The following is a 55719-nucleotide window of genomic DNA, read 5'->3' as shown; positions in this document are numbered from 1 at the left end:
CTTCTGGTCGAGAAGGCCGATATCGCCGTTGCTCCCGGCATCGGCTTCGGCGAGATGGGCGATGATTACGTCCGTCTCGCGCTCGTGGAAAACGAGCATCGAATTCGTCAGGCAGCGCGCAATCTGAAGCGTTTCCTGTCGACCGCAGACGAAACGATGCACAACGTCGTTTCGCTCAACGCCCACAGATAAGGGCAAACCCAGGGCGGCCGGGTCTCGGCCGCCACCATCACCAGCAATCAGGAACATACCCATGGCAGATTCATTGAGAATCGGCATAGCGGGGCTCGGCACTGTCGGCGCTTCGCTCGTGCGCATCCTCCAGCAGAGAAGCAACGAACTTGCGATTACCTGCGGACGCGCAATTGAGATTATTGCGGTAAGCGCGCGTGATCGTTCGCGTGACCGCGGCATTGATCTCACGGGTATTACCTGGTTCGACACGCCGGAACAGATGGCGAGCGAAGCCGACATCGATGTGTTTGTCGAACTGGTTGGCGGTGCTTCCGGACAGGCCGAAAATGCGGTGCGGGCAGCGCTGTCGCGCGGTCTCCATGTGGTGACAGCCAACAAGGCGCTGCTGGCCAAGCATGGTGTCGAACTGGCGACCATTGCCGAAGACAAGGGCGCGCTTCTGAACTTCGAGGCGGCGGTCGCTGGCGGCATTCCCGTCATCAAGGCCCTGCGTGAATCGCTGACCGGCAATCACGTGACGCGCATCTACGGCATCATGAACGGCACCTGCAACTACATCCTCACAAAGATGGAGAAAGAAGGCCTGTCCTTCGAGGCCTGTCTGAAGGAAGCGCAGCGGCTGGGATATGCAGAGGCTGATCCCGCCTTCGATATCGAAGGTAGCGACACCGCGCACAAGCTTTCCATTTTGACCACGCTTGCCTTCGGCAACAAGATCGCTGCCGACGACATTTATCTCGAAGGCATCACCAATATTTCGATCGAGGACATCCAGGCGGCTGCCGATCTAGGCTATCGCATCAAGCTTCTCGGCGTGGCGCAGGTCACCGAATCCGGTATCGAGCAGCGCGTCCATCCGACCATGGTGCCGCTTGATTCCGTCATAGCGCAGGTCGATGGCGTCACCAACGCCGTGGCGATCGAATCCGACATTCTCGGTGAATTGCTGATGGTCGGACCCGGCGCCGGCGGCAACGCCACGGCATCCGCCGTGCTCGGCGATATCGCCGATATCGCCAAGAGCCGTCCCGGTGCACAGCGTGTGCCGGTACTCGGCCGTCCGGCGAAATCGCTGACGGACTATCGCCGCGCCAAGATGAAGAGCCACGAGGGCGGTTACTTCATCCGCCTCACGGTGAAGGATCAGGCCGGCGTGTTCGCCTCCATCGCCAGCCGCATGGCTGACAATAACATCTCGCTGGAATCCATCGTGCAGCGCCAGCGCGTGCACGTGGAAGGCGCGCCGCAGACAATCATCCTTGTTACGCACGCGACAATGGAAGATGCGATCCGCAAGGCGGTAAAAGCGATCAAGAACGAGAAATATCTCGTCAGCGAGCCCCAGGTCATCCGCATTGAGCGGACCTGAAGCGCGACGCTACTGTCGTGAGATCAAAAACCGCGTTTCCATCCGGAAACGCGGTTTTCTGTTGCTTGGGGGACCGGCGCCTTCCTGCGGTCTGGCGGCCGCAAAATTTGAGGGGACGGTGCGTGAAGCGCTGGAAAGCAGGGCGATTCGGCCTTATGGTTAATCGTGTTCACCAAGCGAGGGAGGCGTGGCCGTGACATCGATCATCCTGTTCAAGGACAACAAGCGCCAGGGCGCTCCGGCGAGCCATCACCGGGCGCGGCCGCATAATGCCAATGACAATATTCGCAGCATGGAATTCGATATGGCCGAATATGAGCGTAACTGGTGTTCGCTCGCGGTATTTTCGCTGCTGCTGCTTGTCGCGGCCGTCTCGATTGTCAGCCCTTTTTTCTCGATTTTCTCGACGTGATTTCGTCAAGGCGCGTTTTTGCTTGAAAAACGCAGCATCGCCATTTAGCCCGTTCTAACCATTAGAGCGCCTGTTGGCGCGAATGACAGGACGAATGGACAGGATGGTAATGATGGAGCCGGCCGATACCGTGGCCCGCGCATTTTTAAGCGTGGAGCGGTCGGCAACAGAACAGCGGTGGGTGTCTCGGCTGGATCAGGCCGGGCAGAATCGTGCGCTGGCCATGTCCCAGGTCCACGGTATTCCGGAACTGATCGCCCGGGTGCTCGCCGGGCGCGGTGTGGGGGTGGATGATGCCCTGGCGTTCCTTGATCCCACCATTCGCTCCCTGATGCCCGACCCGCATGTGCTGACCGATTGCGAGAAGGCCGCCGAGCGGCTTGTGCGCGCCATTGAAGCGGGTGAGAAGGTGGCGATCTTCGGTGATTACGATGTCGACGGCGCTGCTTCTTCCGCGTTGATGTACCGGTTTCTTGCACATTTCGGGCTGACGCCCGAGATCTACATTCCCGACCGAATTTTCGAGGGTTACGGGCCTAACCCGGCGGCGATGCAGCAGCTGGCCGCCAATGGCGCGACGCTGATCGTGACGGTGGACTGCGGATCCACCAGCCATGAATCGCTCAAGGCGGCAAAAGAGGCACGAACGGACGTTGTGGTCATAGACCACCATCAGGTGGGTACGGAACTGCCGCCGGCGGTGGCGCTGGTCAATCCCAACCGGGAGGACGATCTGTCGGGGCAGGGGCATCTCTGTGCCGCTGGCGTGGTGTTCCTCGTGCTCGTCGCCACGCTTCGCGTTCTCAAGGACAGGCGGCACCGCCAGGCCTTCACGCTCGATCTGCTGTCATTGCTCGACATCGTTGCGCTTGCGACGGTCTGCGATGTGGTTCCCCTGAAAGGGCTGAACCGCGCCTATGTGGTGAAGGGCCTGATTGCCGCACGCCACATGAAAAATGCCGGCCTTGCCGCGCTGTTCAAGAAGGCGGGGCTGGGCGGGCCTGTGACACCCTATCATTTCGGTTTCCTGATCGGGCCCCGCATCAACGCCGGGGGGCGTATTGGCGACGCTGCGCTTGGCAGCCGATTGTTGACGATCGATGATTCCTCGCAGGCCGAGGTGATTGCCGAGCGGCTGGACGAGCTGAACCGCGAGCGACAGGCGATGGAAGCGGCGATGCTTGCGGAGGCCGAAGCGGAGGCCCTGTTCGAATATGGCGACGGCTCGGGTGCCGGTGTTATCGTCACCGCGCGTGAAAACTGGCACCCCGGCATTGTCGGCTTGTTGGCCTCGCGCCTGAAGGATCGCTTCCGCCGCCCGGCTTTTGCCATTGCCTTCGATCCCTCCGGCAAGGGCACCGGCTCCGGCCGTTCGATCGCCGGCTTCGACATGGGGCGGATGGTGCGCGCTGCCGTGGAGGCCGGCCTGCTGGTCAAGGGCGGCGGTCACGCCATGGCGGCAGGCCTCACGGTTGAGCGCGCCAATCTCGGCAAGCTCAGGACCTTTTTCGAAGAAGCCGCGGCAAAGACCGTAAACGAGCTGGTAGAGAGCAGCGTATTGAAGATTGATGGCGCCATCGGCGCTTCGGGGGCTACGTTGCAGCTTGTCGACCAGCTGGAACAGGCCGGTCCCTATGGTTCCGGTCATTCTCAGCCGATCTTTGCCGTTCCGGCGCATCGCCTGCGTGATGTGCGGCTGGTGGGCACATCCCACGTCAAGATCACGCTGGAGGCCATGGATGGCTCACGGCTGGACGGAATCGCGTTCCGCGCCGTCGAGGCGCCCCTGGGACAGATGCTCATGAATGCCCGCGGACGGAATATTCACGTCGCGGGTACTGTTGGCGCCGATCTCTGGCAGGGGCAAAGGCGGGTTCAACTGCGTGTTCTGGACGCCGCTTTCGCGCCCTGAAAGGGGCCACCAATCTATCTCGACTGTCACCGGCCAACGGTTGTCGCTGACCTATGCACTACAACGGGATATCTTTACGCGATGCGTGAAGATTTTCGTTTATGCTGCTGATTTTAAGGAAGAAGCAAGTGGCACGCCCTAGGGGAGTCGAACCCCTCTTTTCAGAATGAAAATCTGACGTCCTAACCGATAGACGAAGGGCGCGTGCGCTTGTGGTGTGGCGCCCTTATAGTCAGGCTCCGGTTGCTCCGCAAGCGGAAAAACTGATTTTTTTCGCTTTGCGGCGAGTTTTTTTGGCAGGGCGGAACGGGCTGTGGAAAACCCGGTCGGACCGGCCCAAATCCTTGAATTATCGCTCCAATCTCGCGCGGCACGGGACGCGACGAAGCGGTGCAAGTGGGCAAAGCCCAGCATCGTGGCCGTTGAGCTGGCAACGCTCTGCCGAAGCTCGGGACTTCCTGATGATCTGGGAGAGGGGAAAGGCAAGCCGGGTGAATTGCGCGGCGGCATTTCGTCCGGCTTGCCTTCCATCGGGGGGACAGGCATCTAACGTGCCGACGGCAAATCGGTTCCGCAGCAATGATGAGATGCTGGAATTATTGCGATTTTATCGAATGATTTCGTCGTGTGGGAGGTAACCATCAAAGCAAGTGGCACGCCCTAGGGGAGTCGAACCCCTCTTTTCAGAATGAAAATCTGACGTCCTAACCGATAGACGAAGGGCGCGTGCGCTTGTGGTGTGGCGCCCTTATAGTCAGGCTCCGGTTGCTCCGCAAGCGGAAAAACGCATGATTTGACAAAAAAATGACACGGGTGGCCAGAAGCCCTGAAAAACAAGGATTCTTGTTTCGTAACAAAAGGTTAAAGCGTGCTTGGTCCCGCGGTTTTGCGCTTCTAACGGAAGAGAATGATGTGGGGGAACGCGTTGGTGGGCAGTGATTCACTCAAGTGGCTCCGGGACGTGAGAAGCGCAGCGTCATGAAAAGCCAAAGATCACGCTAGATCTGGAGCTGGGTTGTCGTCATAAAAAAACGGGGCCCAAGGGCCCCGTCCGATGATGCTTGTTCTCAATGCAGGATCTGGCTGAGGAACAGGCGGGTACGCTCGTGCTGCGGATTGTCGAAGAATTCGGCGGGCGAGTTCTGTTCGACGATCTGGCCCTGGTCCATGAAGATAACGCGGTTTGCGACCTGACGCGCAAAGCCCATTTCGTGGGTCACGCACAGCATGGTCATGCCGTCTTCTGCGAGGCTGACCATGGTATCAAGCACTTCCTTGACCATTTCCGGGTCGAGCGCCGAGGTCGGCTCATCGAAGAGCATGATCTTGGGCTTCATGCAGAGCGAGCGGGCAATCGCCACACGCTGCTGCTGACCGCCGGAAAGCTGGCCCGGATATTTATGCGCCTGCTCGGGAATCTTCACGCGCTTCAGATAGTGCATCGCCACTTCTTCGGCTTCCTTCTTGGGCATCTTGCGAACCCAGATCGGCGCCAGCGTGCAGTTTTCGAGGATCGTCAGATGCGGGAAGAGGTTGAAGTGCTGGAACACCATGCCAACTTCGCGGCGCACCTCGTCGATCTTCTTGAGGTCGTTGGTAAGCTCGATGCCATCAACGACGATGCTGCCCGACTGGTGCTCTTCCAGACGGTTGATGCAGCGGATCATGGTCGATTTGCCCGACCCGGAAGGACCGGCGATGACAATGCGCTCGCCCTTCATGACCTTCAGGTTGATATCACGCAGCACATGGAAATCGCCGTACCATTTGTTCATGCCGGTGATTTCGATTGCGACGTCCGTCGCCGAGACGGTCAGTTTTTTTGCCTGGGTTTCTGCCATTTTGAGCGTCCCTTATCGTTTATGCCCGGTGTCGAGGTGCCGTTCCATGAACAGCGAATATCGCGACATGCCGAAGCAGAATATCCAGAATACGAAGCCTGCGAAAATATAGCCAGTCATGGCGGTGACGGGCGTGGCCCAGTTCGCATCCGATTGGTTGAGTGTGACAATACCGAGCAGGTCGAACATGCCGATGATCGAGACCAGCGACGTGTCCTTGAAAAGCCCGATGAAGGTGTTGACGATGCCCGGAATGACGAGCTTCAGCGCCTGCGGCAGCACGATCAGCCTCGTCTTCTGCCAGTAATTCAGGCCGAGCGAGTCCGCACCTTCATATTGTCCCTTCGGAATGGCCTGCAGGCCGCCGCGGATCACTTCCGCCATATAGGCGGAGGAGAACAGCGACACGCCGACCAGCGCACGCAGGAACTTGTCGAAAGTCCAGCCGTCGGGCAGGAACAGCGGCAGCATGATGCTGGCGAAGAACAGGACGGTGATCAGCGGGATGCCTCTGATGACCTCGATGAAGAGGACGCAGAGCATCTTGATGACCGGCAGGTTCGAGCGTCTGCCGAGAGCCAGAAGAATGCCGAAGGGCAGCGACACCGTTATCCCGAAGAAGGACAGGATGAGCGTGACCATCAGGCCGCCCCAGAGCTGCGTTTCCACCTTCGGCAGGCCGAAGACGCCGCCGATGAGCAGGAAGAACGCAATGAAGGGCAGGATGATGAAGAGCGCCAGCGCATTGAGACGCTTGAACGGCGCCTTGGGTATGAGCATCGGGACCAACAGGATCGCGAACGTCACCATCACGAGGATGGGACGCCAGCGCTCGTCAATGGGGTAACGGCCGAAGACGAATTGTCCGAGCTTGGCCGAGACAAAGGCCCAGCAGGCGCCGGACTGTCCGTCCGGAAGCGCGCCGCCCTGTGAAGCGGTGAGACACGCAATACGGTCGCTGCCGGTCCAAACCGCGTCGATAAACAGCCACTCGATGATCGGCGGCACGATATAGACGAGAAGGGCAATAGCAAGGACGGTGAGCACCGTATCCTTGGGCGTGGCGAAGAGCTTGGTACGCAGCCAGTGGGTTACGCCCACCGCGCTCGATGGCGCGGGGCGGGCTTCCTCAATGGTCTGGCGCACGAAGGCGTGGTTGCTGATCGTCATCGTCATCTCTCCACCAGAGCCATTTTCGCGTTGAACCAGTTCATGACGACGGCCGTGAGCAGGGACAGCGAGAGATAGATGACCAGCCAGATGGCAACGACTTCAACCGCCTGACCCGTCTGGTTCAGGATCGTACCGCCAACGGAGACGATGTCGGCAAAGCCGACGGCGACCGCAAGCGACGAGTTCTTGGTGAGGTTGAGGAACTGACTTGTCAGCGGCGGAATGATGATGCGCATGGCCTGCGGCACGACGATGAGACGTGTCGTGGTGCTGGAGCGAAGCCCAAGCGCGTCGGCAGCTTCCGTCTGCCCCTTCGCCACGGCCTTGATGCCGCCGCGAACGATCTCGGCGATGAAGGAGGCAGTGTAGAAGGACAGCGCCAGGAACAGCGACATGAATTCAGGCGCGACGACGGCGCCGCCCGAGAGGTTGAAGCGTCCGGCGATGGGGTAATCGAATGTCAGCGGCGCGCCGATTGCGAGGAACGTGGCGAGCGGCAATCCGATGACGAGCAGCGTTATCGTTATTCCGGTGCGGAATTGCTGTCCGGTTTTTTCCTGTCTGGCTTTCGCCCAGCGGTAAACAAGCACGCTGACGACGACGGCGACAAGAAAGGCCAGCGGCACGAGCCAGATTCCGTCCCCCCAGAGCGGTTTCGGAAAGAAGAAGCCACGATTGTTAAGGTAGGTGCCGAGCGGCAGCTCGAGCGATTCGCGTGCCTGCGGCAGGACCGAGATGACGCCCTTGTACCAGAAGAAGATCACGAGCAGCGGCGGGATGTTGCGGAAGATCTCCACATAGGCCTGCGCGAGCTTCGAGATCAGCCAGTTGTTGGACAACCGGGCGATACCGACGATGAAGCCGATGATCGAGGCGGCGATGATGCCAAAAAACGCAACCTGGATCGTGTTGAGAATGCCGACGAGCAGCGCCCGGCCATAGGTCGCGTCGCTGGTATAAGCGATCAGCGACTGGCCGATGTCGAAGCCGGCGCGTCCGTTGAGGAACCCGAAGCCGGATGAAATGTTTGAACGTTGAAGATTGGTGATCGTATTCGTCACGATGACCCAGACGAAGGCGGCCAGGATGACGACCGTCAGGACCTGGTAAAAAATGCCGCGTATGCGTGGATCGTAGATAAGTGACGACGCGCTTTGCGCGCGCGATCGTTGCGAACTGACCGCGTTGCCTGCCATAGGCACCTTTCCCTTTTATATGCTCTTTGCGAGCTTATTTATATAATTTGAAGCGGAGGCCGGGTGTTGCCCAGCCTCCTTATGATCTAGCCGATGATGGGGCCGATCAACGGACCGGCGGTGCGTATTGCAGGCCGCCCTTGGTCCAGAGCGCGTTCTGGCCGCGCTCGATCTTCAGCGGCGAGCCGGCGCCGACGTTGCGGTCGAAGACTTCGCCGTAGTTGCCCACCAGCTTGATGATGTTGTAGGCCCAGTCATTGGTCACGCCGAGATCGGTACCGATCTTGGTGCCTTCTTCCGTGCCGAGCAGGCGCTTCACGTCCGGATTTGCGCTGTTCTTCTGCTCGTCGACGTTCTTGGAGGTGATGCCAAGTTCTTCGGCATTGACCATGGCGTAATGAACCCAGCTGACGATGTCGAACCACTGGTCGTCACCCTGGCGAACGGCCGGACCAAGCGGCTCCTTGGAGATGACTTCAGGCAGAACGATGTTTTCTTCCGGGTTCTTCAGCTTCAGGCGGATCGCGTAAAGGCCCGACTGGTCAGTGGTGTAGACGTCGCAACGGCCGGCATCATAAGCAGAGGTCGCGTCGGCTTCCTTTTCGAAAACCACCGGGTTGTACTGCAGATTGTTGGTCTTGAAGTAGTCGGCGAGGTTGAGCTCCGTGGTCGTGCCGGTCTGTACGCAGACGGCGGCGCCGGAAAGCTCGAGAGCGGACTTCACGTTGAGGCTCTTCTTGGCGATGAAGCCCTGGCCGTCGTAGTAGTTGACGGTACGGAAGTTGAAGCCCAGCGACGTGTCGCGGCTGATCGTCCAGGTGGTGTTACGGGTCAGAACGTCGACTTCACCGGACTGGAGAGCCGGGAATCGGTCCTTGCTCGAAAGTGCGACGAACTTGGCCTTCGAAGGATCGCCGAAAACCGCTGTGGCAATACCACGGCAATAGTCCACGTCGATACCGGACCACTCGCCCTTGTCATCGGGATTGGAGAATCCCGGAATGCCGGCGCTGACGCCGCAGGTGACGAAACCCTTGCCCTTCACATCCTGAAGCGTCGCAGCCGAAGCGACCGAGGCTCCTCCCAAAACTGCTGCGCCGATGGCGGCCGACAGAATTGCCTTTTTCATTTTTCCCAACCTTTGTTTGTTATCGTCACTTGGAAGAGGACCGGCATGTTTGTTCTGCCCCAGCTCCCCCTTCAGCGAGATCTTTTCGATCCGCTTTTTCTATCACAATCGCAATTGGCAGCGGGGTCAAGACGTGCGGGCAATAATTGTGCCTATAAAACGGAATTTTCCAAAATTTGGTCGTGAAGTGTGCAAAGGGTGAAAATATAAGCATATTTTTGCGGAAATTTGCACTTGCACAGTATTTGTATACTTGTTGTATTCTGGCTGGCGATGGATCAATCCCGTCGGTTGTTGCGTCCCGGCGGGACTTGACCTTGCGGTTCGCTCTCAGCATTGTCGCACGCGTCAATGTTCCTTCGAAAGCTGATCTGAAATGACCAAGACAAATGACCTGCTTTCCGCCGCAGGTGTGAATACGCGCCTCACCCATGGCGGCAATGATCCCGCGGACTGTTTCGGTTTCGTCAATCCGCCAATCGTGCGCGGCTCGACGGTGCTTTTTCCCGACGCGGAGACGCTTTCGACCGAAAACCAGAAATATACCTATGGCACCCACGGCACGCCGACGACCGATGCGCTCTGCAATCTCGTCAATGAGCTGGAAGGGTCTGCCGGAACCATACTCGTGCCTTCGGGCCTTGCGGCCATCACGGTCCCGTTCCTTGCCTATCTCGGCGCTGGCGACCACGCGCTGATCGTCGATTCCGTTTATTTTCCGACACGTCGCTTCTGCAATACGATGCTGAAGAAGCTGGGTGTCGAAGTGGAATATTACGATCCGGCCATCGGGGAGGGCATAGAGGCTCTCATCCGGCCGAACACGAAGCTGGTGCATCTGGAAGCGCCGGGTTCCAACACCTTCGAAATTCAGGATGTCAGGCTGATCACCGATATCGCTCATCGGCATGATTGTGTTGTGACGATGGACAATACCTGGGCGACGCCGCTTTATTTCAAACCTTTGGATTTTGGCGTCGATGTTTCCATCCACGCTGCCACCAAATATCCCTCGGGCCATTCGGATGTGCTGATGGGCTTCGTCTCGGCCAATGAAAAGCACTGGAAGGCGCTTTATCAGGCCAATACCAATCTCGGAATCTGCGTCACTTCGGACGATGCCTATCAGATCCTGCGCGGCATGCGCACGATGGGAATCAGGCTGGCGCACCATCAGAAAAGCGCGCTCGACATCGCCACATGGCTGGAGAGCCGGGACGACGTCGTGCGCGTGCTGCATCCAGCGCTGCCGAGCTTTGCAGGGCACGATCTCTGGAAGCGCGATTTCAAGGGTGCAAGCGGCGTCTTCTCCTTCGTACTGAAGGCGGAAGAAGGCAGATACAAGCAGACGGCGGCCGCGTTCCTGAATGCGCTGACCTTTTTCGGGCTCGGTTACTCCTGGGGCGGCTACGAATCGCTTGCCGTTTCGGTCTCGCTTGTCGACAGGACCATCGCCAAGGGTCCCTCGGAGGGACCGGTCATCCGCCTGCAGATCGGGCTTGAGGATGTCGCCGATCTCAAGAAGGACCTCGAGGCCGGCTTTGCAGCCGCGGCCGCGGTTTGATCTCAGCCCTTGGCGCGATAGCCGTAGAGCCAGTCGAAGTCCTTCACGAAGGCGTCGGTGGGACGCGTGGAAAACACGAAGTCCCGCGCGATACGCACCGGGCCTGTGGCGTGATAGGCAAAACGATTGAGAGAGGCCCGCTTGCGGGCCTTTTCTATGCGCGGCAGGCGCAGCGCCTCGAAGGCGGCAAGAGCCTGCGGCGCGGGCAGGGTGGCTGCAGCATCGCTGCCCACCATGGTTCCCGCGAGTTCAAACGCATCCTCGATCGCCATGGCTGCCCCCTGGGCGGCGAACGGCATCATGGCATGCGCTGCGTCGCCGATCAGCACCGTGTCCCGGCCATTGTGCCAGCGGCCGGGGCCGGCCTGATAAAGCGGCCAGAAGGTCGGGTTTTCGGACGAATCGAGCAACCGGACGATGTCAGGGCTGAAGCCGCGAAACTGTTCAAGAAGCAGGGCTTTCTGCCGCCCGCTCGATTCCGCCCGCCACGTCGCGCCGGGATCGGCGCCAAGCGCGATGGCGACGATGTTGAAACCGCCGACTTCTTTCAGCGGATAGGCGACGATATGGCCACCCGAGCCGAGATAGGCCGTGACGGCGCTTTTGTTGATGGCCGACGGCACGGCATTGGCGGCAACGGTGAAGCGCCAGGCGACATTGCCGGAGAAGGTGGCGGTGGGAGCGGCAGGAACGGCAAAGCGGGCCGCCGACCAGACACCGTCCGCGCCGACAATCAGATCATGGTCGCGGAATGTGGTTGCGGCAATCACATCGGCCGTCGCGTTTTCGATGCGTTTGCCGAGATGCAACCGGCATAGCGGATTATCTGTCACCGTCTGGAGAAGTGCGCTTTGCAGGGTGGAGCGGTGCAGCACGCCATAGGGTGCGCCCCAGCGTGTACGCGCCACCGCGCCCACAGGCAGAGAGAGCAGCGTTGCGAGCGATTTTCCGGAGGCGAGTTCGACACTGACGGGCTCGGTCCAGCGCGCCTCGATGGCAGGCAGCACGCCAAGCGTGGCGAGAATGCGGGCGGCATTGGGCGAAATCTGCAGGCCGGCGCCCACTTCCGTCAGTTCGCCGGCCTGTTCGATGATGTCGCAGTCTATACCGTGCCGGGCAAAAGAAAGGGCAGCGGTGAGACCGGCAATGCCGGCACCGATAATGGCTACGGATTTTATGGGCATGGTGCGCCCCGATCAGGAAAAGTGGAGGTCAGGCAGCCTTCACGTGGAAAACGCAGCCCGGAGGATTGGTCTGCTCGGCCTTCAGCGACGGGTTGTAGCGATAAAGGGTGGAGCAGTAGGAACAGACCTTCTCATTGTCGTCGCCCATATCGATGAAGATATGCGGATGATCGTAAGGAACGGAAGCGCCGGTGCACATGAATTCCTTGACGCCGATCTCGATCATGCGGTGTCCGCCATCGTTCTGGAAGTGGGGAATGGTATGCCCGGCCATGTTCGTCTCCAAATGCAATATCGTTGTAGAGCCGCAATCCGTCTTCGCATGCCGGCTCGTCGTTGCGGATATGTAGCCTCAAACGCATTGCATCTCCATAAAAATCGTCAGCAAAACATGTTCAACATTGCTAATTCCTGCCATATGGTCCGGCAAAAAGGATGTCCTTGATGAATCTCAACACGCCGCAGTTTTCCGATTTTTTCCATGACGGCCTTCGCCTCGCTTATTTTGACGAAGGCGATCCGGCGGGAGACCCGGTTTTGCTGATCCATGGCTTTGCATCCAGCGCCAACGTCAACTGGGTCCATCCTGGCTGGCTGAAGACGCTGGGAGATGCCGGCTACCGGGTGATCGCCATCGATAATCGCGGCCATGGCGCAAGCGACAAGCCGCATGATACGGAGGCCTATTATCCGTCCGTCATGGCCGAAGATGCGGTGGCGCTGCTCAACCATCTCGGCATCGCAGAGACGCATGTGATGGGTTACTCCATGGGTGCGCGCATTTCCGCCTTCCTGGCCATGGCGCATCCCGAGCGCGTGCGTTCTCTGGTCTTCGGCGGGCTCGGTATCGGCATGGTCGAAGGTGTGGGCGACTGGGACCCGATCGCAGAGGCGCTTCTCGCGCCTTCGCTCGATGTCGTGACCCATGAGCGCGGCCGCATGTTCCGAGCCTTTGCCGATCAGACGAAAAGCGACCGCTTGGCGCTTGCCGCCTGCATCGAGACATCGCGGGTTCTCGTCACGCGCGACCAGGCGGCAAAGATAGATGCGCCGACGCTGATCGCGGTCGGAACGAAGGACGATATTGCTGGCTCCGGTGAAGAGCTCGCTGCCATCATGCCGCACGCGCGGGCGATCGACATTCCCGGCCGCGACCACATGCTGGCCGTCGGCGACCGCGTGTTCAAGGCGGCGGTGCTGGATTTCTACCGTTCGTCCTGAGTTGACGCATTTTCGAGGAAAAACGGGGCAAGCTTTCCGCGCAGAAGCGCGGCAAAGCGCAGTTCGGCAAGAAACGGTTTTTCAAGCTGCATGAAGAAAAACTGAAGCCGTGCCGCCTTTAAAGTCGTCATTCGAATCCCATTTCTAATGCACGCCTTTTTCTGTATAAAGAACGACCACTGCAAACGAGGAGACCGTTCATGGTCGCACGTACCGAGGCCCGTCAGCCTGAACAGCTGGCGATCGTCGACCCGATCTGGGGCAGCCTGCTGCATGAAGCGCGCAGCGCCGCCGCACAGGATCCGCTGCTTTCAGCCTTTCTTTATTCGACGATCCTCAACCACCGGTCTCTCGAAGAATGTGTGATCTACCGTATCTGCGAACTTCTCGACCATCCGGACATACAGGCCGTGCTGTTGCGTCAGACCTTCCAGGATATGCTGGATGACTGGCCGGAATGGGGAAGCGTTCTCCGCGTCGACATCCAGGCCGTTTACGATCGCGATCCGGCCTGCACGCGCTTCATGGAACCGCTGCTTTATTTCAAGGGTTTCCAGGCCATCCAGACCCATCGGCTTGCCCACTGGCTGCTGCAGAAAGGCCGCAAGGATTTCGCGCTTTATCTGCAGAGCCGGTCTTCGAGCATTTTCCAAACCGATATCAACCCCGCAGCACGCATCGGCAAGGGCATCTTCCTGGACCACGCCACCGGGCTGGTGGTCGGCGAGACGGCAGTCATCGGCGATAACGTCTCCATCCTGCATGGCGTCACCCTCGGCGGTACCGGCAAGGAAGGGGCGGACCGCCACCCGAAGATCGCCAACGGTGTGATGATCGGCGCGGGGGCGAAAATCCTCGGCAATATCGAAATCGGCAGCTGCTCGCGCATCGCCGCAGGATCTGTGGTGCTGAAGCCGGTTCCGCCGAAGACCACGGTTGCCGGAGTGCCGGCGCGGGTGGTGGGAGAAGCAGGGTGTTCTGAACCCTCGCGCCTAATGGACCAGCTCATCGGAGCCGATATCTGAGCGGCACTGTCGCGTTGACAGGTGGCCGGGTTTTTTGCCGTCGTCCGTGTGGAAGACACGGATGACCTGCCGCTTTCACTTTACTTTGGCCTTTGTCCCATGCCAAAAGCGGGCCAACGCGAACCGCACAGGAGAATAGTGGTGAAAGCCGACGAAATCAAAAAACTCGACGCCTACTTCAAGCGTACCTTCAACCCGACGATGGTGGTCAAGGCGCGTCCGCGCAAGGACGATTCCGCCGAAGTGTATCTTGGCGAAGAGTTTCTCGGCGTCGTTTACATCGATGACGAAGACGGCGACCGTTCCTACAATTTCTCGATGGCGATCCTCGACGTCGACCTGTGATCGTCACCGTTCGGTGACCCAGGGGGCCTCCATTCATCGCCCGCGGTGGTTCACGCCGCGGGCGATTTGTTTTTCCGTTGCACGATCCGCATCGTCAGGCGACTTTCCGGCCGCAATGTTACCCGCATCAGCGGTGCCGCAGTTGCCGTTGACCTGTTTTCCAGGTGAAGGCCTTGCAGAAGAACGGCCAGGATCGCGACGGCTTCCATCATCGCAAAAGCATTGCCGATGCAGATGCGGGGTCCCGCCCCGAACGGCATATAGGCATAGCGGTGGCGCGCCTTCGTCTTTTCCGGTTCGAAGCGCGACGGATCGAAGCGCTCGGGCTCGTCCCACAAGGCGGCGTGGCGGTGCACGGCATAGATGGGCACGTAAAGAACGGTGCCCGCCAAAATATCATGCCCGCCGAGCCTGAAGTCTTCAAGCGCCGTGCGTGTAATGACCGGAGCCGGCGGGTAAAGCCGCATCGCTTCCGAGAACACCTGTCGGGTATAGGTCAGGCCGGCGATATGTTCCGCCGCGACCGGTTCACCGGCGGTGACGGTGTCGATTTCCTCGAGAATTTTTCTCTCCGTTTCACGGTTCTTCGACAGAAGGTGAAACGTCCATGCGAGACCGAGCGCCGTCGTTTCGTGGCCGGCGGTGATGAATGTCAGGAGATTGTCGACGATTTCCGTGTCGGTCATCATGCGTCCGGTTTCAGGATCCCTGGCCTCCAGCAGCATCGAGACGAGGTCGTTCCTTTCGGATGGATTTTTCCGCCGTCCGGCAATCACCTTCGCAAGGCTTTCGCGCAGATAACCGACGGCGATCCGGGCCTTGCGCCGGCCGGGATGAGGTAGCCATTCCGGCGCCCCCAGCATGGTGAGCGCGAAGGTCCAGCCTGTCGGTTTCAGATAATCGGTAATACTCTGTTCGACCCGCGCAACATCAATTCCGTATCCACCGGACATCATCGTTTCGACGATGATGTCGAACGTGGTTCGCATCATTTCGTGGCCCACGTCGATGTCACCAATGGAAGGAGAGCGCCAGCGCGCTTCCGTGCGTTGTGCCGTCTCGATCATGACCGGAAGCAGATCCAACAGCTTTTCGTGGCGGAAAGCGCCTGCGACGGATTGCCGTTGCCATTTCCAATGGTCCCCGTCGGCGGTCAGAAGTCCCTGACCGAGGGCCGGGCCGAGGACGCGCCGCACATCTTCACCCTTGCCAAGCAGATGGGCGTTCTTGACCAGAGCCTCGTGGATCAAAACCGGGTCGGCGAGATGCACGCGCATCGTATCGCCAAGGCGAGTGAAAACCGCAGGTTCATGAAAGATTTCCGGCGGCAACGCCTTCAACGGATTGCGGATAATGGAGAGAGCGAGACGCGCGGTGGCGAGCTTCGATACGGTTTGTGTCCCGATCGCCTCGGGCGAGGGGTTGCGAAGGCCGGTGTCGGTCATCTGCGGGTCCTTTATGCGCGTTGAACAATGGCAACATGCTGTTAAGGTGTTTACCTTATACCGGTAATTTAAGGTGTACGCCTTAATTTTCAATGGTGGGGTGAAATTTCTATGATGAACGGCGCGAAACGGCCGGGGCGATCCCTGACACGTGAAAAAATTCTAGATGTTACACTCGGTCTCTTCAACGAACGTGGCCCGGACCGTGTGACAACGGCCGAAATCGCCGGCGATGTGAAAATCAACGAGGGCAATCTCTATTATCATTTCCGCACCAAGGAATCGCTGGTCCTTGCCCTGTTCGCCCGCTTCGAAAACGATGCGCTGGCGCTCGTCGCGACTGTTGACGGAGCGGACGAGGCGGCTGCGGCGACTTATGCCGGCTTTTTGCGGCAGTGGTTCTCTCTCGTCTGGAACTACCGCTTCCTTTTTCGCGATCTTGTCGGTCTGGTGGCGTTGGCACCGGGGCTGGTGGAGCCCGTCCGAACCATAAGCGCCGCCATGCGTCTGGCGGTCGGCCACATCGTCACGCGGATGCAGAATGCGGAGCTGGTGGACATTCCCGAACCGGAGCGCGAGGCGGTTTTGACGAATTTGTGGATCGTCTCGACCTATTGGGCGTCCTATCTTAATCTGCAGGAAGGTGTCAGCGAATTCGGGTCGCAGCAACTGGAGTGGGGGCTGCGGCAGGTATCCAGTCTGTTCAGGCCTTATCTTTCTTCCGAGGCAATGGCCGAGCTGGAGGCACTGGGAGAAGGCGAGAAATAGTGTCTCCGACAGGGCACATTTGCGCCAATGGAAAACCGCCCGTTTATAGCGGGCGGTTTCATTACACCGGTTTTCCGGTGCAGGCGTCAGGCCGCCTTGAGCAGGTCGCCATGCGGATCGAGCACGAACTTGGTGGCTGCGCCCTGGTCGAAGCTCTCATAGCCCTGTACGGCATCGTCGAGCGCAATGATCCTGGCGTTGACGATGTCGGCAATCGGCAGGCGGTCGTGCAGGATCGCCTGCATGAGCTGGCGGTTATATTTCAGCACCGGTGTCTGGCCGGTGTGGAAGGATTGCGCCTTCGCCCAACCGAGGCCGAAACGCAGTGACAGGCTGCCCTGTTTGGCAGCATCATCCACCGCGCCCGGATCTTCGGTGACATAAAGGCCGGGAATGCCGATCGAGCCGGCGGCGCGGGTGATTTCCATCATCTGGTTGAGAACGATCGCCGGCTGTTCGCCGCCTGCGTGGCCGCGCGCTTCAAAGCCGACCGCGTCGATGGCGCTGTCCACCTCGTTGGTGCCGACAATCTCGGCGATCATGTCGCCCAGCCGGTCGCCCTTCGAGAGATCGACGGGTTCGAAGCCGACTTTCGCAGCGTGGGCAAGACGATCCTTGTTGAAATCGCCGATCATGACGACCGCAGCACCCAGAATGCGGGCGGAGGCGGCAGCCGCGAGGCCGACCGGGCCGGCACCGGCGACGTAAACAGTGGAGCCGACGCCGACACCGGCCTTTACTGCGCCGTGGAAGCCGGTTGGCAGAATGTCGGAGAGCATGGTGAGGTCGCGGATCTTCGACATCGCCTTGTCACGATCCGGGAATTTCAGCAGGTTGAAATCGGCATAGGGGATGGTGACATATTTCGCCTGACCACCGATCCAGCCGCCCATGTCGACGTAGCCATAAGCGCCGCCGGCGCGGGACGGGTTCACCGTGAGGCACACGCCGGTATCCTGCGACTTGCAGCAGCGGCAGCGGCCGCAGGCGACGTTGAACGGCACGGAGACGATGTCGCCGATTTCGAGCATCTCGACATCGACGCCTTTTTCAATGACTTCGCCGGTGATTTCATGACCGAGAACGAGGCCTGGCATCGCCGTGGTGCGGCCGCGCACCATGTGCTGGTCGGAGCCGCAGATATTGGTGGAAATCACCTTGAGAATGACACCGTGCTCGATGCGGCGGCCATCCGGCGCCTCAAGCTTCGGGTCGTCGATGTCGCGGACTTCGACCTGACCCGGCCGCATGTAGACGACGCCTCTGTTCCTGCTCATATCCATCTCCTCCATGGTTGAACACCGTACCTGTCCGCTCCTCCGCGGGCAGATGACTTCATGGGTGCAGCAAACCATGAGAGGGGAGATGTGGCGTTCGGGAATACGACACGCGGTGTGGTCGTAACGACACCGCGTTTCGCCCGATGTCACGGTGGTGTTATCTGTCGAGCGGTTTCCTGAGGCGGCCGGCGGCGTCCTGAATATATTGCCAGGCGACACGGCCTGAGCGGCCGCCGCGGGTGGTTGCCCATTCCAACGCCTCGTGATGCAGTGTCTCGCGGTCGAGACCCAGATCGAAATGCGTGGCATAGCTGTCGATCATCGTCAGATAATCTTCCTGACCGCATTTGTGGAAACCGAGCCAGAGGCCGAAGCGATCGGAGAGCGACACCTTTTCCTCAACCGCTTCGGATGGGTTGATGGCAGTGGACTGCTCGTTTTCCATCATGTGACGCGGCAGAAGATGGCGACGGTTGGAGGTCGCATAAAACAGCACATTGTCAGGACGTCCCTCGATGCCGCCGTCGAGCGCTGCCTTCAGCGATTTATAGGCGGTGTCGTCATGGTCGAAGGAGAGGTCGTCGCAGAAAACGATGACGCGCTGGCCCGAGGCCTTGAGGATGTCGAGCAGGGCGGGCAGGGTGTGGATGTCCTCGCGGTGCACTTCCACCAGCTTGAGCGAAACACCGCTTGCCGCACGCACATCTTCGTGAACGGCCTTCACCAGCGAAGACTTGCCCATGCCGCGCGCACCCCACAGCAGCACGTTGTTGGCGGCGAAACCTTCCGCGAAACGCAGCGTGTTTTCGTGGAGAATGTCGCGGACATGATCGACGCCGCGGATGAGTTTCAACGCGATGCGGTTGGGGCGGGCAACAGGCTGCAGGAAAGAGTTCAGCGGCGCCCAGACAAAACAATCCGCCGCATTCCAGTCGTTTACGGCGGGCGCCGGTCCCGCCAGCCGTTCGACGGCATCGGTGAGCCGGCGCAGTTCTGAAAGAAGCAGGGAGGCCGTTTCTTCTCGAATCATGGTGTTTCTTCCGCTTGTCTGATGTTCAAAACTCTGTTTTGCGCCCGGCCTAGCATGGTGTTTGGCGCCCATAAAGGTTAAGAGGTCCGGAATCGGTACGGCGAGGGCCCTGCATCTGTTGCAATCCCGGCGTTCCCCACTATATTCCGGCGGCTTGAAAGCTGGGGCGGCATACGAGGTCGTGCCGTAATCGTTGAGGAGTTTTATATGTTCATTAGTCAAGCTTTTGCCCAGGATGCAGCGGGCGGCACGTCGGCGCTGGGTTCCGGCCTTGAAATGCTTTTCCTGTTTGCGCCGCTCATGGTGGTCTGGTATTTTTTCCTCATCCGTCCGCAGCGCGCACAGATGAAGAAGCGCCAGGAAACGCTGACCAATATTCGCCGCGGTGATCAGGTCGTTCTCGGCGGCGGCATCGTCGGCAAGGTGACCAAGGTCATCGATGACAGTGAACTCGAAGTCGAAATCGCCGAAGGCGTGAAAATCCGCGCTGCCCGTGCTTACATTGCCGAAGTGCGCGTGAAGGGCGAAGTGGTCAAGACGGAAGCAGCTTCCTGATCCTGCCGGACAACCGAATGCCCGATTGCGAATTTTGACGGGTTGCGCAGAGCGCGACCCCAACCCTGACCGAGATCGAAATGCTTCATTTTTCCCGTTGGAAAACAGTCTTCATCTGGCTGCTTGTGCTGGCAAGCGTCGTCATCGCCTCTCCCAATCTGTTTACGGACAAACAGCTGGAGGGCATGCCCGCCTGGTACAAGGACAACAAGGTAACGCTCGGTCTCGACCTTCAGGGCGGTTCCCACATCATGCTCAAGATCGAGCGTTCCGACATCGTCAAGGAACGGCTCGAAACCATCGTGGGCGATGTGCGAACGCAGCTTCGCGATGCCAACATCCGTTATTCGGGCTTGACCGGCAACGGCCAGCAGATTCAGGTCCGCATCAGCGATCCGGCGCAGCTGGAAGCCGCCAAGAACGCACTTCGCGACCTGACGCAGCCGGTATCCGCCGGTACGCTGGTCGGCGGCTCCATTACCGAAGTGACGATGAATGATGGTGGCGACAATCTGCTGCGTCTCAATCTCACGGATGAGGGCATCGATTACCGCCTGTCATCAGCCGTTTCGCAGTCCATCGAAGTCGTGCGCCGCCGCGTTGACGAAGTCGGTACGACCGAGCCGCTCATCCAGCGTCAGGGTTCCGACCGCATCATCGTGCAGGTGCCTGGTCTTCAGGATCCGCAGCGCCTGAAGTCACTTCTCAACCAGACGGCAAAGCTCTCCTTCCGCATGGTTGACACCACCATGCCGGTGCAGGAAGCCATGAACGGCCGTCCGCCAGCGACGTCCGAGGTTCTCTATTCGCAGGATGATCCGCCGGTTCCCTATCTCGTGGAGCGCCGTGCGCTCGTTTCCGGCGACAATCTCGTCGACGCGCAGGCAAGCTTCAACCAGCAGACCAATGAACCCGTCGTCACCTTCCGCTTCGACAGCCGCGGCGCGCAGCGGTTTGCGCAGGCGACGCAGCAGAATGTCGGCAAGCCTTTCGCCATCGTGCTCGATAACCAGGTCATTTCCGCGCCTGTCATCCGTGAGCCGATCATTGGCGGTTCGGGCCAGATTTCAGGTAATTTCTCGGTGCAGGGCGCGAACGACCTTGCTGTGCTGCTGCGCGCCGGTGCGCTGCCGGCGACGCTGACGGTGGTTGAAGAGCGTACCGTCGGTCCGAGCCTCGGTAACGACTCCATTACCGCCGGTCTGACGGCAAGCGCCATTGGCGCCGTGGGCGTCCTCATCTTCATGTTCGTGTTCTATGGCTTCTTCGGCCTGCTGGCGAATATCGCTCTTGTGGTCAACGTCATCATGCTGCTGGCCGTCCTCAGCGTGATCGGATCGACGCTGACGCTACCGGGTATCGCCGGTATCGTCCTGACCATCGGAATGGCGGTCGATTCCAACGTTCTGATCTATGAGCGCATACGCGAGGAGGTGAAGAGCGGCAAACCGTTGATTCAGGCTCTGGATAACGGCTTCACCCGCGCCTTTGCGACCATCATTGACGCCAACCTGACGACGCTGATCGTGGCGAGCGTGCTGTTCTACATGGGTACGGGTCCGGTCAAGGGCTTCGCTGTCACGCTTGCCGTTGGTATCATCACCACCGTCTTCACCGCATACACGCTGACGGCGTGGATGTTTGGCTACTGGGTTCGCCGCAGCCGTCCGAAGCACCTGCCTAAGGGCGTTCGCACCGCCATGTTCGACGGCCGCGACATTCCCTTCATGCGGTATCGCCGGGTGGTGTTCATGATAACGGGCGCCATCATGCTCGCCTGTGTCGGTGGTTTCGTGGCAAAGGGTCTGAACCTCGGCATCGATTTCCAGGGCGGCTCGGTCATCGAGGTCCGCGCCAAGCAGGGCGATGCCGACATTGCCGATATTCGTGATCGTCTGAACCAGCTGAACCTGGGTGAAATCCAGGCGCAGAACTTCGGTTCGCCGCAGGATGTTCTCATCCGCATTCAGGCGCAGGAAGGCGGCGAGAATGCCGAGCAATCCGCCATCACCATGGTGCGCGGCGAGCTTGAGGACAAATATGACTTCCGCCGCGTTGAAGTCGTCGGTCCGGCCGTTTCCGGTGACCTGACCGTGACCTCAACCATAGGCGTCATGCTCGCGATGGCGGCGATCATGATCTACATCTGGGTTCGCTTCGAGTGGCAGTTTGCACTCGGCGCCGTCATATCCATGGTGCACGACGTGGTCTTCACCATCGGCCTTTTCGTCTTCCTTGGCATAGAATTCAATCTGACCAGTATCGCGGCGATCCTGACGATCATCGGTTATTCACTGAACGATACCGTCGTCATCTACGACCGTGTCCGTGAAAACCTCAGGCGATACAAGAAGATGCCGCTGTCGATGATCATCGACGTGTCGCTGAACCAGACGCTGTCGCGAACGATCCTCACAGGTCTGACCGTGCTTCTGGCACTGCTGGCACTGTATCTCTTCGGGGGCGAGGTTATCAGGTCCTTCACCTTCGCCATGCTGTTCGGCGTCGGTATAGGCGTGTTCTCCTCGGTTTATATCGCCGCTCCGGTGCTGATCGCCTTCAAGCTTCGTCCTGATAGCAAGGATGCGGAAGACGAGAAGGATGAAAAGTCCGGCAACGCCATCGGCGGCAAGCCTGCCGTCTGATGGCCGGCGGGATCGAAATACGCCCGGCCCATTTTCCCGGCCGGGCGCCCATAGATGCTTATGGCAATGGTGGCTTCCGCTTTGCCGACATGTCGCATCGAGGCTCGCTTCTGCTCCTGCCTTCGGGCATTTACGGGTGGGAGCCCGTTGATGCCAAAGAACTGAGCGTCGGGCATTTCGAAAAGGTTCTTGCGGAAGCGCAGGATATCGAAGTGCTGCTGATCGGCACGGGAGATGGTATGCGGGTTCTGCCGAAGGAGCTGCGCGCGGCTTTCAAGGAAGCGGGCATTTCCATTGATCCGATGAGCACGGGTGCCGCCGTACGCACCTACAATATCATGCTTTCGGAATCGCGCGCCGTGGCTGCGGCGTTGATTGCCGTCGAAGGCTGACGTAACGCTCCGCGCGGGGAACCATGGCACCCACAGAAAATCTCGACGTCTGCCTTGCGACGCTGCGCGATACGGATCGTGACCGCTATCTCGCCTGTCTTCTGTCTCCCGCGGACAGGCGCAACGCTCTTGCAGCGCTTTATGCCTTTAACGCCGAGATTGCGCGTATTCGCGATTCCGTGCGTGAAGCGCTGCCAGGTGAGGTGCGCATGCAATGGTGGCGCGATCTGCTCGAGGGAAGTCCCCATGGGGACAGCCAGTCGCACCCCGTTGCGTCGGCGCTTCTGGAAACGATCGAGCGTTACAGGCTGCCACGATCGGTGCTTTCCAACATGATCGAGGCGCGCATCTTCGATCTCTATGACGATCCTTTCGAGGATCGCAACGCGCTTGAAGGCTATGCAGGGGAAACGGCTTCGGCGCTGATCCAGCTTGCCAGCCTCGTTCTGTCTCCGGAAGAGGTCGCGGCAAGCGCGGAAGCGGCCGGACATGCGGGTGTGGCGCAAGCCATGGCCGGCATGCTGCTGCTCATGCCACTGCACCGTCGCCGTGGTCAGGTCTATATTCCAGCCGACATGCTCTCGGCCGCCGGGCTTGACCGGGAGACGTTCCTGGAGGGCACTGACCGACAGCGGATCGGCATTGCCATCGAACTGTTCGCGGCCCATGCGCTGGATCATATCGAGAAGGCAAGACGCGCTCGCATTTCGGGCAACGTCTTTGCGGCCTATTTGCCCGTCGCTATTTCCGGACCGGTCATAACGGCCGCGAGAAAGGCTGGCGTGGGCGTGTTTGAAGGCGAAGTGCAATTATCGCAGCTTCGTCGGCAATGGCTGTTGGCAAAAGCATCTTTCCTGAAGCGCTTCTGATCGTCGCTCCTGGCGCCGATGCGGGAGCCATACTTCGCGCAAGCCTCGTTTCCTATCAAAGCGAACCGGGTTCGCTTTGTTTCGATTCGCGACCCATGATGTTTGGTTGCTGAGGGAGCGTTCCGGATGAATATGGCGATCTGGATTATCGTTTTCGTGCTGCTTTTGGTCTTTGCCGTTTATGCCTGGCGCATGTCGCGGGCGACGGATGAGGACAACAGCCATGATGTCGGGCAGGCGATCATGGATTTCGCCCGCGCCTTTCCCAATGAGGCGATCAGAAGCCTGTACATGACGGCAGATGGAGGCGCTGCCTTCGTGCGGCTGCACGACAACAAGGCCGGCTTCATGCGCAACATGGGTTCTCATTACGTCTGCGTGATGATCGATCCCGAGCGGATCCGAGTGGAGAGCCTGGAAAGCGGAGACGGTTTCGTCGTTACCTTCTTCGACATGCCGAAATATAGTGGTTCATACCGATTCAAATCGGCAGGAGAGGCGGCCGAAGTCTCTCTCTGGCTGCTCGGCAGTCTCGTCGAGGCGCAGGATCATCACGATGAAGGGCCGCTGCCTTCCGGCACCTGATGGCTATCGCATGGCCCGTCACTGCCCGTCGAGCGGCGGCCGATTGGCCCCCGCCTGCTGGCGTTCGCGCCAGATGATGAACAGGCCGGATGCGACGATGATGACAATACCGAGCCATTTCGACGGCGTCGGAAAATCCGAGAACAGCGCATAACCGAGGATCGTCGCCGAGATGATCTCGAAATACTGGAACGGCGCCAGCAGCGAGAGCGGGGCCAGCCTGAAAGCCCTGACGATCAGCAGATGCATGTAGCCGGATATCGATCCTAGCAGCACGAGCAGAGCCAGGGCCAATCCCGATTGCGGCAGCGAGACGGCGAAATCCTTGTCGCCGAGCGCATCGCCGGCAAGCAGGGCCGCTCCCATGAATAGCGTGCCGGCAATGCCCGACATGGTCTGCATCACAAGCGGGCTGTCGGCGTCTCCGATGGCTCGGTTCAGGAAGAGGTAGAGCGTGTAGAGGAATGCGCAGGCCACCGGCAGCAGCGACGTCCAGCCGAAGATTTCGAAGCTCGGCTGAATGACGATCATCGCGCCGCCGAAGCCGACCACGATCGCCGTCCACCGCTTCCAGCCGACCCTGTCGCCGAGAAACAGAGCCGACATCATCGTCAGCATGAACGGTTCTACGAAATAGATCGCGAACACATCGGCAAGCGGCATGTATTTGACTGCGGCGAAGAACATCAGGCTGGCGGAAGCGTGCAATACGCCGCGCAGGCAGTTCATCCACGGACGCTTCGCGCTGAAAAGCGCGCTGGGTGAGACCATGAGCAGCAGCGGCAGGGTGCAGACCACCTGGAAGAAGAAGCGATAGAAGGTTACCTGCGCCGGTGACATGCCGCCGACCACGGCCATGTATTTGGCTATTGCGTCCATGACGGGCAGCACGAACATGCAGGTCGCCATGATCGTCATGCCCTTGGCGACATCGCTGAAACCGGTCTGGCTGGTCATGGTTCGAATAGCGCTTTCGACCGGAAGGTCCATTGAGAGAAGGGGGCGCTAAAGGCTGCCCCCCTTCGCAGGTCAGGCGGCCTTCTGGCGCGGCAGGCTCTTCATATCAATGACGAAACGATAACGCACATCGCTTTTTATCATGCGTTCATAAGCATCGTTGATCTGATCGATATCGATCATCTCGATTTCGGCGGCGATGCCTTTTTCGGCGCAGAAATCCAGCATTTCCTGGGTCTCGGGAATGCCGCCGATCATCGAGCCGGCAAAGGTCTTGCGGCCCGGAATGAGACTGAACGCCATTACCGACAGCGGCTTTTCCGGCGCACCCACCTGCACTAGCGCGCCGTCGCGCTTCAGCAGGGCAAGATAAGCGTTGATGTCATGGTCGGCGGCGACAGCATCGATGATGAGGTCGAGGCTCGAAGCGGCCTTTTTCATCTGATCCACATCGCGGGAGACGATCACCTCGTGGGCGCCGAGTTTTTTTGCGTCTTCAGCCTTGCCGGGCGACGTCGTGATCATCACCACCGTCGCGCCCATGGCATTGGCGAGCTTCACCGCCATATGACCAAGGCCACCGAGACCGACAACGCCGACCCGCTTGCCGGGGCCTGCATTCCAGTGGCGCAGCGGGGAGTAGGTGGTAATGCCCGCACAGAGCAGGGGTGCGGCAGCGGCCGGATCGAGACCTCCGGGTATGCTGAGAACGTAACGGTCATCGACCACCACCTGAGCGGAGTAACCGCCAAGCGTATGGGCGCCGCCGCCCATCGCCTTGTCAGGCGAATTATAGGTGCCGGTCATGCCGTTTTCGCAATATTGCTCCAGCCCCTCGGCGCAGCTTGCGCATTGCCTGCAGCTATCCACGATGCAGCCGACGCCGACGCGGTCACCCGTCTTGAACCTGGTGACATCCGAACCCACGCGGCCGACACGGCCGATGATTTCGTGGCCGGGAACGCAGGGGTAAAGAGAGCCCGGCCATTCGCTGCGGGCCGTGTGGATATCGGAGTGGCAGACGCCACAGAATTCTATTTCGATTTCGACATCGCGCGGGCCGGGATCGCGACGCTTGATGGTCGCGAGCTTCATCGGTGAAGATCCGTCGTCGCAGGCGTAAGCGGATGTTGTGAACATGGTCGTTCCTCCTCTTGTGGTGATTGATGCATCAAACACCGGCCTGCGGCAGGGGTTGCGGCGGTCAGCCGCCAGCGCCGGTTTCGGGGACTGCCGGGCCAAAAACCTCCTCGAAGGCCTCGCGCAGCAGGACGTCGATATCACCGATCATAACCGGCAATCCAAGATCGACAAGGCTGGTGACGCCATAGGCGCTGATGCCGCAGGGAACGATGCCGGTGAAGTGCGAGAGATCGGGATCGACATTGATCGCGAGCCCGTGAAAACTCACCCATTTGCGCAGACGGATACCCAGTGCGGCAATCTTGTCTTCTGCCATGCCGCCATCCGGCAGGAGAGGTTTTTCGGGGCGCCTGACCCAGACGCCGACGCGATCCTCCCGTCGCTCGCCACGCACGTTCATCTTATCAAGCGTGCGGATGATGACTTCCTCGAGTGCCGCCACATAGGCGCGGACATCCTGGCGGCGGCGTTTGAGATCAAGCATGACGTAAGCGACCCGCTGGCCAGGGCCGTGATAGGTATATTCGCCGCCGCGCCCCGTGGCGAAGACCGGGAAACGATCCGGTTCGATCAGATCGGCCACATCGGCGCTGGTGCCGGCCGTATAAAGCGGCGGATGCTCCAGAAGCCAGACGAGTTCATCCGCCTCGCCAGATGCGATGGCGCTAACCTCGCGCTCCATTTCCTCTACCGCCTGCTCGTAAGGCACGAGGCCGTCGGAGATTCGCCAGCGAACGGCCGGCGAACCGGCGGCGGGGAGCATTTTTGTCTCGATATCCGTGCGTGTGAGCATGAAAAAGTCCTTTCCACAGCCTTCTCGCAAAATGGCGTCACGGCCGCAACCCCAGCATTTCCGGGCTTCCTGCATATAGGATGGTGCAGTGCGATTTTTAATTTCAAAAAACTGTCACGACGCTCTTGTGCACCCAAAATCCTTTTGCTACATGCACCCCCGTCGGCGCAAGTCGACGCCTACCACGATGCGGTCGTGGCGGAATTGGTAGACGCGCAGCGTTGAGGTCGCTGTGGGGCAACCCGTGGAAGTTCGAGTCTTCTCGACCGCACCAAAGAAACCCGCTTCGGCGGGTTTTTTCTTTTTTAGCCAATCGGTTAACCCTGACCCCACAAGACGCCAGGCTGCGTCGGAGCCAATTCGGCTACCGTGTTTCATCTTGCCGTCAGCATTATAAAAATTACGGGCGGCAAATCATTGACCCGACGCCGCCCGAATTGAATGGCCGGACTGAACTAGCGTCGGTAACGCTGTCCGTCCCCGACACGGTAGGGGTCCCCATCCATTACCTGATCCATTCGCCACTCGTTTCCACGATATGGGCTATGCCACGTCTGGCATCCGGCCAGAAAGACGGTTGCGGTCAGCAATCCGAAAGTAAGGGCGGCTCGCATCATCTTGAACTCCTCGAAATGTCATCCCAGCCATGTAGGCGCACGCCCGCATTTTTGCGATACCTCGTCGGAATTTGTCGTCCGTTTTAGAACGGCGCAACAATTTGGATTGCCGGAAAATTCCGGTGGATATTGATGCACGCTTTGGTAGTTCGTCTGCTCCCCCCACAAAACGAGGGGTGGAATATGAGAGGTCTGATGTTAGCTTTTGTCAGGAAATAATATCCGGGGGTTTTCGTGCAGGGGGACAAGACGGATTCAGACAATGCGCTCGGTTATTACATGTGGAGCATTTCCGACAACAGGCTGATCATGGATGCGATTACCGCGGAATGCCATGGATTTTCCGAACCGGTTGCATCACGCGGGGTAACGATCGAGGAGATTCTGGAAAGGATCGATATTGAGGTGCGCGATCGGGTGGCACAGGCCATTTTCGACAGCATCACCACGGGCGTCTTTTTCGATCAGCGTTACAAGGTCAACCTGCCTGACGGCTCTAGCCGATGGATCGCGGCAAAGGGCAGGGCGATCTTCGATCCGGAGGGCACGCCTTTTCTCGGTATAGGCAGCGTCCGGGATATCACGCTGAAAAAACCTTACCAGTTTGAACCACGCCAGTAACGACAACAAAAAATAGGCGGCTTTCGCCGCCTTTTTTCGTCTGCGCCTTGCCGGGACATCAGAACACGGCGAGATATTTCAACAGCGAAATAATGCCGATAATAATGACGATAACCTGTGCGATCTGTTTGGCGCCGCCGCCAACGGGCAGTCGCGCGATGAGCCACAAGACAAGCACAATCACCAGGAAGGTGATCAGAATGCTGACGAGCGTAGATGTAACCATATGTCCCAGCTCCCTATTGAAATTCGATATTCAACGATGGTTCACCGTTGCGTGAGTAAAAAGGCGCCAGCCGGTATTTTGTTCCATGTGGTCGATTGCGCGCGATTAAATTAGGATTTTCTGAATGACCGAGAGCGTGAGGATGAAATCGAGGCCGGTCGGCGCTTCCGTCAGCGTGGGGCGGCTTGGCCGTCCTCATGTGTCGTCGGTCACCGGTGGCGCTCTGGACATCGTCACGGGGGTTTCGGAGCCAGGGTTTAACCCAATCGATCTTTTATATTCCTCGCTGGCCGCCTGCCTGGCGCTCAGCGTCCGCATCGCAGCCAGCGGCTTGGGACTGCTCGATCTGTTCGAGGGTGTTCGTGTTGATGTCTCCGGTGAGAAATCGGCTGATGAACCCTATCGCATCATCCGCTTCGACATTCGGATGGAGATCGCCGGAAACTTCAACGCGGCGGAGCGACTGGCGCTTGCGCACGGGGCGGAGGATATCTGCACCGTCAGCAACACGCTAAAGGGCGATGCGGAATTTGTGCTGTCGATTACCAGCTGACGGTTACGGCTTCCTCGACTTTTCCCATTTCTTCACCAGCCGGTCGCGTTTTAGCTTCGAAAGCCGCTTCACCCAGAAAATGCCGTCAAGCTGGTCAATCTCGTGCTGGATGCAAATGGCGTGAAATCCCTCGACGGCCTGACGGTGCTCCGTGCCGTCGATGTCCTGAAACCTCACTTCGATCTTGGATGGCCGCTCCACTTCGTCCGTGAAGCCCGGCATCGAGACGCTGCCCTCCACATGTCGCATGGTCTGCGTGGCGCGGCCGATGATTTCGGGATTAACGTAGGTAAGAACCGTCCCCGGCGTCAGTTCCAACACAAAAACACGCTGCTTCACGCCGATATGGGCGGCGGTGATGCCGACACCCGGGGCGGCGCGCATCGTGTCGATCAAGTCGCCGACAAGATCCCGCAATTGCCCGTCAAACACCGTGACCGGCTCGCAGATTTCCGATAAGCCGGGATGCGGATAGGGCAGGATAGGCCTGATTGCCAAGGAAATGCTCCGTTCGTTTCAAATCCGGGCGGCGGCAGCGAGCGCCTTTCCCTCCGCTGTCGCTTCCAGGAAGCTGCGCTGGGTGCGGGCATCGCGTCTCGTTACCTGCACGAAGCGCGGTGACAGACCGGCGATTTCGCGCAGAACGAGGGCATGTGCAAGACCCAGCCTGTTGGCAATGCCGCGGCTGTCTGTGGCTATATTGAAGTCGACCGCAATCAGTATCGCCGCGCCGGTGGATGTCAGCAAGGGCTGCGATCGCTCTTGAACCCGTGCCACCGCAGCCATGAAGGCATCAGCGGACTGTTCCTCATTCATCAGGAGGCATCCGGGCGCAGGCGGACGGACACGAGCACGGATTTAGACGTCGGTGTAAAACTGTCTTTGCCATAGCTCGACAGCGGCACCAGCACATTCAGTTCCGGATAATAACCGCCGATGCTGCCCCGCGGAATATTGTAGGGCACCAGCCGGAAATTCTGTGCGATGCGTTCGACCCCATCGCCATATTCGCCAACGACATCGACACGCTGGCGGGAATGGGCGCCGAGCGCTTGCATATCCGCCGGGTTCATGAAGATGACGTGGCGTTCGCCATAAACGCCACGATAGCGGTCGTCCATGCCGTAGATCGTGGTGTTGTACTGATCGTGGCTGCGGAAGGTCTGCAGGACGAAAAGGTTCTCGCGCGTGAGCGCCTGCTGGTGTTCGGTCTGTTCGGGCAGGGGGCCGCTGAAAAAGATCGCCTTTTTTGCCGGTGTGTTCCATTGCCGTTCCGCAGCCCTGTTGGGCAGACGGAAGCCGCGCGGCACGCGAACGCGTTCGTTGAAATTCTCGAAGCCGGGTATGACCCGCTCGATCATGTCGCGGATAAGATCGTAATCATCAGCGAGCGCTTTCCAGTTCACAGGCCCGCTGCCCAGCGTCGCTTCTGCGATGCCGGCGATGATGGCGACTTCCGAGCGCAGCTCGTCCGACGCCGGTGGATTGATGCCGCCGGAGCCGTGCACCATGCTCATGGAATCCTCGACCGTGACGATCTGCGCCCGGCCTGCCGAATTGCGGTCGATCTCGGTTCGCCCCAGGCAAGGCAGCACGAACGAGGTTTCGCCCGGCACGAGATGCGAATGATTGAGCTTGGTGGCGATGTTGACGGTGAGCTTCTGATTTTCGAATGCCTTGATAATAAGCGGGCTATCGGGCGTGGCGCGCAGGAAATTACCCCCGAGCGCAATGAAGGCTTGCGCCTCGCCCTCAAGCATGGCCGCCACAGCCTCCACCGTATTGTGGCCGGGCTTGCGCGGCATGGTAACGCCGAGTTCCTTTTCCAGCGCATCAAGAAGTGCGGGCGGTGCTTTTTCATCGATGCCGACGGTGCGGTCGCCCTGAACGTTGGAATGACCGCGCACGGGGCAAAGGCCCGCACCGGGACGACCGACATTGCCGCGCAGCAACATGAAATTGGTGATCTCGCGCACGATGACGACCGAGTGACGATGCTGAGTGACGCCCATGGCCCATGTCGCGATGACGGAGCCGGCCTTCATGTAGATGTGGGCGGCTTCTTCGATCTCCGCGCGGGTGAGGCCGGACTGGTCGAGAATGGTATCCCAGCTCGTCGCTTCGACGGCGGCACGGTAGGCCTCGAACTCCGCTGCATGTTCGGCGATGAAGTCGTAGTCGATGATGGCGGGTTCGCCCGCCGCCCTTGCAGCGTCGTCAGCGGTGAAGACCGCCTTGCTCATGCCGCGCACCGCCGCCATGTCGCCGCCCTGGCGCGGCTGGTAATAATTGGTGGCAATCTTCGTGCTGCCGCCACTGATCATCTCGATCTTGTCCTGCGGGTCTGCAAAGCGCTCCAGCCCCTTTTCGCGAATGGGATTGAATACGGCGATCCGGGCGCCGCGCAGGGCGGCGCGGCGCAGGTCGCCCAGCATGCGCGGATGATTGGTGCCCGGGTTTTGCCCGATCACGAAAATCGCGTCGGCCTTTTCAAAGTCCTCGAGCAGCACCGTTCCCTTGCCGACACCGATCGATGCGTTCAATCCGACACCGCTTGCCTCGTGGCACATGTTGGAGCAGTCGGGGAAATTATTGGTGCCGTAAAGCCGCACCATCAGCTGATAAATGAAAGCCGCCTCGTTGGAAGCGCGGCCGGACGTATAGAATTCAGCCCGGTTCGGGTTGTCGAGACCGTTGAGGATGCTGCCGATTTCGGTAAAGGCCTCGTCCCACGATACGGGCAGGTATTTGTCGCTCATCCGGTCATAGCGCATGGGATGGGTGAGACGCCCCTGTTTTTCCAATTCGTAATCGGACCAGCCGCGCAGTTCGGAGACGGTGTGGCTGGCGAAGAACGCCGGCGGCACGCGGGCTTCGGTCGCTTCCCAGGATACCGCCTTGACGCCGTTTTCACAGAACTCGAAAGAGGAGCCGTGTTCCGGGTCGCCCCAGGCGCAACCGGGACAGTCAAAACCATCCGGCTGATTGGTCTTTAACAGGGTGCGGACGCCCGAGATCGGTGCCCCGGATTCCAGAAGGCGCTTGCCGACGCTTTTAAGTGCGCCCCAACCGCCTGCGGCGGACGATGCCTTGCCGATGAAACCCGTCTTGCTCATGGTTTGCCACCCCGAAACGAACTTTCCGCGTCCGGTCGGCGCGGTTTGTCCTTTGTCAAAAACATCTTCAGAAGCGCCCATCCGCATCGGCTGTCAACGCCTTTGTTGTGCGTTGCGGTAAAACCAGCGTCATGGCTCTCAACCTTGGCTGCGGAACGGCGTAAAGGGTGCGGGCGTTGTCGTAAAACAAGCGGCACGGATCGGCTATTCATGCTTATAAGCCGCACTCCGCCCGGTCCTGCCGGAGAGGCGAAGAGGAATGACGAATGGAATTTTCGCGACACGCGCGAAGCTTAGGTATTTGCAGCTATCCGGTTGTTGACAATATGCTTTTTAACGCCATTCTGCCTTCGAATCCGAGCATTGCGGCATTTGAATACAAGGGGACGCCAGATGACAGACCGTGACGGCGACGCTGTCGCGCCCGATGAATTGAAGCCGTCGGATGCCCCGTCGGATATTTATGCCGAAGATGGCTCGGTGCGTTCCGATTTTCTGACGATGGTGGGTGCGGCAATCGCCGATCGCGACCTCTTGTTCCTACGCAAGAATGTGGCGCGGCTGCATGAATCCGAACTCGGAGACCTGCTTGAATCCATTCTCCCGGAACAGCGCCACGCGCTTGTGCGGCTGCTCGGTTCCGATTTTGATATGACGGCGCTGACCGAGGTGGATGAAGGTATCCGCCTCGATATCGTCGATCAGATGTCGAATGAGCAGATCGCTGCCGGTATCGGCGAGCTCGATTCGGACGACGCCGTCTACATTCTTGAAGACCTCGACGACGAGGATCGTAAGGACATTCTCTCGCAGCTGCCCTTCACCGAACGCGTGCGGTTGATGCGGGCGCTGGACTATCCTGAGAGCTCGGCCGGTCGGCGCATGCAGACGGAATTCGTCGCCGTGCCGCCATTCTGGACTGTCGGGCAGACTATTGATTATCTGCGAGAGGAGGAGGAACTCCCGGACTCCTTCACCCAGATTTTTGTCATCGATCCCACTTTCAAGCTGGTCGGCGCGCTCGATCTCGACAAGGTGCTGCGGGCCAAGCGCCAGGTGAAGATCGAAACGATCATGCATGAGACAAACCATTCCATTCCAGCCGAAATGGACCAGGAAGAGGCAGCGCAGCTCTTCGAGCAATACGACCTTCTGTCCGCCGCCGTGGTGGACAATAACGGCCGGCTGGTCGGCGTGCTGACCATCGACGACGTGGTCGACGTCATCCAGGAAGAGGCCGAGGAAGACCTTCTGCGTCTCGGCGGTGTGGGTGACGAAGAGCTGTCGGACTCTATCGCCAGCACGTCGCGTTCCCGTGTTCCGTGGCTCGCCGTCAATCTCATCACCGCCTTTCTGTCCGCTTCCGTCATCAGCCTGTTCGATGCGACAATCCAGCAGATCGTCGCGCTGGCGATCCTGATGCCTGCGGTTGCCGGCATGGGCGGCAACGCCGGATCGCAGACCATGACGGTATCGGTGCGCGCGCTTGCCACCAAAAGCCTCGATATCAACAATGCCGCCCGCATTATTCGGCGCGAGGCGGGGGTGGGCATTCTGAACGGCATGCTGTTCGGTTGCGCCATCGGCGTTGTCGCGGCGCTATGGTTTCAGGACATCCATATTGGGGGCATCATCGCCACGGCCATGTGTCTCAACATGCTCGCGGCGGCCCTGGCCGGAATTCTCATTCCGCTCGTCCTCGACAAGTTCGGAGCTGATCCTGCCGTCTCATCCGCCGTCTTCGTAACGGCGGTAACGGACATTGTCGGGTTTTTTGCCTTCCTGGGAATAGCGACCTGGTGGTACGGAATTTCGGGATAGGCGAGGGCGGCCATAAAATTGACTTTTACGTGAAGGTCAAATAATAATGATCCGGTTAGGAATCGGATAGGCCCGTGAACAAATATTATAGCATAACCGAACTGACCCGAGAATTCGGTGTTTCCACCCGCACACTCAGATTTTATGAGGATGAAGGGTTGATCCATCCTGAGCGGCGCGGGCGCACCAGGCTTTTCCGCGCTGCGGACCGCCGTCTCATTCAGGAAATCCTGCGCGGTCGCCGTATCGGTTTCACGATAGCCGAAATCCGCGAGATCATTCAGGTCTACAAGGAGCCGCCGGGGGAATCGGGCCAGCTTGTGCTCCTGATGAAGAAGGTCGATGAAAAGCGCGCCGATCTTCGGCAGAAGCGCAAGGATATCGAGGAGACGCTGGCGGAGCTCGACAATGTCGAAGAAGCCTGTCTGACGCGTCTTGCCGAAATCGGCGTTGGGACCTGAGCACTGCTTTTTAGTGGTATCGGATATTCCGTTGACGTAACTGTCGTGAACGGCTCCAAGACTCTCCGCTTTGCTTCATATGAAACGAGCGGGTTCGGCTTGCCCCGCCGACGAGAATGTCGCGGCAGCGGGATGTGGGACATGATCTCGATTTATCACCGACGTTCGCCCCTGATCCGACCCTTCGGGCCACCTTCTCCCCCGGAAAGGGGGAGAAAAGACGGCGACCGCTGACGCTCTGGCTGCCTGCGCTACTGCGCCTCAACAGTGCACTGCTGTGCCACTTCGCTGACCTTCGTCTGCTGATCCGCGGTCAGCTTGCCTTCCATCATGATGTCAAAAAGGCTTTCCGCCTGGAGCTTCTCCAGCGTGCAGCCGCAGAAGCGCTGGCACAGCTCCAGCCCGTTCGCCTGTTCGACGCAGCTTTTTTCGCAGCTTGATTTGTATAGTTCGACCTGATCGACAGGCGGGGGTGGGGCGACGAGCGAGAGGGTGTAAACAAGCCCGATTAATACTGGCTGGTGGATGAGATAGAAGGCAAGGCTGTGACGGCCGGCGCTTGCAAGAAGGTTGCGAGGTGAACTCGGGCTTCGAAAGCGGTCGAGCCAGCCGCGCGGCGAGACGAATTGCGAGACCGCAAGCCCGGCGAGGAACGGCGCAAGCCAGGGCAGCAGCGGGACATAATCATTCGAACGGGGTGGCTGGGTGGAAAAGCCGATCCAGGCCAGCCATTTTGCATTGAACAGTTCGGATTGCAGATATTGCGGCAGGATAAAAGCAATCACAGCGAAAAGCAGTGTCACGGCTGCGGGTGCCCTGAGGAACAACAGTCCCACGAGGCTTGCGGCGGCAATATTATGCAGTATGCCGAAGAAGATGAAGCTGTCCGGAAAGGCGAAATAGGTGGCGATGGTGATGAGCAGCGCCGAACCGGCCACCATGGCGAAACGCTTGCCGAAGGATGGCCAGTTCACGCCCTTGCCGTGGGCGAGAAACAGGCTGAAACCCGCAAGGAACAGGAATGACGTGGCGATGCCGCGTGCGTAAAGCTTCCAGAGCCCCGTGGTTGCCGTGGCTGGTTCGAGATAACCGAAATATTCCAGATTCCACGTGAAGTGGTAGGACGCCATGGCGATGAGGGCCAGCCCGCGGAGCGTGTCGAGGCCGCCTATGCGGCCTTTACGGCGGTTTTCGTCGGCGACTGTGTTTGTGTCCATGGTTTCCGTTTTTCAGCTTTCGGTAAGGCCGGTGTCTTGCTCGGCTTGGCCCTTGAAGTGCGGCTATTTCAAGGCCTGTTTTCTTCCATGATGGCGCGTCGCGCCTCGGAAAAGAACTGGCGGCGCAAGAGCGCGACAATGATGATGACCGTGCTGGCGATGAAGACATAGGGGCTGATGAACCAGCCGAGATAACCGATGGACAGAAAGATGGTCCGCAGGCCGTCATTGAAGTTCTTGGCGGCGATGATGTTCATCTTGATGACGTTCTCGGCCGCGCGTTCCGCCGCCTCGCGGTCGGCGCCGACGTCGTGCACCATGGGAATGGCGCCGAAGAGGATGGTGCAGTAGTTGAACAGCCGGTAGGACCAGCCGAACTTGAAGAAGGAGTAACCGAAGAGACAGGTGAGCCCGATGACCTTCAGTTCAAAAGCCGTGCGACCGGCATAATGCACGAAAGGCATGTCGCGAAACACCGACTCGACCTGCTCGGTCGCCCCCAGAAGGGCGAAACATCCGCCGATGGCGAAGATGGAGGTGGAAGCGAAAAAGGCGGTTCCGTTCTGCAGGCCGGCCATGATCTGCGTGTCGATCATCTTCAGGTCGCGCTTCAGCGAATTCATGATCCAGTCGCGACGGCGCTCGGCCATGGCCTGGTTGAGGCTGGCGCGCGAAAACAGCCTCGTTCCCGTCGTCACATGGGTGTAGGCGGCCCATAGAAGGATGAAAACGACAATCGCGATATAGTCGATGACGGTCATTACGGGCAGGCCACCTTGCTGTTTGCGAATCTTCGAAACCATATTGATTTGAAGGCCATGGCAAGGCAATGGCGGCGGCTGACGTCACTCCCATATTCTCTTTTGGCGTTGCGGTTTCATCATTCGGTTTAACGCTAACTTTCCGGTAACCAAGTCGCTTTATCAGTCCTGTCGCGGACGACAGGTCTGCCGGTTCCGGGTTAAGGTTTTGCGTACCGGTTCCGCCTGGTTTTTCACCGACGGCAGGGACGGATTGACAGGATGGACGTTCGCACCTAGCTTTTCTTCCGGACCGGTGTTTCCGGTATCCGGAGCATCAAGACTGATATGCCCCGCATCCTGCAGGCAGGTCTTGTTTTTTCCGGCCCGGTATCAGCGGCAGTCCGGCGTGAGCAACCGGGGGACGCCTTTTCTACGAATCGTTCCTTTCATGTCCGCCTGTCACTGGCTCGCGACCCGGCGAAGATGCCGGTCCGTTTATTCTCTTCCTTCAGGTTTCCCATGACAGATAATAACCGCTCCGTTTTCATTCTTGGCGGCGCGCGCTCCGGCAAATCGCGTCTTGCGGAAGAGCTTGCCATAAAAGCGGGCGGAAACCTGCATTATCTGGCCACCGGCCGGGCTTGGGATGACGAGATGCGTGACCGGATCGCCCATCATCAGGCGCGGCGTGGCGGCGAATGGGCCACCCATGAAGTGCCCGTCGATATCGCCGCCATGCTGGAGCGGCTGGACCGGCCGGACAATGTCGTTCTCGTCGATTGCCTCACTTTGTGGCTTACCAATCTGATGATGGAAAATGCGGATTTCGATGCTGCCTTCGCGGCACTTGAGGCGGCGATCCTGTCGGCTCGGGCGAAGCTGATTTTCGTTTCCAATGAAGTCGGTCTCGGCATCGTGCCGGAAAATCGCATGGCGCGGGAATTCCGGGATCATGCGGGGCGGCTGCATCAGCGAATCGCCGCCATTGCCGGTGAGGTCTTTTTCGTCGCCGCCGGGTTGCCCCTGAAAATGAAGGGCTGAAGCGGCACCCGCGAAAGCGCGGTCGACATCGCCGCACTCCAGCTTAGAGGCAAATTTCCCTTGTAAATGCGAGCCGCATTTTGGCGAGGCTGCGGCAGCTTTGCTTTCTTGATCTGGATCAAGGTCGCTTCCCATTCCCGATGGCAATGCTCCAACCGACGCAAAGGCGCACGTCCGCTCTCCCAGGCGCATGCAGTGCCTTTCGTCGGTCGGCTTGCACGTTGGGGGAAACCAACAATGAACTACACACTGGAAACCGCGATCGTGGCCCTTGGGGCCTTTCTCGCGTTGCTCGGGGCGGCATTCGCCCATGACAGTCTTTTCGCCGCCCATATGTGGGTGCTGTTCTTTACGCTGCTGGTCAGCACGGTGCTTCTGTTGCGCCGTGTCTCCTTTGCGCCCGTCGATCCGGCCGCGCGGGCCCGGCGCAAGTCGGAATATTTCGACGGAGTCGTACGATACGGTGTCATCGCCACCGTCTTCTGGGGCGTCGTCGGCTTCCTGGTTGGCGTCGTGGTGGCGCTGCAGCTTGCTTTTCCGGATCTCAACATTGCGCCCTATTTCAATTTCGGCCGTGTAAGGCCGCTGCACACGTCGGCGGTGATCTTCGCTTTCGGGGGAAATGCGCTGATCGCCACCTCATTCTACGTGGTGCAGAGAACCTGTCGGGCACGCCTGTTCGGCGGCGATCTCGGCTGGTTCGTGTTCTGGGGCTACAACCTCTTCATCGTCATGGCCGCCACCGGCTATCTGCTCGGCATAACGCAGGGACGCGAATATGCGGAGCCGGAATGGTATGTCGATATCTGGCTGACGATCGTCTGGGTTGCCTATCTCATCACGTTCCTCGGCACGATCCTGACACGCAAGGAGCCGCATATCTATGTGGCGAACTGGTTCTACCTGAGCTTCATCGTGACGATTGCCATGCTGCACATCGTCAACAACCTCGCCATTCCAGTCTCTTTTCTCGGCGTCAAGAGCTACTCCGCCTTTTCGGGCGTGCAGGATGCGCTGACGCAATGGTGGTATGGCCATAACGCCGTAGGCTTCTTCCTGACGGCCGGCTTCCTCGGCATGATGTATTACTTCATTCCGAAGCAGGTGAACCGCCCGGTTTATTCCTACCGCCTGTCGATCATCCACTTCTGGGCGCTGATCTTCATGTATATCTGGGCAGGCCCGCACCACCTGCATTACACGGCACTTCCGGACTGGGCGCAGACGCTTGGCATGGTGTTCTCGATCATGCTGTGGATGCCATCTTGGGGCGGCATGATCAACGGCCTGATGACGCTTTCGGGCGCCTGGGACAAGATCCGTACCGATCCCATCGTGCGCATGATGGTGATGGCGGTTGCCTTCTATGGCATGGCCACCTTCGAAGGCCCGATGATGTCGATCAAGGCCGTCAACTCGCTCAGCCACTATACCGACTGGACCATCGGCCATGTGCATTCGGGCGCGCTCGGCTGGAACGGCATGATCACCTTCGGCGCGATCTATTATCTGACGCCCAAGCTGTGGGGCAGGGACCGTCTTTACAGCCTGCAACTCGTGAACTGGCACTTCTGGCTCGCCACGCTCGGCATCGTCATCTACGCCGCCGTCATGTGGGTGGCCGGCATCCAGCAGGCGCTGATGTGGCGCGAATATGATAGCCAGGGCTTCCTTGTCTATTCCTTCGCGGAATCGGTGGCAGCGCTGTTCCCCTATTATGTGATGCGTGCACTGGGCGGCCTGATGTTCCTCAGCGGCGCGCTGATCATGGCCTACAACGTCACCATGACCATCCTCGGTCATCAACGCGAGGAGGGCGCCAGCAAAGGCGCGGCTCCTTCGCTGCAGCCCGCTGAATAGGAGGGGCCGATGTCCATACTCGACAAACACGGCGTCATCGAACGTAACGCCACCCTGCTTCTGGTCGGCTCGCTGCTGGTGGTCTCGATCGGCGGTATCGTGGAAATCGCACCGCTCTTCTACCTCGAAAACACCATCGAGAAGGTGGAAGGCATGCGGCCCTACACGCCGCTGGAGCTGGCCGGGCGCAACATCTACATTCGCGAGGGATGTTATGTCTGCCACAGCCAGATGATCCGTCCGTTCCGCGACGAGGTGGAACGTTACGGGCATTACAGCCTGGCGGCGGAATCCATGTACGACCATCCTTTCCAGTGGGGTTCCAAGCGCACCGGGCCTGACCTGGCGCGCGTGGGTGACCGTTATTCGAACGAGTGGCACGTGCAGCATCTGGCTGATCCACGCTCGGTGGTGCCGGAATCGATCATGCCGTCCTATGCCTTCCTCAAGACAACGCCGCTCAAGATCACTGACATCTCCATGGAGCTGAAGGCCAACCGTGCTGTCGGTGTGCCCTATAGCGACGAGATGATCGAGAAATCCGCGGCCGATCTCGCCGCCCAGGCGGACCCGAATGCGGATTCGTCGGAACTGCTGGCGCGCTATCCCAAGGCCAAGGTCGGCGATTTCGACGGCGATCCGGCAAAGCTCACGGAGATGGATGCGCTGGTCGCTTATCTCCAGATGCTCGGCACGCTGGTCGATTTCTCGACCTATGACGATGCCGCCGGTTACCGGTGAGGAGGCGGAACGATGGAAACCTACACGGCCATGCGCCACTTCGCCGATAGCTGGGGCCTGCTTGCCATGACCCTGTTCTTCGCCGGCGTCGTCATCTTCACGCTTCGCCCAGGCTCGAAAAGGGCCGCGGACGATGCGGCCAGCATTCCGCTCAGGGAGGACTGAACATGTCCGAAAAACACATCGATAAAATCAGCGGCGTCGAAACCACCGGCCACGAGTGGGACGGTATTCGCGAATTGAACAACCCCATGCCTCGCTGGTGGGTGTGGACATTCTACGTCACGATTGTCTGGGCCATCGGCTACACCATCGCTTTTCCGGCATGGCCGCTGATTTCAGGTGCAACCCAGGGCGTCCTCGGCTGGAACAGCCGTGCCGAAATCGCCGCGGACCTGGCCGATGCCAGACAGTCTCAGAGCATCTATGTCGACAAGATCGCCAATTCGTCGCTTGCCGACATCCAGGCGGACCCGACGCTGATGCAATTTGCCCTTTCGGGCGGTGCTGCCGCTTTCAAGGTCAATTGCATTCAGTGTCACGGTTCTGGCGCGGAGGGCGGGCAGGGTTATCCCAACCTCAATGACGACGACTGGATGTGGGGCGGCAGCGTCGATGACATCTATACGACGGTGAAGCACGGCATCCGCTTTCAGGATGATCCAGACACACGTGCTTCGGAAATGCCGGCCTTTGTCGATATACTGCAGCCGGATGAAATTCGTCAGGTTGCCGCTTATGTGTTCAGCCTCACGGGAACGCCTTCCAACCCGTTGCTGGTGGAACCCGGAAGGCAGCTGTTTGCCGACAATTGTGCCTCTTGCCATGGGGAAGATGCCAAGGGCAACCGCGAATTCGGTGCACCCAATCTTGCCGACGCCATCTGGCTGAAATCTCATGGCGAAGAGGGGATCGTTTCGCAGATACGCTCTCCCAAGCATGGCGTCATGCCCGCCTGGGGTGAGCGCCTCGGTGACACGACGGTTAAGCAGCTTGCGATCTTCGTGCACTCGCTGGGCGGCGGCGAATAAGAGCGTCTGAGCAAAAGCAGGGGCCGCATCATGCGGCCCTCGACTGTTTCCATTCTTATTCGATGATGCAGCTCGGCTACGGGCGGAGAAAACCGGCGCTCGAGCCGCGAGGCGTCCCGCCCCTCAGGACGTGACCTTATCGAGCGAGCGTTCGATGCGCTTTGCCGCTTGCCAGAGGTCTTCCATCCTCTCGAGGCTTGCTTCCTCCAGCGTCTCGCCATTTTCACCGAGCGATTTTTCGATGTGGTTGAAGCGCCTGCGAAATTTCGTGTTGGTGCCGCGCAGCGCGTTTTCCGAGTCGGCCTTGACGTGACGGCCGATATTGACGAGGGCGAAGATCAGGTCGCCCAGTTCGTCTGAGACCTTTTCAGGCCTTCCTTCCTCCAGCGCTTCGCGCAGTTCGGCGATTTCTTCTTCGATCTTGTCGAGAATGGGGGCGGGGTTCGACCAGTCGAAACCGACGCGCGCCGCCTGTTCCTGCAGTTTGAGCGCCTCGGTCAGCGCCGGCTGGCTGCGTTGCACTCCGCCGAGAAAGCCCGCCTTGAAATCCTCCGTGATGCCCCGGCGCGCACGGCGCGCTGCGCGCTCGCGTTTTTCCTCGGCCTTGATCCGGTCCCACTGCAGCTTGACGCTGTCGGGCGTATCGGCCTCGGAGGCGGCAAAGACATGCGGGTGTCGGCGGATCATTTTCGAGGTGACGGCATGCACCACATCGCCGAAGGCAAACTCACCGCGCTCTTCGGCGATACGTGCATGAAAGACGACCTGCAACAGAAGATCGCCCAGTTCTTCGCAAAGATCGTCCATGTCCCTGCGCTCGATGGCGTCGGCGACTTCATAAGCCTCTTCAATCGTATAGGGCTTGATCGTCTCGAAGGTCTGGACGACATCCCACGGGCAACCGGTTTCCGGCTGGCGCAGGGCTTCCATGATCTCGATCAGGCGGGAAATGTCCTTCGAGGCTTCCATATGCTCAAACCTTCGCTTGTGTTTATGCCGGTCCGGCCGTCCAGTTCCGCGCTTAATTCAGAGGAATATCGTTGCCGCCCTTCGACGACTGATAGCTGGTGGACAGATCGTCATAGGCCGCCTTGATGCGGGCGGTCTGCGCCTTCAACGTGCTCTTCAGCGGATACTCCTCGGCTTCCACCAGATCGGTGATGAAATACGAGTTCCAGAAAGCGTTGTTGCGGCGATAGCCGCCCGGCTCCAACCCGAAGACTTCCTTCAGAATTTTCAGATCATGCGGGATAGCGAAAGCGTCGCGCGAATCCTCGTGGCTGAAGAAGGAGTAGAAATTGTCGAAACCGGCCCAGGTGATGGCGGACATGCACATGGTGCAGGGTTCGTGGGTGGAGAGGAAAATCAGGTCCTTCGTATTCGGCTTTTCGCCCAGTTCGTAAAACCGCTTCAGCGTATGCACCTCGCCGTGCCAGAGCGGATTTTCCAGCTCGTTGTTGGTTTCCGCAACCACCAGCGACAGGTCGGACTTACGCAGGATTGCCGCGCCGAAAACCTTGTTGCCAAGGCTGACACCGCGGGCTGTCAACGGCAGAATATCGTGTTCGATGACATCAAGAAGGCGGGCGGAAAGTGGCTGGCTGGTCAAGGGTGCGGTCCTTCTTGCCGCTTGTATAAAGCGGTCTTCGCATGGAAAACAGATGGCAAATTGTCTTCCCTTGTTCGGCGCGGGGGCCGGGTTTGTCAAGGGATTCGCGCTGCGCTTGGAAGCCTCCAGGCGTGCGGGAAACAGAGGCCGGTTTGTTTTCCTCCAAAACCGGGGTGTTCGAGAAATAAAAATCCAGGTGCCGGAAAGGCTTGAATTTCTGTTTCTTCAATCTTGCGCCGCGATGCGGGATATATGTCCAATGCACAACGAACATGATTTTTCCGCTGCCGGCGATCGCCTTTCAACCTTCCCCGCATTCTTCCGGGTCGAGGGCAGGCAGGTTGCCGTCTTCGGAAATGGCGATGAGGCCTTCGCAAAGGTCAGGCTTCTTGCCAACACCAATGCGCATATCATTGCCTATGCCGACGAGCCGGAGGCTGATTACGCAGTTTATCTCCGCGAACACGGCATCGATCATCGGCCTCATGCTTTTGCCAGCCATCTGATCGATGGTGCGACCCTGGTTTTTGCTGCAACTGGTGAGGCTGTTCTGGACAGGGACATCGTTGCTGTCGCGCGTTCCCGGAAAATCCCCGCCAATGCGGTGGACCAGCCGGAATTCTGCGATTTCTTCACGCCGGCGCTTGTGTCCCGGGCACCCGTCGCGGTGGCTATCGGCACCGAAGGGGCAGGGCCGGTGCTCGCGCAGATGATCCGCGCGCGCATAGACCAGATGCTGCCGCCTTCACTTGGCAAGCTGGCACATCTCGCCGTGCAGTACCGCGGTGCAGCGGAACAAACCGTACCGAAGGGCGCGTTGCGGCGCAATTTCTGGCGGCGATTTTTCTCCGGTGCAGTTGCGGATGCCGTCGCCGTCGGCGACGCCCCGGCCGCCCATCAGGCTGTCGACCGTCTTCTGCGGTCGCCCGAACGCAGCGAAGGCCGCGTATGGCTTGTCGGCGCCGGGCCCGGTGCGGAAGATCTTCTGACGCTGCGCGCGCAGCGCGTGCTGATGGAAGCCGACGTCATCGTTTACGATGCGCTGGTGCCGCAGGCGATCATCGATATGGGCCGTCGCGACGCCGAGAGGCTATCGGTCGGCAAGCGCAAGGGCTGCCATAGCAAGTCGCAGGACGAGATCAACCGCCTGCTGGTGCGTCTCGGCAAGGACGGCAAGCGCGTCGTACGCCTCAAATCCGGCGATCCCCTGGTTTATGGCCGTGCGGGCGAGGAGATGGCAGCGCTGCGCGATGCCGGCATCGCTTACGAGATCGTGCCTGGCATCACGTCGGCCTTCGCCGCCGCTGCGGATTTTGAACTGCCGCTGACGCTGCGTGGTGTCGCCTCGTCGCTGATTTTCACCACCGGTCACGATCTGACTGGCGATGTTCTGCCCGACTGGGCCCGGCTTGCCGTTTCCGGTGCGACCATTGCCGTCTATATGGGCCGCAGCGTCGCTGCCTCGGTGGCCACAAGGCTTATCGAAGCGGGGCTCGGTGTGGAAACCACCGTCGCCGTTATCGAAAACGCCAGCCGCGCTGATCGCCGCCTGCTGCACGGAACATTAAACGATCTGCCCGACCTTGAACATCGCGATGAACTGACCGGTCCTGTCATGGTCATCATCGGCGATGCAGTGGCGGGCGCCAATTTCGACAGGTCCGAGGCGCTTGCGCTTGCCGGAAGGCCGGCGGACCTCAAACGGGAGTATGTAAATGGCTGACAAGGTTTTGACCGCCAACCGCCTGAGCGATGGCATTGCCGTCTGGCTCGACGCCAACGGCGAATGGACGGAAAACCTGCAGGGCGCAATCGTCGCCCGCCATGCGGAAGCGGTCGCCTCGTTCGAGGAGATCGGCAAGCGGGATTTTTCCGCCAACAAGGTCGTTGACGTTAATATCGTTGACGTTGTGGAAGAGAACGGCAAGCTCTGGCCGACGCGCCTGCGCGAGCGCATTCGCGCCGCCGGCCCGACCGTGCACTATGCGACCAGCTACAAGCCGGCCGATGCAGCATTTATCGCAGTCTGAGGAAGAATATGTACCGTTACGACGAGTTCGATCACGCATTTGTTGAAGGCCGCGTGGCGCAGTTTCGCGATCAGGTGGAGCGCCGGCTATCCGGTGAGCTGGCCGAGGACGCATTCAAGCCATTGCGCCTGATGAATGGTGTCTATCTTCAGCTGCACGCCTATATGCTGCGCGTCGCCATCCCTTACGGTACGCTGAATTCCAAGCAGATGCGGATGCTGGCGCATATTGCCCGTAAATACGACCGGGGTTACGGCCATTTCACCACCCGCCAGAACATCCAGTATAACTGGCCGCGCCTCTCTGATACCCCGGATATCCTCTCCGAACTGGCAAGCGTGGAAATGCACGCGCTGCAGACCTCTGGCAACTGCATTCGCAACGTCACTGCGGATCATTTCGCTGGCGCTGCGGCCGACGAGGTTGCTGATCCGCGTCCTTATGCCGAGATCCTGCGCCAATGGTCTTCCGTGCATCCGGAATTCTCGTTCCTGCCGCGCAAGTTCAAGATTGCAGTGACGGGTGCCGAACGCGATCGTGCGGCCATTCAGGTTCACGATATCGGCCTGCATCTGAAAAAGAACGACAAGGGCGAGATCGGCTTTGCCGTTTATGTCGGTGGTGGACAGGGGCGCACGCCGATGATCGCCAAGAAGATCCGCGACTTCCTGCCGGAAGAAGATCTCCTGTCCTATACCACGGCCGTGATGCGGGTTTATAACCTGCATGGCCGTCGCGACAACAAATACAAGGCGCGCATCAAGATCCTCGTGCATGAGACGGGTGCGGAAGAACTGGCCCGTCAGGTCGAGGTCGAATTTGCGGAACTCAAGAACACCGAATTGAAGCTGCCGGATGCCGATATCGCCGCCATCACCGCCTATTTCGCGCCGCCGGCGCTGAAGGACCGGCCGGAAGGCTGGGAAAGCCTGGCGCGCTGGAAGCGCGCCGACGAGGGCTTTGCCCGTTTTGTCGAGCAGAACGTCGCCCCGCACAAGCATCCGGACTACGGCATGGTAACGATCTCGCTGAAGCCGATCGGTGGCATTCCGGGCGACGCGACGGATGAGCAGATGGAGCTGGTCGCCGATATTGCCGCGGAATATGCCTTCGACGAAATCCGCATCAGCCATGAGCAGAACATCATCCTGCCGCATGTGGCGCTGGCTGACCTCGAGCCGGTCTATCGTGCACTTGCAGGCGCGGGTCTTGCGACCGCCAATGCCGGGCTCATCACCGATATCATTGCCTGTCCCGGGCTGGATTATTGCGCGCTTGCCAATGCGCGCTCCATTCCGGTGGCGCAGGAAATTTCTACCCGCTTCGGTTCGCCGGAGCGTCAGGCGGAAATTGGTGAGCTGAAGATCAAGATCTCCGGCTGTATCAATGCCTGCGGCCACCACCATGTCGGTCATATCGGGCTGCTGGGCGTGGAAAAGAAGGGTGCGGAACTCTACCAGATCACGCTTGGCGGATCGGGTGACGAAAACACCTCGATCGGTGAGATCATCGGTCGCGGCTTCGAACCTGAAAAGGTGACCGACGCGGTTGAGACCATCGTCGACACCTATCTCGGGCTTCGTCTTTCAAAGGAAGAAAATTTCCTTGAAGCCTATCGCCGCGTCGGGCCGCAACCGTTCAAGGATGCGCTCTACGGTTCCGCCGCCGAAGCCGCCTGAGGAGAATGTCATGACGAAAATCTGGACCCGCGACGGCTTCGTGGAGAACGATCCCTGGGTGATCGAAACGGAAGAATTAAAAGCGGTGGCCGAGCAGAAGCCCGTGCTGCCGCTTGCCGATTTTCTGGTTCGTGCGGCCGAAAGCAACGATATCGGTCTTGGGGTGCTGATTGCGCCTGCCGATGATGTGACCCGGCTGGAACCTTATCTCGACCGTATCGAGCTTGTCGCGGTGAGTTTCCCGGCTTTCAATGACGGCCGTGGTTTCAGCCACGCGTCGCTGCTGCGCAGCCGCCTCGGTTTCACAGGCGAGGTGAGGGCGATTGGCGACGTGCTGATCGATCAGGTGCCGCTCATGCTGCGTACCGGCTTCACAAGCTTTGCGGTGACGAATGGTACGGCGATCCGCCGCCTGTCCGAAAATCGCCTGCCGGAAATTCCGGTCTATTACCAGCCGACGGCCAGGCCTGCGAGCGACGGCGAGGCTTATAGCTGGCGTCGACGTGCGTCTCTGTGACACGTTGCGTGGAAATATGAGTTTCTGATACATATTTCCTACGCAAATGGCAGTATTGACATTCTCATGCCTTCAAACTGGAGCAGAAATGGTATAATTGCCCGGTCGGAGAATGTCGCTCATCGAATAGAATGGACGGAACCTAAATGAACGCGCCAGCCAAGACGGAAGATTTCGCGATCAAGATACCCGATGGTGTTTATGCCGAGACGGTTTTGTCGGTGGAACATTATACGGATCATCTGTTCCGTTTCCGCATGACGCGTCCGGCCGGCTTCCGTTTTCGTTCCGGCGAATTCGCCATGATCGGCCTGATGGTCGGCGACAAGCCGATCTATCGCGCCTATTCCATCGCCAGCCCCGCCTGGGACGAGGAGTTGGAATTTTTCTCGATCAAGGTCCCGGATGGCCCGCTGACCTCCCATCTTCAGGCGATAAAGCCTGGCGATACTGTTTTGATGCGCAAGAAGCCGACAGGCACGCTGGTTCTCGATGCGCTAACGCCCGGCAGACGGCTTTACATGTTCTCCACCGGCACCGGCATTGCGCCTTTCGCGAGCCTCATCCGCGATCCCGAGACCTATGAGAAGTTCGAAGAGGTCATCCTCACCCATACCTGCCGCGATGTGGCCGAGCTGAAATACGGTTTCGATCTGGTCGAGGAAATCAAGAACCATGAGTTCCTCAGCGAGATTGTCGGCGACAAGCTCAAGCATTATGCCACGGTGACCCGCGAAGATTATCCCTTCAAGGGCCGCATCACCACGCTGATCGAAAACGGCAAGCTGTTCTCCGATCTCGGCGTACCCGCGCTCGATCCGGCCATTGACCGCGGCATGATCTGCGGTTCGTCGGCGATGCTCAAGGATACCAAGGAACTGCTTGAGAATGCCGGTCTTACCGAAGGCGCCAACAACAAGCCTGCCGAATTCGTGATCGAACGCGCTTTCGTCGGCTGACGGAACACGGTCTACGACATATGAGGAGGCCAGATGGCCTCCTTTTCTGTTTGCGCCGTCACTGCCTTCCTTGAGACAGGCCATCATTATTCTGTTTAGGCGCTATCTCGTTGCGATAGAGCAGGAAAAGCCCGATGGCGATTGCCGCAATGCCGCCGCCGACAAGGTGCGACAGTGAATAACCGCCCTTCGTCACCAGCCAACCTGCGACGACATTGCTGAATGACGCGCCGATGCCTTGAACCATCATGACGCTGGCAAGACCGACATTAAAGCGGCCCGTGCCCTTCAAAATTCTCTCCACCGCAACCGGCGTGACTATGCCGAGCAGCCCCGCTCCGACACCGTCCAGAAACTGGACGGGGAAAATGACCCAGAAGTCCGTAAAGGCGGAAGCGAGAACGCCGCGGATCGGCAGTGCGACGAGCGCGATGATAAAGACGGTTGAGAGACCGAAACGTCGTATCAGCCAAGGCGCCATGGCGGCGACGAAAATCATCGCAAATTGCGCGACGCCGGTAATGATCGCAGTGGTGCGGAAGGGTGTCTGAAGTTCGATGGCGAAATCCTGCGCGATCAACCGGCCCATCGGCGCGTTGCCGAAGTGGAAGACGAGCAGGATGATGGCCAGAAAGATAAGTCCGCGTTCCTGCAGCAAGACCGCGATGCCGGATGGACCGGGTTCGCCCCTGTCTTCGCCAAGGCCGCGCGCCACCTTGTGGTCGATGCGTTCGGGGTCGATGGCCGCCGTCGCGACCAGAGCACCCGCAGCGGTCAGCAGCATCAGGCCGATGATGCCGTCCATGCCGAAGACAGTGACGACGACATAAGTCGCGAAGAGCGATGCGAAATTGCCGCCGTGGTTCCAGAACTCGTTGCGCGAAATCTGATGGGAAAACAGGCGCTCGCCGACAAGGCCGAGCGTGAGGCCGGCAAGCGCCGGGCCGACCACGGCGCCGACGACGGCCGTCATGATCTGGCCGGTCCAGACGATCCAAACATCGGGAAAGATCAAGGTGATCAGCGCGCCGATGGTCACGAGGACGACGGGTATGGCAATCAGCGTCCTTTTCCACGTCGTTCCATCTACCAGGGCGCCACAAAGCGGCGTGGCGAGCAGACCGACAAGGCCGCCGACCGTGGCGATCATGCCCAGCGAGAGCGAAGACCAGCCCCGTGTCGCCAGAAATGCATCCAGAAACGGCCCAAGACCGTCGCGGGCGTCGGCGAGAAAGAAATTCAGTGCAGCAAGGGCAAAAAACGTGCGATCCGAGATGCCACCACTATGCGGCAGGCCGCCGGAAGGAAGGCGGCCGTGTGGTGCCGCAACGCCTACAGTCGTCATGAAAATACTCCGATAAATATGCAGGGAATCGAAAAATTGATCGAGGCTGGCGAGAAACATCTGTGCCCGCATTTGGTTGCATTGGCACGACATCAGCAGGGATGTTCCGATATTTTTGCCCGTTGCGGGATTAGCTGGAGGAACGTTTAACGGCATTTGTGAGTTAGGCTTCGTGGAAAAACGGATAATCGCCATGAAGATCAAGGCTCTTGCAGTTTTATTTTCGGTCGGATTGCTCGCAACCCAGCCTGCTTACGCGGACGAGGGCGCATTTCTCTCCTCGCTGAAGGGCACGTGGGCGGGAAAGGGAACCGTAATTACCCGGATCGGCACACCGCCCATTAACGTCAGCTGCACGCTGAATTCCAACGCGGGATCATCGTCACTCAACATGTCCGGCACTTGCCGCGGTCTTCTGGTGGTGAGGCGCGCGATCGCAGCCGATCTCTCGGAGAAGGGCGGGCGCTATAGCGGCGCCTATACGGGCCCTTCCGGTCGGCCGTCCGCACTATCGGGCACAAGAAAAGGAAACGCCATCAATCTGACGGTGCGATGGAACCGCGATATCAACGGCGACCGCGTTGCCGCCATGACCATCGAAAAGGTCGGCGCCAACGGCTTGCGGCTGCGCACGACCGATAAGGACGGCAGGACCGGCAAGACAGTGGTGACGAGCGACATCCAGCTGGTGCGTTGAAGAGCTTAGGCATAGCATCTCCACTTCTTCAGCTGAATTCAAGCAGCAACGGGCAATGATCCGAGACTTCGGGCTGCCTAACGACGTCGAAATGATCAACTTTCACAGCCGGATTGACCAGCAGGTAGTCGGCATATCTGTTCTGTTTGGCGTAATGTGAGGTTCTGGTATCTGTGAAACCGCGGGTCGTGACGAGCTCGACAAGATTGAGTTCATTCAACACGGTAAAGGTTTCGCTGTCGGGCAGGACATTAAAATCGCCGCAAACGATGACCCGGTCGCCATCCTCCGCAATGTTCTTGACGAGGTTCACAAGTCGTTTTGCCTGCGCCAGGCGGGCGGCGGTATCGTGTTTGCCGTCGAGGTCGCGTAGCCCATGCATATGGGCAATGACAGCCGGCTGTCCGGTGGCAAAGTCGAAAACCCTAATGGCGTGACCGGTGCGTGACCGTGGATGATCGCCATATCCGTCCGCAGAAAAGGTCCCATGGACGAAGCCCTGTGCCTGGGCAACGATGGCGATGGACTTGCGAACGAATGTGGCCAGTCCCCATTGGGAAAAATATCTAGTCGTACCGTGCCAGAGATCACCCTGCGCCGCGGGGCAGAATATCGCGACATGATCCGGCAGGGCATCGGCGACATCGCGGAGGAAATTCGCTCTCTGCGGAAGCTCGATGCCGTGATCACGATAGGTCAACCAATCCTCTTGGGCAGCGGGCGTATGCACCACTTCCTGCAGGCACAAGATATCCGGGTCGGACAGGGAGATGTAAGGGACGAGTTCGTCGTGGAGCTTTCCGCCCCAACCGTTCAGGCAGATAAGGCGCATGCACACTCCATCGCTTGATTGTGTGATCCGATTTAGCATGGAAGCGATGAAGATCAATCACACCCCATTCTTTTTCACTGCCGGGATTACGCCCACCTGAATGAGGAAGGCCCGAATTGCTTCGGGCCTTAGTCGTTCGAGCCCACATTGGCGCTGCGGCGCTGCCTTACATTTTCGGCAGCAGCACCTTGTCTATGACATGTATGACGCCGTTGGATTGTTTAACATCAGCGATGGTGACATGGGCGACCGTGCCATTCTCATCGGTGAGTGTGATTTTTCCCATGCTTTCTTTTGCCTTGAGTACGCAGCCGCCGACCGTCTTCACGTCGTGCTCGCCCTTGTCATCCTTGATCATTTTTTCGATGGCGGATGACAGTGCATTGGCTGCAACGACGTGGCAGGTGAGAACCTTGACCAGCTTCTGCTTGTTCTCTGGCTTCAGAAGATCATCGACCGCGCCTTTCGGAAGGGCCGCGAAAGCCTCGTTGGTGGGTGCAAAAACCGTAAACGGTCCTTTGCCCTGAAGTGTTTCCACAAGTCCGGCGGCCTTTACCGCGGCGACGAGGGTCGTGTGGTCTTTTGAGTTCACCGCATTTTCAACGATGTTCTTGTCCTCGAACATCGCCGCGCCGCCCACCTTGGGGTTCGCGGCATAGGCCGAAACCGTGCCGATGGAAAGAGCTGCAGCGAGCGTCAGGGCGCGAACGGAAAGCTTGTACATCATTATTCCTCCTTGTGACATCCAAGGCCCCGAAAGGTGGCTCTTCCAGCGGCCGCTATCGGTTATCCGTAGCGACACAAGAGACGGAAGCCGGTCTCGCAAAGTTTCAGGCGAGCCGGAAAAAAAAGATAAATGGCTGATTTAAAACATGGTCCCGGCGCGCGAAAGCCGAGGGTTCGTCCTGCGACGGGACGGAAAACGAAAAAGCCCGGATCGCTCCGGGCTTTCTGTCTCGAACGAAGGACAGCTTATTCGGCCGCCTCGGCATAGGCCTCCATCGGCGGGCAGGTGCAGATGAGGTTGCGGTCGCCATAGACATTGTCGATGCGGTTGACCGGCGACCAGTATTTGTCGATGCGGAATGCGCCGGGCGGGAAGCATCCCTTTTCGCGGCTATAAGGACGGTCCCATTCGCCGACGAGGTCCTCGACCGTATGGGGCGCGTTCTTGAGCGGATTGTTCGTCTTGTCCGCGCGGCCTTCCTCGATGTCGCGGGCTTCCTCGCGGATGGCCAGCATGGCATTACAGAACCGGTCGAGTTCCGCCTTGGTCTCGGATTCCGTCGGCTCGATCATCAGCGTGCCGGCAACCGGCCAGCTCATGGTCGGCGCGTGGAAACCGCAGTCGATCAGGCGCTTGGCCACGTCATCGACAGTCACGCCGCAGCTGTCTGCCAGCGGGCGGGTGTCGATAATGCATTCATGTGCCACGCGTCCCGTTTCGGATTTGTAGAGCACGTCATAAGCACCCTTCAGCCGCTCGGCGATGTAGTTGGCGTTGAGGATCGCAACCTTGGTTGCCTGCGTCAGCCCTTCGCCGCCCATCATCAGGCAGTAGCTCCAGGAAATCGGCAGGATGGACGGCGAACCGAACGGGGCGGCAGACACCGCACCCTCGCGGCCGTCGGTCGCCGGATGGCCGGGCAGGTAAGGAGCAAGATGCGCCTTGACGCCGATCGGCCCCATGCCCGGACCACCGCCACCGTGCGGAATGCAGAAGGTCTTGTGCAGGTTAAGGTGCGAAACGTCGGAGCCGATATCGCCGGGACGGGCAAGGCCCACCATGGCGTTCATGTTCGCGCCATCAAGATACACCTGACCGCCATGCTTGTGGGTGATCTCACAGATCTCGCGAACCGTCTCCTCGAACACGCCGTGAGTGGACGGATAGGTGATCATGCAGCATGAGAGGTTTTCGGCGTACTGCTGTGCTTTTGCACGGAAATCATCAATATCGATATCACCGTTGTCCCGCACTTTCACCGGCACCACCTTCATGCCCACCATCTGCGCCGAGGCAGGGTTGGTGCCATGCGCCGAGGTCGGAATGAGGCAGACATCACGGTGTGTCCCGCCATTGGCGAGGTGATAATTGCGGATGGTCAAAAGCCCGGCATACTCGCCTTGCGCACCGGAATTCGGCTGCATGGAGAAGGCGTCGTAACCTGTGACCGAGCACAGCTTTTCGGAGAGATCGTCGATCATCTCCTTGTAACCGAGTGCCTGATTGGCCGGTACGAAGGGATGGATGTCGGAAAATTCCGGCCAGGTGATCGGCAGCATCTCCGCCGTCGCATTGAGTTTCATGGTGCAGGAACCGAGCGGGATCATCGAGCGGTCGAGTGCCAGATCGCGGTCCGAAAGACGGCGGATGTAGCGCGTCATCTCGCTTTCGGCACGGTTCATGTGGAAGATCGGATGCGTCATGTACTGGCTGGTACGCAGCAGCTCCTTCGGCAGGCGATAGTCCGGCGTGAAATCCGAGACCGAGAAATTGCCGCCGAAAGCGCGCCAGACGGCTTCCAGCGTTGCGGGGCGCGTACGCTCGTCAAGGCTCATGCCGATCTTGGTGGCGCCGACCTTGCGCAGGTTCACGCCTTCCGCGACGGCCGAACGCAGGATAACGCCCTGCATATGGCCGACTTCGACGGTGATCGTGTCGAAGAAGGTCTCCGGCTCGATGGTGTAACCGAGCTTTTCCAGTCCCTTGGCCATCAGCACGGCCTTCTGGTGGGTCTGCTGGGCGATCGCCTTGATGCCCTGCGGGCCATGGAAGACGCCGTACATCGAAGCCATGACTGCCAGCAGCACCTGCGCCGTGCAGATGTTGGAGGTGGCCTTCTCACGGCGAATATGCTGCTCGCGGGTCTGCAGCGACAGGCGATAGGCGCGGTTGCCGCGCGCATCGACCGAGACGCCGACGAGACGGCCCGGCATGGAGCGCTTATGCGCATCCTTGACGGCCATGTAAGCGGCATGCGGACCGCCGTAGCCGACCGGAACGCCAAAGCGCTGCGAGGTGCCGATGGCGATGTCAGCGCCCATTTCGCCGGGAGATTTCAGCAGCGTCAGGGCCAGAAGATCGGCGGCGACGGCGGCAATCGCGCCCGTCTGATGCAAGCGGGAAATCAGGCCGGAGAAATCGCTGAGATGTCCGTGCGTGCCGGGATACTGGAAGATCGCGCCAAACACGTCGACCGGATCGAGATCGGTGAAGGGGTTGCCGACAATCACCTTCCAGCCGAGCGGGGCCGCACGGGTCTCGATCAGCGCGATGGTCTGCGGATGGCAATTGGCATCCACGAAGAAGGCGGTCGCCTTGGATTTCGCGACGCGCTGGCACATGGCCATGGCTTCGGCGGCCGCAGTCGCTTCATCGAGCAGCGAGGCGTTGGCGACGTCAAGGCCGGTCAGATCGCAGACCATGGTCTGGTAGTTCAGCAGCGCCTCAAGACGGCCCTGGCTGATTTCCGGCTGGTATGGCGTATAGGCCGTGTACCAGGCCGGGTTTTCCAGAATGTTGCGCTGGATGACCGGCGGCGTGATGGTGCCGTAATAGCCCTGACCTATCAGCGAGGTCAGGACCTGGTTCTTGTTTGCCGTCTCGCGAAGACGATCCAGCGCCTCACGTTCGGTCAAGGCCGCACCCCAGGTGAGAGGCACTTTTTGACGGATGGAGGAGGGAACGGTGGCGTCGATGAGCGCGTCGAGGCTCTTATAGCCGACGACCTTCAGCATCTCGGCCATTTCCGACGGCGACGGCCCGATGTGACGCCGGTTGGCGAAATCATAGGGCTGATAGTCGGTGAAATGGAATTCGGTGGGCGTCGTCATTACGCTATCAGCTCCTTGTAGGCTGCCTCGTCGAGCAGCGTATCGGCATCTGCAACGTTGGAAAGCTTGAGTTTGAAGAACCAGCCGGCGCCTTGAGGATCGGAATTGACCAGCGAGGGGTCGTCGACGATGGCCTGGTTGATCTCGACCACTTCGCCATCCAGCGGACAATAGACGTCGGAAGCCGCCTTGACGGATTCAACGGTTGCGGCTTCTCCATCCTTGGAGAAGGTGGCACCCACTTCCGGCAATTCGACGAAAACGAGATCGCCGAGCTGTTCAGCGGCGTGGCTGGTAATGCCAACGGTGGCGACATCGCCTTCGAACTTCAGCCATTCGTGTTCTGCAGTAAATTTCAGCATCGTGTTCTCTCCGGAGATGGGATGAAATTATCGTTTGTAGGTGGGCTTGATGAAGGGCAGGGCGGCGACGGTGACGGGCAGATATTTGCCGCGCACTTCCGCGAAGATCGCAGTGCCGGGAGCGGCGTAAGAAACAGGCACGTAACCCATGGCGACGGGGCCTTCGACCGAAGGACCGAAACCGCCCGAGGTCACTTCGCCGATTTCCGTCTTGCCTTCAGCATCCGCAAAAAGCTTCGAATGGCCACGCACCGGTGCCTTGCCCTCGGGCTTCAGGCCGACGCGGCGGCGCGATGTGCCGTCCTTCAGTTCACCAAGAATGCGTTCCGCGCCCGGGAAACCGCCTTCGCGATCACCGCCGGCGCGGCGCGCCTTCTGGATCGCCCATTCCAGCGATGCTTCGATGGGGGAGGTCGTGGTGTCGATGTCATTACCGTAAAGGCAAAGGCCTGCTTCCAGCCGCAGGCTGTCACGCGCGCCAAGTCCGATGGCTTCGCAATCGGGATGTTCGAGCAAGGCCCTGGCGATCTCTTCTGCCTTGTCTGCCGGCACGGAAATTTCAAAGCCGTCTTCACCGGAGTAACCGGAGCGGGAGACGATGCAGGCAACATCGTGCAGCGGCACCTCCTGCACGTCCATGAATTTCATCTCGGAAACGCCCGTCCAGAGTTCGGCCAGTACCTCCTCGGCGCGGGGGCCCTGCAGCGCGATCAAGGCGCGGTCCTCGAGAAGGGTGATTTCGCAGCGGTCTGAAAGATGCGCCTTCATATGGGCGA

General features: G+C 59.4%; 57 protein-coding genes and 3 tRNA genes (2 of these 60 cut by a window edge). 30 read left to right on the top strand and 30 right to left on the bottom strand.

The features are described from left to right. The 4 genes from AGR2A_RS09465 to recJ form a co-directional block, all read left to right on the top strand. Window positions 1-192, top strand: the 3' end of a protein-coding gene (locus AGR2A_RS09465; RefSeq protein ID WP_004441943.1) for an LL-diaminopimelate aminotransferase. It extends 1029 nt beyond the left edge of the window; only the last 192 of its 1221 coding nucleotides appear in the window; the start codon falls outside the window, past its left edge; the stop codon is at window positions 190-192. Window positions 193-253: 61 nt separating this feature from the next. Beyond that, window positions 254-1564, top strand: coding sequence for a homoserine dehydrogenase (locus tag AGR2A_RS09460; RefSeq protein ID WP_045533587.1), 1311 nt, complete (start codon window positions 254-256; stop codon window positions 1562-1564). A gap of 187 nt (window positions 1565-1751) precedes the next feature. Continuing rightward, window positions 1752-1976: a hypothetical protein gene (locus AGR2A_RS09455; protein WP_022556200.1), complete on the top strand. Its 225-nt coding sequence runs from the start codon at window positions 1752-1754 to the stop codon at window positions 1974-1976. Between the two features lie 103 nt (window positions 1977-2079). Continuing rightward, window positions 2080-3888 (top strand): single-stranded-DNA-specific exonuclease RecJ, encoded by a 1809-nt coding sequence (gene recJ / locus AGR2A_RS09450; protein ID WP_077986266.1) that lies wholly within the window; start codon window positions 2080-2082, stop codon window positions 3886-3888. Between the two features lie 129 nt (window positions 3889-4017). On the opposite strand, the gene AGR2A_RS09445 is transcribed toward recJ, so the two are convergent. From AGR2A_RS09445 to AGR2A_RS09420, 6 genes are all read right to left on the bottom strand, one after another. Then, window positions 4018-4092: transfer RNA gene (locus AGR2A_RS09445), tRNA-Glu, on the bottom strand. Window positions 4093-4539: 447 nt separating this feature from the next. Beyond that, window positions 4540-4614 (bottom strand) — tRNA-Glu (locus tag AGR2A_RS09440). Between the two features lie 341 nt (window positions 4615-4955). Next, window positions 4956-5729, bottom strand: a complete 774-nt coding sequence (locus tag AGR2A_RS09435; protein WP_004441935.1) for an amino acid ABC transporter ATP-binding protein — start codon at window positions 5727-5729, stop codon at window positions 4956-4958. A 12-nt stretch (window positions 5730-5741) separates the two neighbouring features. Then, on the bottom strand, window positions 5742-6899 hold the full coding sequence (locus AGR2A_RS09430; protein WP_004441933.1) for an amino acid ABC transporter permease: 1158 nt from the start codon (window positions 6897-6899) through the stop codon (window positions 5742-5744). 2 nt (window positions 6900-6901) lie between these two features. Further along, window positions 6902-8098: an amino acid ABC transporter permease gene (locus AGR2A_RS09425; protein ID WP_004441931.1), complete on the bottom strand. Its 1197-nt coding sequence runs from the start codon at window positions 8096-8098 to the stop codon at window positions 6902-6904. A 106-nt stretch (window positions 8099-8204) separates the two neighbouring features. Continuing rightward, window positions 8205-9227, bottom strand: a complete 1023-nt coding sequence (locus AGR2A_RS09420; protein ID WP_004441929.1) for an amino acid ABC transporter substrate-binding protein — start codon at window positions 9225-9227, stop codon at window positions 8205-8207. Between the two features lie 376 nt (window positions 9228-9603). Between AGR2A_RS09420 and AGR2A_RS09415 the strand changes: the two genes are divergently transcribed. Beyond that, complete coding sequence (locus AGR2A_RS09415) at window positions 9604-10791, top strand: cystathionine beta-lyase (protein ID WP_006697412.1); 1188 nt, start codon at window positions 9604-9606, stop codon at window positions 10789-10791. Between the two features lie 2 nt (window positions 10792-10793). Here the strand turns inward: AGR2A_RS09415 and AGR2A_RS09410 are convergent, their stop codons facing one another. Next, on the bottom strand, window positions 10794-11975 hold the full coding sequence (locus tag AGR2A_RS09410; protein ID WP_072494394.1) for an FAD-dependent monooxygenase: 1182 nt from the start codon (window positions 11973-11975) through the stop codon (window positions 10794-10796). A gap of 28 nt (window positions 11976-12003) precedes the next feature. Next, window positions 12004-12249, bottom strand: a complete 246-nt coding sequence (locus AGR2A_RS09405; protein ID WP_004441925.1) for a zinc-finger domain-containing protein — start codon at window positions 12247-12249, stop codon at window positions 12004-12006. A 170-nt stretch (window positions 12250-12419) separates the two neighbouring features. Here AGR2A_RS09405 and AGR2A_RS09400 point away from each other — a divergent pair, with 170 nt between their 5' ends. Then, window positions 12420-13196 carry an alpha/beta fold hydrolase gene (locus AGR2A_RS09400; RefSeq protein ID WP_072494925.1) on the top strand — a complete coding sequence of 259 codons (777 nt, stop codon included), beginning with the start codon at window positions 12420-12422 and terminating at the stop codon, window positions 13194-13196. Here the strand turns inward: AGR2A_RS09400 and AGR2A_RS29535 are convergent. Beyond that, entirely contained in the window at window positions 13181-13327 is a 147-nt protein-coding gene (locus tag AGR2A_RS29535) for a hypothetical protein (protein WP_167378183.1), read from the bottom strand. The genes AGR2A_RS09400 and AGR2A_RS29535 overlap by 16 nt on opposite strands. A 69-nt stretch (window positions 13328-13396) precedes the next feature. On the opposite strand from AGR2A_RS29535, the gene cysE reads away from it, so the two are divergent. Both cysE and AGR2A_RS09390 read left to right on the top strand, forming a co-directional pair. Continuing rightward, window positions 13397-14221, top strand: a complete 825-nt coding sequence (gene cysE, locus AGR2A_RS09395; protein WP_004441918.1) for a serine O-acetyltransferase — start codon at window positions 13397-13399, stop codon at window positions 14219-14221. A gap of 141 nt (window positions 14222-14362) precedes the next feature. Next, complete coding sequence (locus AGR2A_RS09390) at window positions 14363-14566, top strand: DUF3126 family protein (RefSeq protein ID WP_003524869.1); 204 nt, start codon at window positions 14363-14365, stop codon at window positions 14564-14566. Window positions 14567-14616: 50 nt separating this feature from the next. On the opposite strand, the gene AGR2A_RS09385 is transcribed toward AGR2A_RS09390, so the two are convergent. Further along, the gene (locus tag AGR2A_RS09385; RefSeq protein WP_072494393.1) at window positions 14617-16011 is read right to left on the bottom strand and encodes a cytochrome P450; all 1395 of its coding nucleotides are present in this window, start codon (window positions 16009-16011) and stop codon (window positions 14617-14619) included. Between the two features lie 111 nt (window positions 16012-16122). On the opposite strand from AGR2A_RS09385, the gene AGR2A_RS09380 reads away from it, so the two are divergent. Continuing rightward, window positions 16123-16779 carry a TetR/AcrR family transcriptional regulator gene (locus tag AGR2A_RS09380; protein WP_022556193.1) on the top strand — a complete coding sequence of 219 codons (657 nt, stop codon included), beginning with the start codon at window positions 16123-16125 and terminating at the stop codon, window positions 16777-16779. A gap of 86 nt (window positions 16780-16865) precedes the next feature. On the opposite strand, the gene fdhA is transcribed toward AGR2A_RS09380, so the two are convergent. Together fdhA and AGR2A_RS09370 are read right to left on the bottom strand one after the other, a co-directional pair. Continuing rightward, complete coding sequence (fdhA, locus tag AGR2A_RS09375) at window positions 16866-18056, bottom strand: formaldehyde dehydrogenase, glutathione-independent (RefSeq protein ID WP_035208897.1); 1191 nt, start codon at window positions 18054-18056, stop codon at window positions 16866-16868. Window positions 18057-18216: 160 nt separating this feature from the next. Continuing rightward, on the bottom strand, window positions 18217-19089 hold the full coding sequence (locus tag AGR2A_RS09370; protein ID WP_045534977.1) for an ATP-binding protein: 873 nt from the start codon (window positions 19087-19089) through the stop codon (window positions 18217-18219). Window positions 19090-19296: 207 nt separating this feature from the next. On the opposite strand from AGR2A_RS09370, the gene yajC reads away from it, so the two are divergent. From yajC to AGR2A_RS09345, 5 genes are all read left to right on the top strand, one after another. After that, on the top strand, window positions 19297-19644 hold the full coding sequence (gene yajC, locus AGR2A_RS09365; protein WP_004441911.1) for a preprotein translocase subunit YajC: 348 nt from the start codon (window positions 19297-19299) through the stop codon (window positions 19642-19644). Window positions 19645-19724: 80 nt separating this feature from the next. Beyond that, a complete protein-coding gene (gene secDF, locus AGR2A_RS09360; protein WP_072494392.1) occupies window positions 19725-22289 on the top strand; it encodes a protein translocase subunit SecDF in 2565 nt (854 codons plus the stop codon). Continuing rightward, a complete protein-coding gene (locus AGR2A_RS09355; protein ID WP_022556191.1) occupies window positions 22289-22681 on the top strand; it encodes an Mth938-like domain-containing protein in 393 nt (130 codons plus the stop codon). Before secDF ends, AGR2A_RS09355 begins: the two co-directional genes overlap by 1 nt. Window positions 22682-22704: 23 nt before the next feature. Then, window positions 22705-23550, top strand: a complete 846-nt coding sequence (locus AGR2A_RS09350) for a phytoene/squalene synthase family protein (protein ID WP_072494391.1) — start codon at window positions 22705-22707, stop codon at window positions 23548-23550. 126 nt (window positions 23551-23676) lie between these two features. Continuing rightward, window positions 23677-24135 (top strand): hypothetical protein, encoded by a 459-nt coding sequence (locus AGR2A_RS09345; protein ID WP_037092806.1) that lies wholly within the window; start codon window positions 23677-23679, stop codon window positions 24133-24135. Between the two features lie 18 nt (window positions 24136-24153). Here AGR2A_RS09345 and AGR2A_RS09340 read toward each other — a convergent pair whose 3' ends face one another. The 3 genes from AGR2A_RS09340 to lipB all read right to left on the bottom strand — a co-directional run bounded on the left by AGR2A_RS09340 (window position 24154) and on the right by lipB (window position 27028). After that, the gene (locus AGR2A_RS09340) at window positions 24154-25092 is read right to left on the bottom strand and encodes a DMT family transporter (RefSeq protein ID WP_072494924.1); all 939 of its coding nucleotides are present in this window, start codon (window positions 25090-25092) and stop codon (window positions 24154-24156) included. Window positions 25093-25164: 72 nt separating this feature from the next. Next, window positions 25165-26232, bottom strand: a complete 1068-nt coding sequence (locus AGR2A_RS09335; protein ID WP_072494390.1) for an NAD(P)-dependent alcohol dehydrogenase — start codon at window positions 26230-26232, stop codon at window positions 25165-25167. Between the two features lie 64 nt (window positions 26233-26296). After that, complete coding sequence (gene lipB / locus AGR2A_RS09330) at window positions 26297-27028, bottom strand: lipoyl(octanoyl) transferase LipB (RefSeq protein WP_072494389.1); 732 nt, start codon at window positions 27026-27028, stop codon at window positions 26297-26299. Between the two features lie 189 nt (window positions 27029-27217). On the opposite strand from lipB, the gene AGR2A_RS09325 reads away from it, so the two are divergent. Then, window positions 27218-27302 (top strand) — tRNA-Leu (locus AGR2A_RS09325). 577 nt (window positions 27303-27879) lie between these two features. Beyond that, entirely contained in the window at window positions 27880-28266 is a 387-nt protein-coding gene (locus AGR2A_RS09315) for a PAS domain-containing protein (protein ID WP_072494388.1), read from the top strand. A gap of 58 nt (window positions 28267-28324) precedes the next feature. Here AGR2A_RS09315 and AGR2A_RS09310 read toward each other — a convergent pair whose 3' ends face one another. Next, complete coding sequence (locus AGR2A_RS09310) at window positions 28325-28492, bottom strand: Thivi_2564 family membrane protein (RefSeq protein WP_003502827.1); 168 nt, start codon at window positions 28490-28492, stop codon at window positions 28325-28327. Between the two features lie 124 nt (window positions 28493-28616). On the opposite strand from AGR2A_RS09310, the gene AGR2A_RS09305 reads away from it, so the two are divergent. Next, on the top strand, window positions 28617-29045 hold the full coding sequence (locus AGR2A_RS09305) for an OsmC family protein (RefSeq protein WP_072494387.1): 429 nt from the start codon (window positions 28617-28619) through the stop codon (window positions 29043-29045). A 3-nt stretch (window positions 29046-29048) separates the two neighbouring features. Here the strand turns inward: AGR2A_RS09305 and AGR2A_RS09300 are convergent, their stop codons facing one another. Genes AGR2A_RS09300 through AGR2A_RS09290 form a run of 3 tightly spaced genes read right to left on the bottom strand, consistent with a single transcriptional unit; the run spans window position 29049 to window position 32161 of the window. Further along, window positions 29049-29543: a peptide deformylase gene (locus AGR2A_RS09300; protein ID WP_072494386.1), complete on the bottom strand. Its 495-nt coding sequence runs from the start codon at window positions 29541-29543 to the stop codon at window positions 29049-29051. Between the two features lie 18 nt (window positions 29544-29561). After that, a complete protein-coding gene (locus AGR2A_RS09295) occupies window positions 29562-29861 on the bottom strand; it encodes a hypothetical protein (RefSeq protein WP_006697425.1) in 300 nt (99 codons plus the stop codon). Continuing rightward, entirely contained in the window at window positions 29861-32161 is a 2301-nt protein-coding gene (locus tag AGR2A_RS09290; RefSeq protein ID WP_072494923.1) for an FdhF/YdeP family oxidoreductase, read from the bottom strand. Before AGR2A_RS09290 ends, AGR2A_RS09295 begins: the two co-directional genes overlap by 1 nt. A gap of 393 nt (window positions 32162-32554) precedes the next feature. On the opposite strand from AGR2A_RS09290, the gene mgtE reads away from it, so the two are divergent. Next, complete coding sequence (gene mgtE / locus AGR2A_RS09285; protein WP_072494385.1) at window positions 32555-33982, top strand: magnesium transporter; 1428 nt, start codon at window positions 32555-32557, stop codon at window positions 33980-33982. Between the two features lie 74 nt (window positions 33983-34056). Further along, on the top strand, window positions 34057-34443 hold the full coding sequence (locus AGR2A_RS09280; protein ID WP_004441868.1) for a MerR family transcriptional regulator: 387 nt from the start codon (window positions 34057-34059) through the stop codon (window positions 34441-34443). 251 nt (window positions 34444-34694) lie between these two features. On the opposite strand, the gene AGR2A_RS09275 is transcribed toward AGR2A_RS09280, so the two are convergent. Beyond that, window positions 34695-35660 carry a DUF1624 domain-containing protein gene (locus tag AGR2A_RS09275; protein WP_006697427.1) on the bottom strand — a complete coding sequence of 322 codons (966 nt, stop codon included), beginning with the start codon at window positions 35658-35660 and terminating at the stop codon, window positions 34695-34697. A gap of 68 nt (window positions 35661-35728) precedes the next feature. After that, window positions 35729-36421 carry a DUF599 domain-containing protein gene (locus tag AGR2A_RS09270; protein ID WP_006697428.1) on the bottom strand — a complete coding sequence of 231 codons (693 nt, stop codon included), beginning with the start codon at window positions 36419-36421 and terminating at the stop codon, window positions 35729-35731. 501 nt (window positions 36422-36922) lie between these two features. Here AGR2A_RS09270 and cobU point away from each other — a divergent pair. From cobU to ccoP, 5 genes are all read left to right on the top strand, one after another. Next, complete coding sequence (gene cobU, locus AGR2A_RS09265; RefSeq protein WP_072494922.1) at window positions 36923-37444, top strand: bifunctional adenosylcobinamide kinase/adenosylcobinamide-phosphate guanylyltransferase; 522 nt, start codon at window positions 36923-36925, stop codon at window positions 37442-37444. A gap of 237 nt (window positions 37445-37681) precedes the next feature. Continuing rightward, entirely contained in the window at window positions 37682-39304 is a 1623-nt protein-coding gene (ccoN, locus tag AGR2A_RS09260) for a cytochrome-c oxidase, cbb3-type subunit I (protein ID WP_035208797.1), read from the top strand. Between the two features lie 9 nt (window positions 39305-39313). Further along, window positions 39314-40045, top strand: coding sequence for a cytochrome-c oxidase, cbb3-type subunit II (gene ccoO / locus AGR2A_RS09255; protein ID WP_003495954.1), 732 nt, complete (start codon window positions 39314-39316; stop codon window positions 40043-40045). A 12-nt stretch (window positions 40046-40057) separates the two neighbouring features. Further along, on the top strand, window positions 40058-40210 hold the full coding sequence (locus tag AGR2A_RS09250) for a CcoQ/FixQ family Cbb3-type cytochrome c oxidase assembly chaperone (RefSeq protein ID WP_004441852.1): 153 nt from the start codon (window positions 40058-40060) through the stop codon (window positions 40208-40210). 2 nt (window positions 40211-40212) lie between these two features. Then, on the top strand, window positions 40213-41076 hold the full coding sequence (gene ccoP, locus AGR2A_RS09245) for a cytochrome-c oxidase, cbb3-type subunit III (protein ID WP_072494384.1): 864 nt from the start codon (window positions 40213-40215) through the stop codon (window positions 41074-41076). 123 nt (window positions 41077-41199) lie between these two features. Here ccoP and mazG read toward each other — a convergent pair whose 3' ends face one another. From mazG to AGR2A_RS28935, 3 genes are read right to left on the bottom strand one after another with little or no spacing between them, the layout of a single operon-like run. Beyond that, on the bottom strand, window positions 41200-42045 hold the full coding sequence (gene mazG / locus AGR2A_RS09240; protein WP_072494383.1) for a nucleoside triphosphate pyrophosphohydrolase: 846 nt from the start codon (window positions 42043-42045) through the stop codon (window positions 41200-41202). Window positions 42046-42097: 52 nt separating this feature from the next. Next, a complete protein-coding gene (locus tag AGR2A_RS09235; RefSeq protein WP_072494382.1) occupies window positions 42098-42685 on the bottom strand; it encodes a deaminase in 588 nt (195 codons plus the stop codon). Further along, window positions 42651-42959, bottom strand: a complete 309-nt coding sequence (locus AGR2A_RS28935) for a hypothetical protein (protein ID WP_139786354.1) — start codon at window positions 42957-42959, stop codon at window positions 42651-42653. The genes AGR2A_RS09235 and AGR2A_RS28935 overlap by 35 nt, the downstream gene beginning before the upstream one ends. On the opposite strand from AGR2A_RS28935, the gene cysG reads away from it, so the two are divergent. From cysG to AGR2A_RS09210, 5 genes are all read left to right on the top strand, one after another. Next, window positions 42945-44408, top strand: coding sequence for a siroheme synthase CysG (gene cysG, locus AGR2A_RS09230; protein ID WP_072494921.1), 1464 nt, complete (start codon window positions 42945-42947; stop codon window positions 44406-44408). The genes AGR2A_RS28935 and cysG overlap by 15 nt on opposite strands. Then, window positions 44401-44715, top strand: a complete 315-nt coding sequence (locus AGR2A_RS09225; protein ID WP_072494381.1) for a DUF2849 domain-containing protein — start codon at window positions 44401-44403, stop codon at window positions 44713-44715. Before cysG ends, AGR2A_RS09225 begins: the two co-directional genes overlap by 8 nt. An 8-nt stretch (window positions 44716-44723) precedes the next feature. Then, entirely contained in the window at window positions 44724-46394 is a 1671-nt protein-coding gene (locus AGR2A_RS09220; protein WP_035208803.1) for a nitrite/sulfite reductase, read from the top strand. 10 nt (window positions 46395-46404) lie between these two features. Beyond that, window positions 46405-46911 carry a DUF934 domain-containing protein gene (locus AGR2A_RS09215; RefSeq protein WP_006697437.1) on the top strand — a complete coding sequence of 169 codons (507 nt, stop codon included), beginning with the start codon at window positions 46405-46407 and terminating at the stop codon, window positions 46909-46911. 146 nt (window positions 46912-47057) lie between these two features. Continuing rightward, window positions 47058-47870 (top strand): ferredoxin--NADP reductase, encoded by an 813-nt coding sequence (locus tag AGR2A_RS09210; protein ID WP_022556175.1) that lies wholly within the window; start codon window positions 47058-47060, stop codon window positions 47868-47870. A 58-nt stretch (window positions 47871-47928) separates the two neighbouring features. On the opposite strand, the gene AGR2A_RS09205 is transcribed toward AGR2A_RS09210, so the two are convergent. Further along, window positions 47929-49215, bottom strand: coding sequence for an MFS transporter (locus AGR2A_RS09205; RefSeq protein WP_080823059.1), 1287 nt, complete (start codon window positions 49213-49215; stop codon window positions 47929-47931). 193 nt (window positions 49216-49408) lie between these two features. Here AGR2A_RS09205 and AGR2A_RS09200 point away from each other — a divergent pair, with 193 nt between their 5' ends. Further along, window positions 49409-49912 (top strand): hypothetical protein, encoded by a 504-nt coding sequence (locus AGR2A_RS09200; protein WP_004441826.1) that lies wholly within the window; start codon window positions 49409-49411, stop codon window positions 49910-49912. Window positions 49913-49940: 28 nt separating this feature from the next. Here the strand turns inward: AGR2A_RS09200 and AGR2A_RS09195 are convergent, their stop codons facing one another. From AGR2A_RS09195 to gcvT, 5 genes are all read right to left on the bottom strand, one after another. After that, on the bottom strand, window positions 49941-50744 hold the full coding sequence (locus tag AGR2A_RS09195; RefSeq protein ID WP_006697439.1) for an endonuclease/exonuclease/phosphatase family protein: 804 nt from the start codon (window positions 50742-50744) through the stop codon (window positions 49941-49943). A gap of 166 nt (window positions 50745-50910) precedes the next feature. Then, entirely contained in the window at window positions 50911-51468 is a 558-nt protein-coding gene (locus AGR2A_RS09190) for a fasciclin domain-containing protein (protein ID WP_006697440.1), read from the bottom strand. Window positions 51469-51716: 248 nt separating this feature from the next. Further along, window positions 51717-54581 carry an aminomethyl-transferring glycine dehydrogenase gene (gene gcvP / locus AGR2A_RS09185; RefSeq protein WP_072494380.1) on the bottom strand — a complete coding sequence of 955 codons (2865 nt, stop codon included), beginning with the start codon at window positions 54579-54581 and terminating at the stop codon, window positions 51717-51719. Continuing rightward, window positions 54581-54943 (bottom strand): glycine cleavage system protein GcvH, encoded by a 363-nt coding sequence (gene gcvH, locus AGR2A_RS09180; protein WP_004441817.1) that lies wholly within the window; start codon window positions 54941-54943, stop codon window positions 54581-54583. The genes gcvP and gcvH overlap by 1 nt, the downstream gene beginning before the upstream one ends. A 27-nt stretch (window positions 54944-54970) precedes the next feature. Next, window positions 54971-55719: the 3' portion of a glycine cleavage system aminomethyltransferase GcvT gene (gene gcvT / locus AGR2A_RS09175; protein WP_072494379.1), read on the bottom strand. 391 nt of this gene lie beyond the right edge of the window; the window shows 749 of its 1140 coding nt (coding positions 392-1140); its start codon lies beyond the right edge, outside the window — the gene reads right to left on this strand; its stop codon occupies window positions 54971-54973.

Origin of the sequence: Agrobacterium genomosp. 2 str. CFBP 5494 (genome assembly GCF_900013495.1) — a bacterium.
Lineage (GTDB): Bacteria > Pseudomonadota > Alphaproteobacteria > Rhizobiales > Rhizobiaceae > Agrobacterium > Agrobacterium pusense.
This window is presented reverse-complemented; position numbering and strand designations above follow the sequence as displayed.

Bases quoted from the DNA above. Each gene is read 5' to 3' on its own strand.
- fdhA (WP_035208897.1), bottom strand. From the start codon at position 18,056: ATGAGCAGGAACAGAGGCGTCGTCTACATGCGGCCGGGTCAGGTCGAA.
- AGR2A_RS09215 (WP_006697437.1), top strand. From the start codon at position 46,405: ATGACGAAAATCTGGACCCGCGACGGCTTCGTGGAGAACGATCCCTGG.
- AGR2A_RS09335 (WP_072494390.1), bottom strand. From the start codon at position 26,232: ATGTTCACAACATCCGCTTACGCCTGCGACGACGGATCTTCACCGATG.
- AGR2A_RS09460 (WP_045533587.1), top strand. From the start codon at position 254: ATGGCAGATTCATTGAGAATCGGCATAGCGGGGCTCGGCACTGTCGGC.
- AGR2A_RS09190 (WP_006697440.1), bottom strand. From the start codon at position 51,468: ATGTACAAGCTTTCCGTTCGCGCCCTGACGCTCGCTGCAGCTCTTTCC.
- yajC (WP_004441911.1), top strand. From the start codon at position 19,297: ATGTTCATTAGTCAAGCTTTTGCCCAGGATGCAGCGGGCGGCACGTCG.
- AGR2A_RS09380 (WP_022556193.1), top strand. From the start codon at position 16,123: ATGATGAACGGCGCGAAACGGCCGGGGCGATCCCTGACACGTGAAAAA.
- secDF (WP_072494392.1), top strand. From the start codon at position 19,725: ATGCTTCATTTTTCCCGTTGGAAAACAGTCTTCATCTGGCTGCTTGTG.
- AGR2A_RS09250 (WP_004441852.1), top strand. From the start codon at position 40,058: ATGGAAACCTACACGGCCATGCGCCACTTCGCCGATAGCTGGGGCCTG.
- cysG (WP_072494921.1), top strand. From the start codon at position 42,945: ATGCACAACGAACATGATTTTTCCGCTGCCGGCGATCGCCTTTCAACC.
- cysE (WP_004441918.1), top strand. From the start codon at position 13,397: ATGGTCGCACGTACCGAGGCCCGTCAGCCTGAACAGCTGGCGATCGTC.
- AGR2A_RS09200 (WP_004441826.1), top strand. From the start codon at position 49,409: ATGAAGATCAAGGCTCTTGCAGTTTTATTTTCGGTCGGATTGCTCGCA.
- AGR2A_RS09385 (WP_072494393.1), bottom strand. From the start codon at position 16,011: ATGACCGACACCGGCCTTCGCAACCCCTCGCCCGAGGCGATCGGGACA.
- AGR2A_RS09405 (WP_004441925.1), bottom strand. From the start codon at position 12,249: ATGGCCGGGCATACCATTCCCCACTTCCAGAACGATGGCGGACACCGC.
- AGR2A_RS09340 (WP_072494924.1), bottom strand. From the start codon at position 25,092: ATGACCAGCCAGACCGGTTTCAGCGATGTCGCCAAGGGCATGACGATC.
- AGR2A_RS09310 (WP_003502827.1), bottom strand. From the start codon at position 28,492: ATGGTTACATCTACGCTCGTCAGCATTCTGATCACCTTCCTGGTGATT.
- AGR2A_RS09220 (WP_035208803.1), top strand. From the start codon at position 44,724: ATGTACCGTTACGACGAGTTCGATCACGCATTTGTTGAAGGCCGCGTG.
- ccoN (WP_035208797.1), top strand. From the start codon at position 37,682: ATGAACTACACACTGGAAACCGCGATCGTGGCCCTTGGGGCCTTTCTC.
- AGR2A_RS09275 (WP_006697427.1), bottom strand. From the start codon at position 35,660: ATGGACACAAACACAGTCGCCGACGAAAACCGCCGTAAAGGCCGCATA.
- AGR2A_RS09430 (WP_004441933.1), bottom strand. From the start codon at position 6,899: ATGACGATCAGCAACCACGCCTTCGTGCGCCAGACCATTGAGGAAGCC.
- AGR2A_RS29535 (WP_167378183.1), bottom strand. From the start codon at position 13,327: ATGACGACTTTAAAGGCGGCACGGCTTCAGTTTTTCTTCATGCAGCTT.
- AGR2A_RS09420 (WP_004441929.1), bottom strand. From the start codon at position 9,227: ATGAAAAAGGCAATTCTGTCGGCCGCCATCGGCGCAGCAGTTTTGGGA.
- AGR2A_RS09350 (WP_072494391.1), top strand. From the start codon at position 22,705: ATGGCACCCACAGAAAATCTCGACGTCTGCCTTGCGACGCTGCGCGAT.
- AGR2A_RS09345 (WP_037092806.1), top strand. From the start codon at position 23,677: ATGAATATGGCGATCTGGATTATCGTTTTCGTGCTGCTTTTGGTCTTT.
- AGR2A_RS09225 (WP_072494381.1), top strand. From the start codon at position 44,401: ATGGCTGACAAGGTTTTGACCGCCAACCGCCTGAGCGATGGCATTGCC.
- AGR2A_RS09415 (WP_006697412.1), top strand. From the start codon at position 9,604: ATGACCAAGACAAATGACCTGCTTTCCGCCGCAGGTGTGAATACGCGC.
- AGR2A_RS09355 (WP_022556191.1), top strand. From the start codon at position 22,289: ATGGCCGGCGGGATCGAAATACGCCCGGCCCATTTTCCCGGCCGGGCG.
- AGR2A_RS09400 (WP_072494925.1), top strand. From the start codon at position 12,420: ATGAATCTCAACACGCCGCAGTTTTCCGATTTTTTCCATGACGGCCTT.
- AGR2A_RS09205 (WP_080823059.1), bottom strand. From the start codon at position 49,215: ATGACGACTGTAGGCGTTGCGGCACCACACGGCCGCCTTCCTTCCGGC.
- AGR2A_RS09295 (WP_006697425.1), bottom strand. From the start codon at position 29,861: ATGAATGAGGAACAGTCCGCTGATGCCTTCATGGCTGCGGTGGCACGG.
- AGR2A_RS09195 (WP_006697439.1), bottom strand. From the start codon at position 50,744: ATGCGCCTTATCTGCCTGAACGGTTGGGGCGGAAAGCTCCACGACGAA.
- lipB (WP_072494389.1), bottom strand. From the start codon at position 27,028: ATGCTCACACGCACGGATATCGAGACAAAAATGCTCCCCGCCGCCGGT.
- AGR2A_RS09425 (WP_004441931.1), bottom strand. From the start codon at position 8,098: ATGGCAGGCAACGCGGTCAGTTCGCAACGATCGCGCGCGCAAAGCGCG.
- ccoP (WP_072494384.1), top strand. From the start codon at position 40,213: ATGTCCGAAAAACACATCGATAAAATCAGCGGCGTCGAAACCACCGGC.
- recJ (WP_077986266.1), top strand. From the start codon at position 2,080: ATGGTAATGATGGAGCCGGCCGATACCGTGGCCCGCGCATTTTTAAGC.
- AGR2A_RS09435 (WP_004441935.1), bottom strand. From the start codon at position 5,729: ATGGCAGAAACCCAGGCAAAAAAACTGACCGTCTCGGCGACGGACGTC.
- AGR2A_RS09210 (WP_022556175.1), top strand. From the start codon at position 47,058: ATGAACGCGCCAGCCAAGACGGAAGATTTCGCGATCAAGATACCCGAT.
- gcvP (WP_072494380.1), bottom strand. From the start codon at position 54,581: ATGACGACGCCCACCGAATTCCATTTCACCGACTATCAGCCCTATGAT.
- AGR2A_RS28935 (WP_139786354.1), bottom strand. From the start codon at position 42,959: ATGTTCGTTGTGCATTGGACATATATCCCGCATCGCGGCGCAAGATTG.
- AGR2A_RS09370 (WP_045534977.1), bottom strand. From the start codon at position 19,089: ATGATTCGAGAAGAAACGGCCTCCCTGCTTCTTTCAGAACTGCGCCGG.
- AGR2A_RS09305 (WP_072494387.1), top strand. From the start codon at position 28,617: ATGACCGAGAGCGTGAGGATGAAATCGAGGCCGGTCGGCGCTTCCGTC.
- mgtE (WP_072494385.1), top strand. From the start codon at position 32,555: ATGACAGACCGTGACGGCGACGCTGTCGCGCCCGATGAATTGAAGCCG.
- ccoO (WP_003495954.1), top strand. From the start codon at position 39,314: ATGTCCATACTCGACAAACACGGCGTCATCGAACGTAACGCCACCCTG.
- AGR2A_RS09410 (WP_072494394.1), bottom strand. From the start codon at position 11,975: ATGCCCATAAAATCCGTAGCCATTATCGGTGCCGGCATTGCCGGTCTC.
- gcvH (WP_004441817.1), bottom strand. From the start codon at position 54,943: ATGCTGAAATTTACTGCAGAACACGAATGGCTGAAGTTCGAAGGCGAT.
- mazG (WP_072494383.1), bottom strand. From the start codon at position 42,045: ATGGAAGCCTCGAAGGACATTTCCCGCCTGATCGAGATCATGGAAGCC.
- AGR2A_RS09270 (WP_006697428.1), bottom strand. From the start codon at position 36,421: ATGACCGTCATCGACTATATCGCGATTGTCGTTTTCATCCTTCTATGG.
- cobU (WP_072494922.1), top strand. From the start codon at position 36,923: ATGACAGATAATAACCGCTCCGTTTTCATTCTTGGCGGCGCGCGCTCC.
- AGR2A_RS09290 (WP_072494923.1), bottom strand. From the start codon at position 32,161: ATGAGCAAGACGGGTTTCATCGGCAAGGCATCGTCCGCCGCAGGCGGT.